The sequence below is a fragment of the Streptomyces sp. CG4 genome (genome assembly GCF_041080655.1).
Lineage (GTDB): Bacteria > Actinomycetota > Actinomycetes > Streptomycetales > Streptomycetaceae > Streptomyces.
This window is the reverse complement of sequence record NZ_CP163525.1, coordinates 7,913,832-7,968,479: the sequence shown is the minus strand read 5'-3', so window position 1 is coordinate 7,968,479 and position 54,648 is coordinate 7,913,832. Positions and strand designations below refer to the sequence as shown.

The following is a 54,648-nucleotide window of genomic DNA, read 5'->3' as shown; positions in this document are numbered from 1 at the left end:
GTCGGTGAGTTCGGGCGGCATGAGTAGTTGGCGAGGATGGTGCGGTCAAGGTTCGTCGGTCGGCGGGGTGAACGGTGCGCCCCACGGCACGGGATCAATGGCATAGTGCCCTCACGGCACAGTGGAGGGACCAGTCGCGTCTCTTTGTCCCGATCTCTATCACGGCCCGAGACTTCCGGCACGGAGGGTAGCCTCACCAAGTCCGGGGTGAGTTCAACTCCGCACTTCATACAGTAGAAGACCGTCATGCATGCCGTTGTAGCCGCCAAGCGCTGTCGGCGCATCCATATTTCCGATGAGGCAGCGGCACCGACGCGGGCGGTCACATCCCTCAGCCCAGGAACGCTACCAACCCCGCTCGCGAGGCGACCCGCGCCTCGGCAACCTTCACGACCATGCCACCAGCAGCATGGATGGGGTCTGGGAACGCTGCTTGATGACCCACGTCAAGCCGCGCTCACGCACCTTTTTCTAACGGCTCTATGCGTGTCCTGAGGCTGTGCGCAACGCCTTGGCGAACGTTACCTCCCGCGCTCGTGCGTGCTGAGCCCTGTCTACCACCCCTCTTTGCGAATGCTTGCCTGATTACGCAGGGGGTTCGGGTTCGCGGATCAACGGTTCTGTTAGCTGACGGATGGCGGCCACGTGGTTCTGCCGGAAGGCGGTGTCGGGGTGGTCGGGGCCGAGTGCGGATTCGGTGATCTGCAGCGCCCACTCCTCCAGTGGCAGGGCCTCGGTATAGCGACCCACGGCGCTGTACGTGGTGGCGAGGTTGCTCAGGCGGAGAGCGGTATCAGGGTGTTCGGGGCCGAACGCAGTATCAGTGATCCGCAGTGCCTTCTTCTGTAAGGGCAGGGCCTCGGCATGGCGCCCTAGATCGCTGTAGGTGCTGGCGAGGTTGTTCAGGCGGAGAGCGGTGTCGGGGTGGTCGGGACCAAGCACGCTCTCGGTGATGCGCAGTGCTTGCTGCGCTAGTGGCAGGGCTTCGACGTGACGCCCTAGATCGCTGTAGGTACTGGCGAGATTGCCGAGGCAGCAGGCGGTATCAGGGTGTTCGGGGCCGAACGCAGTGTCAGTGATCCGCAGCGCCTGCTCCTGCAACGCCAAGGCCTCGGCATGGCGCCCTAGATCGCTGTAGGTGCTGGCGAGGTTGTTCAGGCGGAGAGCGGTGTCGGGGTGGTCGGGACCAAGCACGCTCTCGGTGATGCGCAGTGCTTGCTGCGCTAGTGGCAGGGCTTCGACGTGACGCCCTAGATCGCTGTAGGTACTGGCGAGATTGCCGAGGCAGCAGGCGGTATCAGGGTGTTCGGGGCCGAACGCAGTGTCAGTGATCCGCAGCGCCTGCTCCTGCAACGCCAAGGCCTCGGCATGGCGCCCTAAATATCGGTACGTCGTCGCGAGGTTATTCAGGCACAGGGAGGTGTCGGGGTGGTCGGGGCCAAGCACGGCCTCAGTGATCTGCAGCGCCTTCTTCTGTAAGGGCAGGGCCTCGGCATGGCGCCCCAGATCGCTGTACGCGCTGGCGAGATTCCCCAGGCGGAGAGCGGTGTCGGGGTGGTCGGGCCCAAGCACGGCCTCAGCGATGCGCAGCGCCCGCTGCGCTAGTGGCAGGGCCTCGGTATGACGCCCCAGGGCGTTGTACGCGCTGGCGAGATTCCCCAGGCGGAGAGCGGTGTCGGGGTGGTCGGGCCCAAGCACGGCCTCAGCGATGCGCAGCGCCCGCTGCGCTAGTGGCAGGGCCTCGGTATGACGCCCCAGGGCGTTGTACGCGCTGGCGAGATTCCCCAGGCGGAGGGAAGTGTCGGGGTGGTCGGGGCCAAGCACGGCCTCAGCGATGCGCAGCGCCCGCTCCTGCAACACCAGGGCCTGGGCATAACGCCCCAGGGCGTTGTATGTGCCGGCGAGATTGTTCAGGCGAGTGGCGGTCTCCGGGTGGTCGGGGCCAAGCACTGCCTGAGCGATCTGCAGTGCCTGCTGTGCTAGTGGCAGGGCCTCGGTATGACGCCCCAGGGCGTTGTACGCGCTGGCGAGATTCCCCAGGCGGATGGCTGTGGTGGGGTGGTGGGGACCGAGCGCGGCTTCAGTGACCTGCAGTGCCTGCTGTGCTAGTGGCAGGGCCTCCGCATGACGCCCCACATCCATGTACATGCTGGCGAGGTTGTTCAGGCGGATGGCTGTGGTGGGGTGGTGGGGACCGAGCGCGGCTTCAGTGACCTGCAGTGCCTGCTGTGCTAGTGGCAGGGCCTCCGCATGACGCCCCAGGGCGTTGTACGCGCTAGCGAGATTATTCAGGCGTATGGCGGTGATGGGATGGCCCGAACCGAGCGCGGCCTTAGTGATGTCCAGGGTCTGGTGCATCAGCGGTAGAGCGTGGTTTGCCTGGCCTCGGGCCCATAGGTAGAACGCACCTTGCCCTAGCAGGGCAGCGAGCTTTCCAGCTGATTCTGCGCCGTGCTGGCGGGCAGCCATCGCTTGCACGTGGGGAAGCAACTCTCGCCATGCTGGCCAGGTTTGCACTTCCTCCGGGCTGCTAGAGGGCATTGCCGCATGCAACAAGTCCAGGGCGGAATCGATCGGGTGAGGTGCGCAGGGAGGCTGGGATCGGCGCAGCAGTCGGCGGACGCGTCCCGGTTGCGATGTTGCCATCGGCGCGGCGGCAGCGCTGCGCAGTACCGCCTGCACGAGGCGGTGGACGGTGACGGTTGTGCCGGTGAGGGTGATCACGCTGTAGGCAGCGAGGACACCCAGGGCGTGATCGACGTCTTGAGGTGCGGGCAGCGCACACCTCAAGACGCGGCGGGGTAATGGGGCGGGGGCGCAGCACGCCAGGATCCGGAGCAGTCCCACCGCTTGGGGATCACGAGTGTGCAGGGTGTTGAGGGTCACGCTCCACAGTTGCGCGATGGTGCGTTGCTGTGAGTCCCCCGGAGCAGCAACGGCCAGAACGCCGGCCGGATCGGCACGTAGCTGCGCAAGGTAGCTTGCAGCGCTGATGTGGGTCTGTGCAAGGTAGGCGCCAGCCTGCTGCAGGGCTAGAGGAAGACAGCCGAGTTCCTCGGCCAGTTCGGCAAGCTCCCGAGCATCGTCGTCGGTGTGACGTCCGGTGATCTCCTGAAGGACCTGCGTAGCAGTCTCAGGGGCCAACACGTCCAGGCGTAATGGGGTACCGAGGTCGCGCCAGGAAAGGTCGCGGCGCGTGGTGACGAGGGTCTGGCCGGTGCTTAGCCGACCGAGGTAGGGCTGGAGGTCGGCGGGTTCTTCTGCGTTGTCGAAAACAAGCAGCCATCCGGTGCGTCCTTGCAGCCATGCCACAGCCCAGGCGGCGGCTTCGCCCAGCGGCAGGGCGGCGTGCACCGGATTGAGGGACGTGGCAAGAGAGGCAAGACTGGCGGTGACAGTGGCGGGTGTCGAAGCCTCGATCCACCAGACCGGCCCGTATCCAGATGCCAGTTGCGCGTGTGCATGGTGCAGGACCAGTGTGCTCTTGCCGACCCCACCCATGCCGCGAACGGTCTGTGTGACGATGCCGGTTCCTGTCGTCGGCAGATCCCGCAAGACAGCGAGTGCGCTGTCACGGCCTTCGAAGACACGGCTGTCCGGTGCAGGCAGGTTGTTCAGCTGGCCTATCGCGTTGTCCGGTATCGCAGACTGCAGTGCGCCTGGAGGCAAGACAAGAGTTCTCTGCTCGATGCGTGCCGAATCACCTGTGGCGATGACGCCGGAGTTGTGGCCCGCAGCAGCGGCGCGGCCCCCTGATGCAGGCGGTATGGGTGTCTCGGTCATCGCTGAACGTTGCCGTTGTCCCCCGTGATGATGATCCCGGAATTGTCCTGCGTAACCACCGCACGTTCACCCGAGACCGTGGGCCCACTCGCAGGTGGAGTCATCGGCGCGGCCGAAGAACCGATCAGGGACGACGCCCAGGTCCCCAGCACGCCCGCTACCACCGCGCCGGCACCCGCCCCCGTCCCGATCCGAGTCGCCTGATCCCACGGCAACAGCAGATCACCCAGCAGCACACACAAGCCAAACACTGCCAAGGACCCCGCCACCACCAACAACCAACGTGCCGTCCGGCTCACCTGACGCCCCCTCACGTGAACGAGGCATCCATCTTGCCACCAGAGCACACCACGCCGCCTCAGTCGTGACAGGCCTGGGACTTGCTGTTCCACAGGCCAGACCCCGAACACAGCCGTCCTTGGTGAATTCGCACAGGGCAGTCTCAGCAGGCGTCTGCAGGCCGATGGCGCAACATCTTGGTGAAAGTAGCCTCTATGCACCGCGATGCGGTTGACACCTCTGAAGGCCCCTGGCACGGCCAGTTCAGCGCCGGTGGCTGAGCGTCAGGCCCTCCTGGCGGAGTAGAATTCCAAGTGAGCTGCATCGGAAGGCCGCCGTCGGGCAAGAATGGAGGCACTCCAATGTATTGCATGCAATGCGGCAGTCAGATCCCTTCTAATGCGCGATACTGTCCAGCCTGCGGAACCTCCATCTCCAGCAATCTACCACATGCCCAGCAAATGGAGTATCTGGATATAGAGGCGCGGGTCGAGGGAATGCGGCACGGCGCCACTTTCGCTTCTCAGCTACTGGGCGGAACGCCAGGCGGAATCTGGAAGTGTAGACTCGTGGCCCGCGTCAGCTCGCCTGCCGGAACTTATGAGGCGATGACCGCCGACTTCCTGAAAATGGACGCGCACCCCATCGATGACCTGTCACCCCACGACTTGAAAAACGCCTTGCGTCTCCTGAACGAGATGGATGCAGAAATCATCAACCAGGGATTCGAACCCCTACCTAAAGGCCCTTACTGGTACAGCCGGCATTATCGGCGCCCTTACGAGCCTGAACAAACAGGGCCCCCTACTCAACGGGACCTTCTAGAGGAAGCATCGCGCTTGCGCGCAGCGCATCAGACCAGCCAAGCGATAGACCTGTACACAGCCGTTCTGGCTCAGGATCCCGAATGCAGGGAAGCCTACCTGAGCCGCGCAGATCTATTCCGTGTCTCCGGAGAAGAACGTAAGGCCCTTCAGGATTGCCAGCACGTCTTCCCCCTCAATCACGGACAAGATCAAATAGCCGAATCACTCCTCATAAGGGCAGCGGTTTATGAGGCCCTCGAAGAGTATTCAGCAGCACTCAATGATTGTCACAATATCAGGAAGGCGCACCTCAACAGCTACGCGGAAAAAGTCCTCCACGCCATCACCGCACACTGCAAGCACAAAATGGGAGACCCTAAGGGAGCGCTATCTGAATACGGTCGAGCTATAAAGATTGACCCGGACGACATGGATCTGAGATTGGGTCGCAGCGAGGTTTACCTTTCTCTTGGAAAAATGACTGATGCTCTCATCGATTGCCAGTACGTCACCTTGCGTCACCCCGAGAACGATCGGGCCCAAAGACAGCTCAAGCGGGTTAAATCAAAATCGCCCACTCCGGGCTAATGGTAGCCGCTGTTGATGCTCCAGGTTTCAAGGGTGGCACGACTTGATCAATGGACTCACCCGCCGGTTGACCGCGCACGCATACCCGACTCCAGAATGCGGGCTACGCATTCCCCGCTCTTCGCCGTGACGGTCTACCGGGAAGGTCGAATGCGCCAATTTCCGTCGCGTCAATAGCAATGCGATCGACGAGGAGGCTCCGCGTCAATTCTCCGAGCGCCTCGTCATATGCATGCCGGATATCTATGCGCATCCGCCTGAGTTCCTTTAGGTTCGGATAATTTGCATCCTCGAAATATCCGTCCGCATTTAGCCCTGAATGATATTTGCCATCACTGCGAGAATTGCGACACAATGCATCGCCGGGGAAATTTCCGCAAAGATTGAAGTAATACAGAGTCAACAGGTCCCTGACTTGATGCCATCTAAGGAAGGCGGAGGCTGACCTTTCATCAGATTCGAACTGCCAGGCGATTCCATAGCGTGCGCCTATCAGGTTCTCTAGCATTTGAGATCTCGTAGAGAAAGACAGATAAGCCTCATGGAGTGAGCTGATAATCTGATCGCGTGCCCCATCCTGGTGATTTGAATCCACCCTTTTTCTAATGACTCTCCTGCTTTTTTTAATGACTCTACTGGTGTGCTGGCACACGATGTACATGCGGGCCGCCTATGCGGTCACTTCTTCGACTAGCTGAGCTCGCAGATCGAATTCTCGACGCGCACGCTCGCACGCACGTTCCTCGTCTTCACGTTGCCGGTCCAACTCCTTCTCAGATTCAAGGCGTGCAGCCTCACGCTTCTGATTCCATCGACCAGCAGCTAAGTAGCCAGCAAAAGCGACAAATAGAGCGGTAGCAAACGCACCTAGCGCAGTCTTCGCTAGCTCCTGCATGAATGTGAGAGCCGCAATCTGCATCACTTACTCCCCGTCTCGTCGCGGCCACTACGAAATGCGAGTTGAGTCCGATGCCTTCCCCTATCTGCATGATCCCACCAAGAAGGTGGGTCCGCCATTCGATCGACGAGCCGAATCTGGTGCGCTTCGTCAAGATCATTTTTGAGAGAGATCACAGACAGAGGCTGCGTGCGATCGGGTGCGGCAAGCGGGCGCAGCCTGCCCACACTTCAGGTACTCCGGTGGCGCTTCTGATCTGGCAGCCGCCTTCCAGGCATCCAAGACTCGGCGACGGGGGAAGAGCGCTCTCGTAAATGATCTTCGGCGTGCTGGATAGCCTGCTGACCTGTCGCTCGCGAGTGCCCTGTGGGTACGGTCGTGGTCGTGTCCGGTGCACGTCGGGTTGGTCAGCCGTAGGCGTGCGCTGGTTGATCGCGCGCGACTAGGGGAGCTGGTTCGGGCATGGCGGTTGACGCTGCTCGCACGGAAGAGGGGTTCACGTCGGCGAGGGCTGCGCGGGTGATGGCTGCCGCGTGCCGGGCTGCGGGGCTCGATGACAGAGGCGCGGAGTTGATCCGTCTCGGGGAGAACGCGCTGTTTCGGCTGGCATCCGTGCCGGTGATCGTGCGCGTAGCTCGGGGCGAAGAGTGGCTGCCCAAAGCTTGCACCGAGGTGGCCGTGTCCCGGTGGCTGGCGGAGGAACGGTTCCCGGCGGCTCGAATCGTCGAGGATATGGAGCAGCCGTTCTTGATCGATGGCCACCCGGTGACCTTCTGGCATCTGATCGTCGAGGGTGACCGCAAGGCGACGTACGGGGAGCTGGGCGGGATCCTTCGGGATCTGCACTCACTGACCGTGCCGGACGGGCTTTCCCTGCCGGCGTACGATCCATTCGACAAGCAAGCGCTGCGGCTCGATCGGGCGGTGATCCCGGACGATGACAAGGTCTTCTTGCGGAAGCGCTGGAGCGAACTACAAGGCAAGTACGCTGAGTTGCATTTCGAGACGCCCAAGGGGCCAGTGCACGGGGATGCCCACGTGCAGAACCTCATGGTGGACGACCAGGACGGCGTGATCCTGATCGACTTCGAGATGTTCTGCTATGACCATCCCGAGTGGGATCTCATGGTTACGGCCGTGGAGCACCACAGTCTTGGTTGGCAGACCGACGAACAGTACGCCGATTTCGTGGCTGCGTACGGGCGAGACCTGTACGACTGGCCGGGGTACGAGACGCTGCGGGGCATCCAAGAGTTCGGCATGACGACGTGGCTCATGCAGAACGTGCAGGAGGATGAGGAAACTGCGGCCGAGTACCGCCGGCGCGTCGCCGGTCTGCGCAATGACGATGCGCCTCGGGACTGGCGGCCCTGGTAGCTGCTACTCGTCCTCCTCATCCAGGCGGGTGAGCGCATCATGGACCTGCTCATTGAAGGCGACAACGGCTGGGTTCGTCGCGTGCACGCTGACCTCTATCTGGAAGTCGGTCACGTAGCGCTGAAAGCGGGTGGACTGGAGGGAGTCGCCGCCGTCGACTGCGAGACTCGCGGTGGTGACGGCGGCTTCCAACTCCCCATTCAGTAGTTGACTCTGGGCGAGAACCATGCGGCAGAAGCCCAGGGTGCGGGCGTACTTCGGGTCGGTACTGTCTACGGCGCGCTGGGCCTGGCCGACGGCTTCCCGGCGCATCTTGAGGTCGCGGAAGCAGTGGCACAGTTCGCCCATGAGTTCCGCCTCGTCGAAGTAGCTGAGCCATGCAGGGTCATCGCCTGTGTCGGCCCGTTCGAAGTGACGCTCTGCCTCCTTCATCGCGCGCGCTGCCGCGATACCGTCACTCGCGTTGGACAGGGCGCGGGCTTCCATGGCCGAGTAGTTCGCCATGGCGCGCGGGGTGGCCCGGCCCTTGGCGCCCTCGACGGCGGCGCGGGCTAGCTGGATGGCTTGGGTGTGGTTGCCCAGGTAGTTGGCCTGGTGACTGAGGTTGCCGAGGATGCGGGCGCCGAACATGCGGTCGTCGATGACCTGGGACAGGCGCAGCGTGGAAGTCAGGTAGCGGTGGGCAAGCCGGTGGTTGCCGACGTCGTACGCGGTCCACGCGAGCAGCTGGGAGATCTCGGCTGCGGCGCCGAATAAGGCGGTGCCTACCTTCTCGCTGTAGCTCGCGTCCAGCAACGGCAACACGTCTTCGCGGAAGTAGTGGCGAAGTGCCTTGTGGCCGTGGCCTCCGCCGTCCTTGAAGTCGAGTTGCATGAACAAGCCCGCGGCTTCTCTGATCGCGCGCACGTCACGCATGCCGACTCGTCGGTGGGCGGGCCTGTCGGCCTGGATGCCGTCGGGGCGGGCGATCATCCATGACAGGACGGCGGAGCTTAGGTCAGCGTCCGCGACGATCAGGAGATCCGACGCGGGGGCGTCGGCGTGCTCGTGGGTGAGTCCATCGAGCATGGACAGAGCGTCAGGAACAGTGCTCGGGTAGCCGATCGGCTCGGGAGCCGTCGACTTGGTGTGGTCGAAGAAACCGAGATCGCCCGGTGTGATGCGGCGTCCGAGCTTCTCCGAGAGAACGTCCGCCATGATCGCGGCTGCCTCCGGCCTGATGCCGAAGCCGTCCCGCCAGCGCCCAACAGCGATGTGCGTCGTCCGCAGGTCAAGGCCGCGCTGGGCGCCCAAGTCCTTCATGCGCTTCGCCAGGCCCTTGTTCGAGACCTTTGCTTCGGCCATGACCGCGATCAACTGCGCGTTCGACTCTCGGCTCATGCTCCCCTGCCAACCCGAGAATTACGGCGAGTGTTCATCGTGTCACAGCAGCCCCGCTCTTGGGGGTTCAATACTGAACCCCCTCTGTCTTTGCCGGTGTTCACGTGAACCCCCTAGTGAACGCTGCCGGCCGAGCCTGTCGCGCCGTTCACTGGTCACCACAGATCGGTGAGCCATGAGGGCTCGCCAGTGCTCGGGAGGGAACGCAGTGGAAGCGCAGCAGAGCAAACACGCAGCGAACGCCCCGACGCCGGGCGCTCCGCATCTCTCGATCCACGACCCTTCCAGCGGCCACTCCCGGGTACTGACGGTCTACGCCGAGGACCCGGACTGTGTGAAGGCCGCGCGGGACATGGTTGGCTCCTACCTCACCACCTGGAGCTTGGGGTATGTGGTCGATGACGCGAAGCTCGTCGTGTCGGAACTGGTCGGCAACGTCGTCCACCACGCCGTACCGGATGAGCGCCTGTCGATGCCCGGTGCGAAGAGGCGCATCGACGTGTGGCTGATCAACTGGCCGGGGCTGCTGGGGATCGGCGTTTCGGACGAGGACTCGAATCCCCCTGACCTGCCGACGGGTGAGTTCCTCTCGCCGGACCTGGCAGGTGACTTCGTTGAGGCTCTCGTACCGGACCGGGGACGCGGGCTGCTGATCGTTCAGCGTCTGGCCGATGCGGTGTGGTGGTCGCCGGGGCTCAAGGGCTTTGGCAAGTCAGTGTGGTGTCGGTTTGACCTTGATCGGGTCTGGGCCGAGTGGTTCGAGTCCTCGGCATGACAGGCGCCGGGGCGCCACCCCTGATCTGCTCCCTCGCGATCGGGGGTGGGGCGGCGCCTCGGTCACTGGCCGGGGTCTGACCACTTCGGCCGAAGGGGCGCGGCTTCTCGGACGGTCCGGGAGCTCCCCTCCCGCGCGAGGGGCCGCGCTTCACATCTCCACATAGGCCGGGCCACCCCGTCAGCCCTGGAAAGCGAAGGGTGGCCCGGCTGGGAACGCGACGGTTCCCGGTGCCTGATGGTACCGGGGCCGTCGTGCTGCGTTTTGGCTCTGGTTCAAGGAAGTTGATGATCCGTTACCTAGATCAGGGCAGAGGTGGGCAAGGTGACTGGCTCAGAAGAGGGCTGGCTGAACGATGGCCTCGACGTGACGGGCGCGGACTTCGGCCTCTGGGTCTCCGGGGTGGACTACATCGCGGGGTGGCGTGAGGCGCGGGAAGCGGCTGATCACCTGAACCGAGCACTTTTCGGTGCGGGTTTCGAGCTGTCTGCCGTCCGGGCTGTCGCGTCAGCGAACGAGGACGGGCGCGGGGTCGTGCGGCTGACGGGCTGGCCGGACGCCGTGAATCGGCTTGCGCAGTTGCTGGAGGCGCACGCCGGCGACGCTGGTGGTGCAGCATGATGGGCTCCTCCACTGGTGAGGGGCGCATGTGGTCGGCGGCCCGCAACCCCTTGGGCTCAGGCCCGCAACGACCCGCTGTGGCCCGTCTGCTTGGCGCAACTCCTGCCGTGCTTGATGCCTCAGCCACAGACAGTCAGCCACGACGAGGCCGTGCGACGAACGGGCTGGCGCGCGTGTGTCTCGCTCAGCCGCCCACCGGCAGTAACCACGCTTCCGTGTTCTTGATCGTCACGGCCGGTACCACCCGAGACTCGGCACCGATGGCTGGTCGACGCCTCGACTCTTCGGGCGTGCTGCGGGCGGGGGCGTCGGTCGACCGGACGGGATCGGCGGCCACGCCGCATGCCCGGCTGGGGCGGCCGGGCGCCCCGGCGCGCCGCAGGCGCGCCCTTGAGGAAGTGAAGGTTGTTTCGACCGATTGCCCTCGGCGCTCAGGTGCGGGTGCGTCGTGCGGGCTGCTTGTCGGCGGTGATCCGGTAGGCGAGTTCAGCACGGTCCGCGCCGAAGCGCAGCTCTTCGAGGAGCAGCGGGCGCTCGTCGGTTCCGTGCGCGGCGCGGGCCACGTGCAGGATCGGGGTCGCGTCCGGCAGGCGGAGGGCCGTCCGCTCGTCCGGCAGGGGCATGTGCGCTCGTACCGTCTCCGTCCAGGACAGTTTGTGTCCGGCCTGGGTGAGCACCCAGTAGATCGCCGCCGGCGGCTTGCACGGCTCCTGGCCGAGCATCGGAACGGCGTCGGCGACTTCGAAGGGGATCAGTGTCCTGTGCATGGCGCGCGTGCCGGTTCTGGGGTCGATGAGCAGTCGGTCACAGCCGAACAGGGCTTCTTCCTCGCCGAGGTGGAGGAGTCGGCCGGTGTCCTTCGTGGTGCGGCTGCGGTAGGTGCTCGGTTCTTCGGCCTCCTGCCAGACGTCGCCGTTGGGCATCACGAACTTGTCGTCCGGGGTGCGGCTGATGCGCCGTTCGAGGGTGAGGGTGGGCTGTCCGCTGGAGCGTACGAAGCTGCCCTTGCCGTGCCGGACGTCGATGAGCCCCTCGGCCCGCAGAGCCGCGATGGCGTTACGGACGGTCGGCCGGGAGACGCCGTACTTCTCCATGAGCTGGGCTTCAGACGGCAACAGAGAGTCGGGCGCGAACTCGCTGGACAGGATCGCTGCACGGATCGCTGCGGCCACCTGCTGGTAGAGGGCTCCTGGGCGCTGGATCTCCGACATGTCGGCATCTCCGGTCTGAGGTCATAGTCACGTCGCACGCGCGACATCACTCGTCAGCATAAGTACTTGCGCTCTCGCCGTACAGGGCTCCATAGTCGTAACTCGTAAGGACAAGTGACGTCAGAATCTTGCTGACATCTTGATCGGCCAAGGAGGCCAAACAGAATGCAGTCCATTCCCGTGGACACGACGCGACTGGGTGTACTGCGGTGTGCCATCGCGCCGGAAGCAAAGCTCAGCAACCCCGAGACGCAGGAGGTGAAGAGGGACCGGGACGGCAACCCGGTATGGACCGTGGCCGTCACCGTGCGGCAGGACGGACGGCGGATCTCCGTCATCGAGATCGCCGTGAGCGGTCAGCCGAAGGGCATCGAGGAAGGGCAGATCGTCAAGGTCACCGGCCTGACGGCGTTCACCTGGTCGATGGGCGACCGGCACGGCGTCAGCTTCCGCGCCGACGCGATCACCCCCGTCACCGGCGGCCCGGCACACGCCAAGGGCGGTGACGCGTGATGGCACCGATCCTGTTCGTCCTCGGCCTCGCCGTGCTGGCGTGGGTGTTCGTCGTCGGTGAGCTGGTCCGCCGGCACCGTCCCGTCTGGCACTGGTACCTGTTCGGCTACCCGGCTACCGCGTTCCGGGCGGTGTTCACCTGGCGCAAGGTCGCCCAGCTCAACGACCTCGCCGTAGCCAAGCGCCCGCCGCGCGGGCTGCTCGGGGACCTGGTCGTCAAGGGTGACCCGCTGCGGCCGGTGCCTCCCCGGATCTCCTTCCCGCGTGTCACCCGTACGGGCCTGACCGTGGTCGTGCGGCTGCACGCGGGCCAGACCCCGGCCACCTTCCTGAAGGCGGCGGATGCGCTGGTGCACGCGTGGAAGGTCCACGCGGTCCGTGTCACCTCCCCGGAACGCGGGCTCGTGCTGCTGACCGCGACGGCCACGGATCCGCTTCAGCGGCCCGGCTTAGTCTCGGCCCCCGCCGAGCTGCTGTCCGCTCTCATCGGCGCCTTGGAGAGCGGCGGCGCCTGGGTGATGAACCTGCGCATGGTCCCGCACTGGCTCATCGTCGGGGCCACCCGGTCCGGGAAGTCCACGTTGCTGGCCCGGTTGATCACCCAGCTCGCGACTCAGCCGGTCGCCCTGGTCGGCATCGACTGCAAGGGCGGCATGGAACTCGGGCTGTTCGCCCGCCGGTTGAGCGCGCTGGCGACGTGCAGGCGTGAAGCGGTCGCCGTGCTCTCGGCGCTGGTGGTCGACATGCAGGACCGGATGAGCGCCTGCCGGGCGGCCGGAGTGCGCTCCATCTGGGAGCTGCCGGACAAGGTACGTCCGGTGCCGGTCGTCGTGATCGTGGACGAGATCGCGGAACTGTATCTGTCCGACGGCTCCCGCGAGAGCAAGGCAGAGGCGGAGCAGTGCTCCACGCTGCTGCTCCGTATCGGGCAGCTCGGGGCGGCGCTCGGGCTGCACCTGGTCGTCGCCGGACAGCGGGTCGGCTCCGACCTCGGCCCCGGAGTCACCGCCCTGCGTGCCCAGCTCGGCGGCCGTATCTGCCACCGGGTCAACGACCCCGGCACCGCCGAGATGACTCTCGGTGACCTGAACAAGGACGCGGTGGCCGTGGCCCAGTCGATCACGGCGGAGGAACGCGGTGTGGCTGTCTGCACCGGCCTGGACGGCGGCTGGAGCCGCGCCCGCTCCCACCTCACGCCGACGGACGAGGCCGTGTCGACGTCCCGTAAGTACGCGGCAACGACCCCGGAACTGCCCGCCATAGACCGCGCTCTCGCGGGTCTGGAAGGAGACGTCAAGTGATCAGCACCGGTACCGCCGTCTCGCTCGTCGTGGTCTTCGGGATCATCAGCTTCCTCCTCGTCCGCTCCCGCGACGTGCGGATCTGGGAAGCGGCCTGCATCGCCCTGTTCGGCATGTACCTGGGCGAGACCCCCGTGGCCCTCACGGTCAACGGCTTCCTGACCTGGTTCCTCAGCGGCTTCCACCACTTCTGATCAGGAAGGACACACCGCGCATGCCCATGCCTCGCGTCAGGTGCCCCCACTGCAAGGGCGACGGAGCCCGCAAGACCTGGACCGGACGGACGCGCCGCTGCCGGGTCTGCCGGGGCACCGGAACCATCCGCTGACCACCAACCCGCTCCCGACACGGAGGTGATCCCCATGACCCACGGCGCAGCACCCGCCCATGCCCCTGCCGCTTCGGCGGCCCACCCTGGAAGGTCACCACCATCACCCCGGACTTCACCCCGGCTGGCAGGCGCGCCGCCCTCGACCGCGCGGCGCGCCTGCGTCAGCTCCCCGAAGCAGACCGCGACGCCATCCGCCTCGCACAAGACTCGAAGTTCCCCCGCCTGCTGGAGCAGATCACGGCAACCGGCGGCTGCTCCCACCCCGTCCACCTCTCCGGATCCACCACCACCCTGGACGGCACAACCGGCGAGATCCTCCACCACTACGACACCCGCAACGAGCCTGGCGAACGACTCCTCGTCCGCTGCCGCAACCGCCGCGCAACCGTCTGCCCGGCCTGCTCCCGCCTCCACGCCGGAGACACCTACCACCTCGTCCGTGCGGGTCTCCTCGGCGGCAAGAACGTCCCAGCGACCGTACGGCACCGGTCCCGGCTCTTCGTCACCCTGACCGCCCCGTCCTTCGGCCCCGTCCACCGTGCCGGGGAGCTGTGCCGCCCTCGACGCGGCGGCGGCACCTGCGAACACGGCCGTCCCCTGGGCTGCGGCGGCGCCCACGCCCCGGACACGCCGGTCGTCGGCCAACCGCTGTGCCCCGACTGCTACGACTACACCGCGCACGTCCTCTGGCACGCACACGCCTCCAAGCTCTGGGACCGCTTCGTCATCGACGTACGGCGCCGCCTCGCCTCCTCGGTCGGCCTCGTACAGTCCCGCTTCGCCCAGCACGCCCGGCTCTCCTTCGCCCGCGTCGCCGAGTACCAGAAACGAGCGGCCGTCCACGTGCACGCCGTCATCCGCCTCGACGGCTCCAACGGACCCGACGACGAACCCCCGGCCTGGGCTACTGCGGAACTCCTCATCGATGCCGTACGTGCCTCCGCCCGGCGGGTCCTGGTCCGCACGGTCTACAGCCCGGCCGCAGGAGAGCTGGCCTTGCGCTGGGGCGCCCAGGTCGACGCCCAGTCCCTGCACGCCGACGGCGCCGGACCCGACGACGACGCCGTGGCCGCATACGTCGCCAAGTACGTCACCAAGGGAGCCAGCGACACAGGCGCCGGCACCGACCACCCACTCACCACCTGGGCGGACATCGAGTCGGCTCCCGTCAACGGCCACGTACGCGCCCTCATGCGCACGTGCTGGCGCCTCGGCAGCCTCCCCGAGTACGAACCCCTCCGCCTCCGCGCCTGGGCCCACACCCTCGGCTACCGGGGCCACATCCTCACCAAGTCGCGCGCCTACTCGACGACATACACGGCACTCCGCGCCGAACGTGCCCACCACATCGGCCACTCCGACATGCCCGACGCGGTCACCGAACGGCAATGGCGCTACGTCGGCTCTGGCCACACCCCCGGCGCCGCCCTCCTCTCCACCGGAATCGCGGACGATCTGGCGCGCAACCGCGAGATCGCCCGCGAAGAGCTCCACTGGGCCGGGGTGAGCCGTTGACGAGACAGGACCGCGAATCGGAAAAGGCTCGCCACCTGGACAGAGCCTGTCGGACGTTCTCCACCAAGATCGGCCCGGAGTCAGCAAAGCGTCTGGCTCGCCTCCTGGAACATCAGCCTGGGGGAAAGGTCGGATGAGACAGCGAAAGGGGCCTCTTACGAGGCCCCTTCTTGTGTCGTTTGCGCGTCAGGTCCAGATGGGGTTCTGCTCGATGTCGATCCTGCCGTAGTCGAACTGCCTACCCTTCCGCGTCGCCTCTTTGATCTTGACTGCCGCGAACAGGAAGCGCATGACAGCGTTCATCCGCTGGTAGTCCTCCGCCTTCTTCAGCGCGTCCCAGCTCTCCCGCGCGTGCTCGCCAACAAGACCGTCCAGAACCTCAGCGGTCGGACGAACGATCATCTTGCGCTCTACCTCGGCGATGCGCGCTTCAACTGTCTTGCGCATCTCGCGGTACTCCCGCGTCTTCAACTCCTGGTTCTCCCACATGTCTTTGAGCTCGTCGAGTTCGCGCCGGTCCGCCTCGATTGCTGCTCGGTCCTCCTCCGACAGTTCCGAGGGCGCCGGCGCTTCTGTCAGGTCGAGACGCTCAAGGAGATTGACCGCGGCTTCGCCCACGAACTCTTCGAGGATGGGCGCCGAGATGACCCTGTTGCAGCGCGGGACATCGAGCTTGTGCGTGTTGCGGCCACAGACGTACTTGGCGCCACTTCCCCCTGATCCGCCCATGATCCCGCCGCACCCCGTGCAGGTGACAACGCCACGCAGCAGATAGAACCTGCTCGGTCGCTTGCCGTTCGCCAACTTCGCGGCACGGTAGGCGCGGCGCTCCCGTACTTCGCGCCACATTCCCCGGTCGATGATCGCGGGCCACTCACCATCCCCGATCTCCTCGCCCCGGAAGACCCGGATTCCGGCGACGTGGCGACTGTCGAGAACGTCCCGCACCCGCGGGGCACTCCAGTTGCGCCCCTCAGCGGTCTTCTCGCCACGCTCGTACAACTCCTTGGCCAGTTGGACCGGGCTCACACCGTCGAGGTAGCGAGTGAAGATCTCCCGCACGATGGCGGCCTCTTCGGGGATGATCACCGTGCCGGTCTTGTCGTAGCCGTAGCGTCGCCGGCCGGTGTGCGGCCTTCCGTCCTGGGCACGGTCGATCATGGAATCGATCAGTCGGCGCGACGTGTCGTCACTGGAGCGGCACGCGTGCGCCACCTCGATGCGCAGGAAGAACCGGTCATCGGGGTCCGCGAGATCGCGCCGGTTCGCCTGGCCGTGCAGCGTGATGTCGTGATCGTCGGCGATCTGCAACAGCTCTTCGAGATCGCGCGGCTGTCGCATCAGCCGGTCCGGGTGGTAAGTGAGGACGTGCCGGACACGGCCCTTGCCGGCCTCGGTGAGAAGCGCGTCCCACCCCGGCCGCTTGCGCTTCCGCTGCCATGCCGAGCGGTTGTTGTCCACGAAGACTTGATCTTCGGCGACGATGAGTCCGAGACGCTCGGCCACATCACGGCAGATGCGCTCCTGGCGCTCCACGCCGGTCTGGTCGTCGTCGTTCACGTGGGAGATGCGGCAGTAGATCGCCGCTGACTCTCCCGTCCAGTCGGACCGGTGCTTCTTCGCCCTCTGCGTGCCGGCTGCCTGACTGGCCCTGAGGGCTCGCCGTAACCGGGCGTCCGTCTGCTGGTTCCTGTCGTCTTCGGCCATGGAAAAAGGTTATGAGCGCGGCTTGATCCAGGTCATCCGCTCCCGTTTCCAGGACGACGGAAAGCGTCCGGTGCGAGCCGCCGGGCCGCCTATGTCCGGACGGTAGGCCTGGTAGACGGTGACCGTGGTGTCCGTGTGCCGGGCCCGGATACGGAACTTCGGTTCGGGCTCGGTGGGTCCGGGCTCACGGGAATGATCGTTCATGACGACAGGGTCGGCTTTCGACCACATCCCGCACCACCGAATATTCTCGTACGACCGAATATCCCTCCGCGCCCCTTGGCTCCGCGCCCGCCATGCCCAACACTGTGCCGATGACGCAGCGTACGGAGCTGGCGACCGTGCTGGACCGGCTGGCCGTGGACGAACTGATCACCGCGTACGCGGTGGCGGTCGACGACGGCGACTGGACGGCGTACCGAGGGCTGTTCACGGCGGACGGACGGGCCGACTACCGTTCGGCCGGTGGTATAGAGGGCGACGCGGAGCAGATCGCCAAATGGCTCGCGGAGAGCCTGGCCCTGTTCGCGATGCGCCAGCATCTGATCGTCAACCGCCGGCTCCACTTCGGCGTCCTGGACCACGACACCGGCGACACGGCGTCCGTACGGGCCGACTACCTGAACCCGATGCGCTTCGCGCCGGACGACGGCCCCACGGCGCCTGACCTGGAGTGCGGCGGACGCTACGACTTCGCGCTCCTGAGAACACCGGAAGGCTGGCGCCTGCGCGAGGTGGTCGTGCAGGAGAAGTGGCGCCGCCTGGCGGCAACTCCCTAGAGGCGCCCTGGAGAAGATCGCTCCCAACGCGCACACTGGAATCAGCGCTCGGCAGGGAGGGTGGGTCCATATGAGGACGATCAACCACTGGCTCACCTCCCCCTGGCGCCGCTCCGGCATCGCCGCCCTCGCCGGTGCCCTCCCCGTGCTCGCGTTCCCCGCCCCCTCCCTGTGGTGGTTCGCCTACGTCGCCCTGATCCCCTGGATCCTGCTGGCCCGCTCGGCCCCGACCGGCCGGCGCGCGGCGTACGACGGCTGGACCGGCGGCTTCGGCTTCCTGGTGGCCGTGCACCACTGGCTGCTGCCCAGCCTGCACGTGTTCATCTTCCTGATCGCCGTCCTGCTGGGCGCGCTGTGGGCGCCCTGGGGCTGGCTGGTGCGCCGCTACCTCGGCGAGCGGCCGACACCGGGCCGGGGCGCCGCCGCGCTGCTGGTGCTGCCGTCGGCCTGGCTGATGGTGGAGCTGGTGCGGTCCTGGCAGGGGCTCGGCGGCCCGTGGGGCATGCTGGGCGCCAGCCAGTGGCAGGTCTCCCCCGCGCTGCGGCTGGCCTCGGTCGGCGGGGTGTGGCTGCTCAGCTTCCTGATCGTGGCCGTGAACGTGGCGGGGGCGGTACTGATCTCCGTGCGCGAGGCGCGCGTACCCGCCGTGGCCTCACTGGTCGCCACGGCCGCCGCGACCTCGGCCGCGTGGGCCTGGGCGCCGCGTCCGGAGGTGGAAGGGAGGGTGCGGATCGCCGTCGTACAGCCGGGGATCATGGACGGCGGCCTGAAGCGGTTCGACCGCGAGGAACAGCTGACCCGGCAGCTCGTCGGACACCACGTCGACCTGGTCGCGTGGGGCGAGTCCAGCGTCGGCTTCGATCTGGGCGACCGGCCCGATCTGACCCGGCGGATCGCCGCACTGTCCCGCGAGACCGGCGCCGATGTGCTGGTGAACGTGGACGCCCGCCGCTCGGACCGGCCCGGCATCTACAAGAGCTCGGTACTGGTCGGCCCGAACGGCCTCACCGACCACCGCTACGACAAGATGCGGCTCGTGCCCTTCGGCGAGTACATCCCCGCCCGCTCACTGCTCGGCTGGGCCACGTCGGTCGGCAAGGCGGCCGGCGAGGACCGCAGACGAGGCACCGAGCAGGTCGTGATGAACGTCGGACACGGGCTGCGGATCGGCCCGCTGATCTGCTTCGAGACCGCGTTCCCGGACATGAGCCGGCATCTGGCGGAGGACGGCGCCGATGTCCTGCTCGGCCAGTCCGCCACCTCCACCTTCCAGGACAGCTGGGCGCCCGGGCAGCATGCCTCGCTGGCCGCGCTGCGGGCCGCCGAGACCGGCCGCCCCATGGTGCACGCGACCCTCACCGGCGTCTCCGCCGTGTACGGGCCGGGCGGGCAGCGGCTCGGGCCGTGGCTCGGCACCGGCGCGAGCACCGTCCGCGTGTACGACGTACCGCTCGCGCACGGCCTCACGCCGTACGTCCACTACGGCGACTGGCCCGTGCACGGCGCGCTCCTGGTGCTGGCCGCGCTGTGCGCGGCCGAGGGCACGAAGGCGTTCAGGCTGCGGCGCAGCGGTCCTCAACCGCTCGTACCACCCGCTCGCACAGTTCATGAGTCGCCAGCGCGTCCCGGGCGCTGAGCACCTTCCCGGCGCGCACGGCGTCGAGGAAGACGAGGACCGCCTGCTCGATGCCGCGCTGCCGGGCCACCGGCACCCAGTCGCCGCGCCGGCGCACGGTCGGCTGGCCCTTGTGGTCGATCACCTCGGCGAGGTTGAGCACCTGACGCTTGGTGTCCTGCCCGGAGACCTCCAGGATCTCCTCCGTGGAGCCGCTGAGCCGGTTCATCACACCGAGCGCGGTGAAGCCGTCGCCGCCGAGCTGGAGCACCACGTGGTGCAGCAGTCCGTCCGCGACGCGGGCACGCACGGTGATGTCGTCGACCGGTCCCGGCACCAGGAACCGCAGGGTGTCGACGACGTGGATGAAGTCGTCCAGGATCATCGAGCGCGGCTGTTCGGGCAGCCCGACCCGGTTCTTCTGCATGAGGATCAGCTCGCGCGGGTGCTCCAGGCACTGCGCGTACCCGGGGGCGTAGCGGCGGTTGAAGCCGACGCAGAGGGAGACCCCGCGTTCCTCGGCGAGGTTCACCAGCCGTTCGGAGTCGGCGAGTTCGTAGGCGAGCGGCTTGTCCACGTACGTCGGTACGCCGGCCGCCAGCAGCCGGGTGACGATCTCGGGGTGGGCGGTGGTCGGCGCGTGCACGAAGGCCGCGTCGAGGCCCGCGGCGAGCAGGGAGTCGAGCGTGGTGTGCCGCCGGCCGGCCGGCAGATGCAGGGTGTCCGCGACCCGGTCGAGGGTGGCGGGCGTCCTGGTCTGGAGGTGGAGTTCGATCCCGGGCTGCATGCCCAGCACCGGCAGGTACGCCTTCCGCGCGATGTCCCCGAGTCCGATGCAGCCGACCTTCACGTGCTCTCCCCTACGCCGTTCCCGCGCTCGCTTCCTTGGCAGCATACGGGGGCCGCCAGTCGGCGATGCCGTCGAAACCTCGCAGGAAGAGGGCTGGTCCGGCCTTGGACAGGGCCGCGATCGTGAGGTCGCGTACGGCGACTGCGGCGGGGTTGCCGGTCATGTTCAGGCGGGCGGCCCTGACGGCCCGGCGGGCGATCGCCATGGTGCGCGGGAGACGGGCGGCGGTGTAGCCGGCCAGGTCGTCGCGATGGTGGGCGAGGACGACCGCGTCCTCGATGGCCTGGTTGCCGCCCTGGCCGAGGGTCGGCGGCATGGCGTGGGCGGCGTCCCCGAGCAGGGCGAAGCGGCCCACGTGGTGGGCGGGCAGGGGCCGGGCGATGTGGTGGACGGCGTGCCCGAGCACGTCCTCGGGGCGGGCGGCGGCGAGGACGGCCGGGACGGGATCGTGCCAGTCGCCGAACCGGCGCAGGAGTTCGGCCTTCTCGTCGTCCGGCGCCCGCTCGCCCGCCGGGGTCATGGCGGCGCCGAGGTGCCGGGCCTCGCTGAAGTGCGGGTGGGCCTGCGGGAGTTGCTGTCCGGAATGCTGGGCCGGTGAAGAACGACGACCGCCCGGATCGACGGCACCGGCGGCGACCGGGCGTCACCCTCGGCACCGCGAAAACATCCGTACGGGGCACGAGATCACCCGTGCGGGGGCGTCACCGTCGGCTCCCTGCTGCCAAGCCGGGGACCGACCCAGCAGAGTTGCGCGGGTGCATCGAACGACGACCACCGCAGCGCTCCTGGTCACCGTGGCCGTCTCGGCCCTCGCCGGCTGTGTGACGCTACAGCACCCGGCGGCCCCCAGGCCGTCCCCGGACCCGGCACCCGCGCTGCCGGCGGTCCCCCGCCCGGACGGCAGCGCGGAGCCCCGGGTGGTGCAGGCACCGGCCCGGGAGGCCCTGGAGATGACCGGCGCGTCCCGGCATCCGGAGCACCCGGCGCCGAGCGCGACACATCACTCGACCGAGGCACCCACGGTCACCCCACCCCACCGGCCACCGGCCGCCCCGCCCGCTCCCCCGCGCCCACACCCACACCCGCGCACCCACCCGGTGATCCCCTGGCAGCCGCACACCGACGCCCCGGCCCTGCCGAACCCGGTTCCGAAGGCTCCGGGCGTGTGCGCCCTGGGCAGGCAGTACGGCGGCTGGCAGGAGGGCAGCCCGGCGTCCAAGATCTGCGACCAGGCATACGGCCACTGACGAGCGCCGGTCGGGCAAGGCCCTGAAGGGGGGCGCGGCTGTGTCGATGTGCGGCTCCGCCGCGATGGGGGTCCCCGGGTGTGAGCGAAGCCGAGAACTCGGGCGAGCGGCGGGCCACGACGGAGCCGCGGACGAACGACGTCCCACCCGGTGCACTCTCAGGCGCCCTCACCCAGCCGCAGCTCCAGCCGGCCGATCGCAGCCCACACCCCATCGCCGTACCCATCGTCGGCCAGGACGTCCGCGGCCTCGCGCGCCCGGCGCAAATGGCTGCGGGCAGCCTCCTCCCGGCCCAGCTTCACATAGTCGGCGGCGAGATTGAGATGCAGAGAGGGATACAGCCCCCGCACGCTCAGCGGAGCGCCCCGCTCCTGCGCCGCGGACAACGCCCGGAGGTCCCAGGCGAGTTCGTCCTCCGGGTCGTCGTGGGTGTCCGCCAGGTAGTGGGCCAGGGTGCAGCGGTGCAGGGGGGCGCCGGCCTCGCCGATCTCCACCCACAGGTCGAGGAAGCGGCGGCGGGCCTCCTCGCGGTCGCCACCGTGGTGCAGCATCACGACCTGCCCGATCCGCGTCAGCATGGCGTCCGGTGCCGCGTGATCCTGTTGCTCCGCCACGGGTGCCCTCCGGGGGTTTGCGGGGTTGTCCGCTCCCGACGGTAATCCGCACCTCTGGGATTCCTGGTCAGGCTGCGCCGTTGCGTTGTCGGCCGGTGACTGACTGCGGGTCCGCTGCGGCTGCTCTCTCTACCCCCCGGCTCCACTGCCCCGGTCGCGCCCTCAGCCCAGGTTCGGGATGCGCCAGTCGATCGGCTCGTGCTTCTGCAGGGCGATCGCCTCGTTGATCTGGGTGAACGGGTGGGAACCGAAGAACTTCTTCGCGGAGAGGGGGGAGGGGTGCGCGCCCTTGACCACCACGTGGCGCTCCTCGTCGATGAGGGGCAGCTTCTTCTGGGCGTAGTTGCCCCAGAGGACGAAGACCGCCGGATCGGGCCGGGAGGCCACCGCGCGGATCACGGCGTCGGTGAACTTCTCCCAGCCCTTGCCCTTGTGCGAGTTGGCCTCGCCGGACCGGACGGTCAGCACCGCGTTCAGCAGCAGGACGCCCTGCTCGGCCCACGGCATCAGATAGCCGTTGTCCGGGACGGGCAGGCCCAGCTCCGCCTGCATCTCCTTGTAGATGTTCCGCAGGGAGGGCGGGGTCTTCACGCCGGGGCGGACCGAGAAGCACAGGCCGTGACCCTGGCCCTCGCCGTGGTACGGGTCCTGGCCGAGAACCAGGACCTTGACCTTGTCATAGGGCGTGGCCGCCAGCGCGGCGAAGACCTCTTCGCGCGGCGGGTACACGGGACCCTTCGCCCGCTCCTCCTCGACGAACTCCGTCAGCTCCTTGAAGTAGGGCTGCTGCAGCTCGTCGCCCAGAACCCCGCGCCAGGACTCGGGCAGCATGGCGATGTCGGTCACGTCAACGTCCTCACAGTGTGGATCAACTACGGCGTGCGATCACTCGCAGGCTTCAGAACCTACAGGCGACCGCTGACAACCGGTGCCACACGCCTGATTCACCAGCTGGTCTTGCGGTGCAGTGCCCACATCGTCATGATCGTCGACGGGTCCAGGGCCTGCTCGCCGCCGGAGATGTCCTCGCTGGCGGCGATGAACTGCCGGCCCTGCCACAGCGGGATCAGCCGGGCGTCGTTCACGATGATCTGCTGGGCCTGCTCCATGTCCTTGACCGTCTGGGCGCGATCGCTCTCCGCGCGCGAGTGGGGCAGCAGCGTGTCGGTGATCTCCTTGGAGGGGTACGGCGTACCGAGCGCGTTGTGCTCGCCGACGAACGGGGCGATGAAGTTGTCCGCGTCGGGGAAGTCCGGGAACCAGCCGCGGCCGAAGACCGGGTACTCGCCCTTCTGGTAGCCGACCACATAGGTCTTCCAGGGGCGGCTCTGGAGCGTGACGGTGAACAGGCCGGAGTCCTCCAGCTGCCGCTTCAGCTCCTGGAACATCAGCGCCGTCTCGGAGCCGTAGCGGTCGGTGGTGTACCAGAGGGTGAGCGGGACGCGCTGGTGGATGCCCGCGTCGGAGAGGATCTTGCCGGCCTTGGGCACGCTCGGGTCGCCGTAGTCGTCGAAGAAGCCGGTGGTGTGTCCGGTCAGGCCCTTGGGGACCATCGAGTACAGCGGGTCGACGGTGTCCTTGTAGACCTTGTGCGCGATGGCGCCCCGGTCGACGACCTGTGCCACGGCCTTGCGTACGGCGGGCTGCCTGGCCCAGGGGTCCTTGGGGTTGAACACCAGGTAGCTGATGTCGGTGCCGGTGCCGTCGACCAGCTGGAGGTTGCTGTTGCCGTGCTGCTGGAGGGTGACGATGTCGTCGGCGGCGAGGCCGCGGTAGGTGACGTCGATCTGCTTGTCGCGCAGCGCCTTGACCATGCCGGCCGAGTCCTGGAAGTAGCGGATGGTCACCGCGTCGTTCTGCCGCTTGGCGAAGCCCTGGTAGTTCCCGTTGCCGACGAGGACGGCCTGCCGGCCCTCGTCGTAGGACTTCAGCTCGTACGGTCCGGAGCCGTAGACCGTGTCGTCCTTGCGCAGGGAGTCGGCCGGGTAGTCGTTCGGGTCGACGATCGACATGGCGGGGGTGGCCAGCACGAAGGGGAAGGTGGCGTCGGACTGGTTGAGGTGGAAGACGACATCGTGGTCGCCGAGCGCCTGCACCCGGTCCAGGCTGCCGAGCAGACCGGCGGGTCCGCCCGGGGCGTCGATCTTGCGGATGCGGTCGACGGAGTACTTGACGGCCTGCGCGTTCAGCGGGTCGCCGTCGGCGAACTTCAGGCCCGAGCGCAGCGTGCAGCGGTAGGTGCGGCTGGCGGAGTCGGTGAAGGAGCAGCTCGCGGCGGCGTCGGGCTGGGGGGTGGTGGCGCCGTTGGGGTAGGCGAGCAGCGTCTGGAAGATGTTCCGGTACAGCTCCCAGGAGCCGTCCCAGGCACCGGCGGGGTCCAGCGTGCTGGGGGCGCTGGTGGTGCCCACGACGATCGGGCCCTTGCCGCCGCCGTTGCCGTCGGAGAGCAGACTGCAGCCGGTGGCCACCAGCGAGATGGACGCGATCGCCGCGATCCTCCGCAGGAATCGGTTCCGGTTGAACACGCGCACGCTCCTCGATCTGCCATACCAAGGGTCGGCAGACGATACCGCAGCGTTCGAGCGTCTGAACCTCTCTCCGAAACAGGACTTCTTGATCGATTTCGCATTGACGACGTTGTCAGTCCGCTGTGCGGAACCGATGGGGCGTTCCGGGCGCCGATCCGTCCGAAAATCGGCGCCCGGAAGGTGGCTCAGCCCACGCCGGCGTTCAGGAAGATCCCGCCGTCGACGACGAGCGTCTGGCCGGTGATCCAGTCGGACTGCGCGGAGGTGAGGAACGCGGCGGCCCCGCCGATGTCGGAGGGGACGCCGAGCCGGGCGAGCGGGTAGGCGGCGGCCGCCTCCTCCTCGCGGTTCTCGTACAGGGCCTGGGCGAACTTGGTCTTGACGACGGCCGGGGCGATCGCGTTGACCCGCACCTTCGGCGCGAACTCGTGCGCCAGCTGCTGGGTGAGGTTGATCATCGCGGCCTTGCTGACGCCGTAGGCGCCGATGAACGGCGAGGGCGCGAGGCCCGCGATCGAGGCGATGTTGACGATCGCGCCGCCGTTGTCCTTCTGCCAGGCGTGCCAGGTCTTCTGGGCGAAGCCGAGCGCGGAGATCACGTTGGTCTCGAAGACCTTGCGGGCGACGTTCAGGTCGAGGTCGGCGATCGGCCCGAACACCGGGTTGGTGCCCGCGTTGTTGATCAGGAAGTCGACGCGGCCGAAGGCCTGCATGGTGCGCTCGACGGCCTCGGCCTGGTGGTCCAGGTCGTGCGCCTTGCCGGCGACGCCGATGACCCGGGCCGAGCCGAGCCTCTCGACGGCCTCCTTCAGGGCGTCCTCGTTGCGGCCGGTGATGCACACGCGGTCACCGCGGGCGACGAGCGCCTCGGCGACGCCGTAGCCGATGCCGCGGCTGGCGCCCGTGACGAGGGCGACCTTGCCGGAAAGCTCGGGGAGTTCAGCGGAAGTCATGTACCTGTTCCTCAGTTGAGCGGTCCGCCGGCGACGTACAGGACCTGGCCGGAGACGAAACCGGCCGCCTCGCCGGTGAAGAAGGCGATGGCGTTGGCGATGTCCTCGGGCTCGCCGACGCGCTGCACCGGGATCTGGGTGGCGGCGGCCTTCTTGAAGTCGTCGAAGTCCATCTTGACGCGGTCGGCGGTGGCCTTGGTCATCTCGGTGGCGATGAAGCCGGGGGCGACGGCGTTGGCGGTGATGCCGAACTTGCCCAGCTCGATGGCGAGGGTCTTGGTGAAGCCCTGAAGGCCGGCCTTGGCGGCGGAGTAGTTGGCCTGGCCGCGGTTGCCGAGCGCCGAGGACGAGGAGAGGTTGACGATCCGGCCGAAGCCCGCGTCGACCATGTGCTTCTGGACGGCCTTGGTCATCAGGAACGAGCCGCGCAGATGGACGTTCAGGACGGTGTCCCAGTCGGAGGCACTCATCTTGAACAGCAGGTTGTCACGGAGCACGCCCGCGTTGTTGACCAGGATGGTCGGGGCGCCCAGCTCCTCGACGATCCGGGCGACGGCCGCCTCGACCTGTGCCTCGTCGGACACGTCGGCGCCGACCGCGATCGCCTTGCCGCCGGCGGCGGTGATCTTCTCGACGGTGTCCTTGCAGGCGGCCTCGTCCAGGTCGATCACGGCGACCGCGCGCCCCTCGGCGGCCAGTCGTACCGCGGTGGCGGCGCCGATGCCGCGCGCCGCGCCGGTGACGATCGCGACCCGCTGTTCAGTGGTGGACATTGCTGCTTCTCCTCGCCCTTGAGAGAACCTGTCTGGCTCTTGAGAGAGCCCGTCTGATGCGGTGAGCGACCGCTTAGTACCTTCAGCACACGTGACGCTAGAAGCCCTGGCACCCGGTGTCAACGGCACGCGGGGCGGGTGTGATCCATTACCTCACCAGGAGGTCCAGCAGACGCTCCGTTTCGGCCGCCGGGTCGGTGGTGAGTCCGGTGTGCGCGGGACCGGGCTGGACGACGGTGGAGCGGGGCGCGATCACCCAGCGGTAGCGGCGCCCGGCGTCGTCCCGGGCCGCCTGTCCGGCCTCCTCCCCGCCCGCGCAGTGCCGCTCGATCGCACCGAGCGCGGCCCGCACCCCGGCCACGTCGGCCTCCGGGTCGAGGGCGAGCAGCCGCGCCTCGTCGAGATGGGTGCGGGCGCCGACGTAGGCCTGGGCGCGGCAGTAGACGACGACGCCGGCGTTGATGCACTCGCCGCGCTCCACCCGCGGTACGACGCGCAGCAGCGCGTACTCGAACACGTCCCGGTCGCCGCCCTGACCCGCCCGGGTGATGTGGCGCTCGGTCACATGACCGGCCATATGGATGTGGGTCTCGCTCACTTGCCCTCCTCAAGGCCGGAGCCGATGCCGGTGATGCGCTCGGCGATGACGGCCGCCCGGGCCAGCAGGGGCCGCGCATAGGCCCGGCGCAGGTCGTCCGGGGTGTCGAAGCCGGGTTCGTCGGCCAGCCAGGCGTCGGGGATCTCCGCCGTGACCTCGGCGAGCAGGTCCTCGGTGACCCGGGGTGCCAGCTCGGCCGCGGCGGCGGTGACGTCCGGGGCGAAGCGGGCGAGGGCGTGGTCGGAGGCGTCGTAGGGGCGGGCGGCGGAGGCCTCGGCGGAGGGCCAGTTGTGGTGCCAGATCATCGTCGCGCCGTGGTCGATGAGCCACAGCTCGCCGCGGTGCACCAGGAGGTTGGGGTTGCGCCAGGAGCGGTCCACGTTGTTGATCAGGGCGTCGAACCAGACGATCCGGCCGGCCTCCTCGGAGCTCACCGGGAAGGCGAGCGGGTCGTAGCCGAGGGCGCCGGAGAGGAAGTCCATGCCGAGGTTGGTGCCGCCGCTGGACCGCAGCAGGTCCTGCACCTGCTGCTCGGGCTCGCCGAGTCCGAGGACCGGGTCCAGGTGGAGGGTGACCAGCCGGGGCATCCGGAAACCGAGGCGGCGGGCGAGTTCGCCGCACACCACCTCGGCGACCAGGGTCTTGCGGCCCTGTCCGGCGCCGGTGAACTTCATGACATAGGTCCCGAAGTCGTCGGCCTCGACGAGCCCCGGCAGCGAGCCCCCCTCACGCAGCGGCGTGATGTAACGGGTCGCGGTGACTTCCTTGAGCATCGCCCCAGGTTACTGGGGCACGGCCGGCGGCTCGGCGGGATGGGCCGACAGCGGTTCGACAGCTGTGGCTTACGTCCGTCTCATGCCCCGGCGGCCAGGATCTGGGTGCCCGTCTGAACGGGTCGCGCCCCGGCGCCGTACCCCTGGACGGATCACGACAAGCTCCGTGGAAGGGAATCCACATGACCAGCGCATCGTCCCAGCACGCTGCGGGACCGGCCCGCCGTACCGTCGTGGCGGCGGCCGGAGCGGCGGGGCTCGCCGCCGCGCTGACCGCCTGCGGTTCGAGCGACAACGCGTCCGGCACGGCCGGCACGGGGTCCGGTTCCTCCGGCACGACCGGCTCCACCGGGAGCACGGCGGGCACCGGGAGCAGCGGCAGCACCGGCTCCACGGGAGCGGCGCAGAACGGCGGCGGTTCCGCCGGCGGCGCCGCGCTCGCCAAGACCTCCGACATCCCCGAGGGCGGCGGCAAGATCTTCAAGGACCACGGTGTGGTCGTCACCCAGCCCACGGCGGGTACGTTCAAGGCGTTCTCGGCCAAGTGCACCCACCAGGGGTGCGCGGTGGGCAGTGTGACGGGCGGCGCGATCGTGTGCCCGTGTCACAACAGCCACTTCTCCGTCGCGGACGGCAGTGTGAAGCAGGGGCCCGCGACCCAGCCGCTGCCCGCCGAGAAGATCACGGTCTCCGGCGAGGACATCAAGCTGGCCTGAAGGACATCAAGCTGGCCTGAGCCGGATCAGCCGCGCCCGCGCGGCCGTTTGAGACAGCGGAGCACGTCGTCGGTGGTCGAGACCGTGGCGACCAGCGCGAGGGTGTGCCGGATCATCGCAGGGGTGTAATCGGCGGGCACCCCTGCGATGGCGTCGGCCGGGACTACGGCCGTATAGCCGAGGTTGACCGCGTCGAACACCGCGTTGGGTATCGCCACGTTGGCGGAGACGCCGGTGACGACCAGTGTGCGGCAGCCCAGGTTGCGCAGCAGGGCGTCGACGTCGGTGCCGTGGATCGGGGACAGCCCGTGTAGCCGGCGTACGACGAAGTCCTCCTCGGCGACCTCGATCGGGGGCGCGACTCGGACCGCGTGGGTGCCGGACAGCTGCAGCACCGGGAGCCGTTCCGCGGCCCGGAACAGCCTGGCGTTGCGGCTCGCGCCCCGGCCGTCCGGGCGGCGCTCGGCGATCGCGTGGATGACCTGGACGCCGGTCTCGTGCGCGGCGGCGACGAGCCGGGCGACATTGCGCAGCGCGCCGGAGGAGCGGGCCTCGCGGGCGAGTTCGGGCAGGGCGCTGTCCGGGCCGACGACCCCTTGCTGGCACTCGACGGTGAGCAGCACGGTGCTCACCGGGTCGAGGAGTTCGCTGAGCTGCTGGTGCGACGGCATGGCACGCCCCTTTGAAGACGACCTGACGGAAGACGACCTGTTGGAAGACGACTTGACGGAAGACGGCCCGGTGGACGACGACCCGACGAATGACGATCCCCTTGAAGACGAACCATTTCAAGTCGACCCGTTCTCTTTTCTGACGTGATGTCAGAGGATCACCGGGACACGATAGTTGTCTGCCACGACGTGGGAGAAGAGGGGGCCGCATGACCGTCACTCAGCAGCGCCGGGGCCGGAAGATCATGATGACGCCCGGCGAGCTGGACGAGTTCCTCACCAGTCAGCGCACCTGCCGGGTCGCGACCGTCTCGGCGGACGGCGCACCGCATGTCAGCGCGCTGTGGTTCGCCTGGGACGGCACCTCGCTGTGGCTGTACTCGGTGGTGCGCAGCAGGCGTTGGGCGCAACTGCGCCGCGATCCGCGGGTGGCCGTCGTGGTCGACTCGGGCGAGGACTACGACCAGTTGCGCGGGGTCGAACTGTCCGGCCGGGTGGAGTTCGTGGGCGAGGCGCCCCGGGTCGGGGAGCTGTGTGCCGAACTCGACACGGCCGAGACGCTGTTCGCGCGCAAGAACTTCGGCCTGGACGAGATGCCGCACGACGGCCGGCACGCCTGGACCCGGCTGACCCCGGAGAAGATCGTCTCCTGGGACTTCCGGAAGCTGGGCGGAGCCTAGGCTCGCTCAGCCGACCTGCCGCGCCGCGGTGCGCAGGGCCTCGACCGCCGCTCTGATCGAGGGGCGGCGGTCGGCGTCCGCCCGCCAGACCACATAGACGTGCCGGCGCACCCGCTGCCTGAGCGGGACGAGGACCACGCCGTCCGGGACCGGATGCCGGCCCAGCAGTGGCGCGATGCACACACCCAAACCGGAGGCGACCAGGCCGAGTTGGGTGTGGGTCTCGCCGGCGCGGTGGCCGACGATCGGCTCGACGCCCTTGGAGCGCAGCGTGAACATCAGCCACTCGTGGCAGAACTCGCCCTCGCCCCAGGTGATCCACTCGTCCTCGGCGAACTCGGTGAGGTCGACCTCGTCCCGGCCGGCGAGCGGGTGCCCGACCGGCATGGCGACATCGGCCGGATCGTCCAGCAGGGGTGCCTTGACCAGACCGTCGGGCACGGGCATCGGCTTGTTGTACCAGTCCAGCACCACCGCGAGATCCAGATCGCCGCGGACGACACCGGCGATGCCCCGCTCCGGCTCCAGCTCGCTGGAGCGGACGCGCAGCCCGGGGTGCTCGGCGCGCAGCGCGCCGAGCGCGGCCGGGAAGAGCCCGCGGGCGGCGGTCGGGAACGCCGACAGCCGCAGTTCACCGACGACCTGACCGCGGTGCGCCTCCAGATCGGACTCGGCGAGTTCGACCTGCGACAGGATGCGGGACGCGTGCTCCGACAGCAGACGCCCGGCGTCCGTGAGCCGCACCCCCCGGCCGTTCTTGGCGAGGAGCTGCTGGCCGATCTCGCGCTCCAGCTTGCCCAGCTGCTGGGAGACGGCGGAGGTGGTGACATGCAGCGCGTCCGCGGCCGCGCTGACCGAGCCGTGCCGGGCGAGGGCATCCAGGGTGCGCAGGCGCTCCAGGTTCAACATGTAAGTGATTCTAAGACGTACCCGGTGGAAAAACTCGATTGTGCTACGAGGTTGCCTCCAGCATGGTGGAAATCATGAGCAGCACGGTCACCGCACCCCGAACCCAGTCCCCCGCCCCCACCCGTCCCGGCGCCCGCCTCGACTGGCGGCTGCGCTTCGGCGCCCTGTCCCTGATCTGGGGCTTCAGCTTCCTGTTGATCAAGGTCGGCACGGAAGGATACGCGCCCTTCCAGGTCACCTTCGGGCGGCTCGTGTTCGGTACGGCGGTGCTGGCGGCGGCGATGGCGGTCAAGCGGGAGCGGCTGCCGCGCGGGGCCCGGCTGTGGGGCCATATGGCGGTCGCCGCGTTCCTGCTCAACGCCCTGCCGTTCTCCCTCTTCGCCTTCGCCGAGCTGACGATCCCGTCCACGCTGGCCGGCATCTGCAACGCGACGTCGCCCCTGTGGGGCATGGCTCTGTCCCTGGTCGCGCTGTCCGAGGACCGGCCTACCCGGGTTCGGGTCGCCGGGCTCGGGCTGGGCTTCCTGGGCGTGCTCACCGTGCTGGGGGCCTGGCAGGGGTTCCATGGGCTGGATGCCACGGGTACGGCGATGGCCCTGCTCGCCTCGCTGAGCTACCCGATCGGCTGGATCTACGTCCGGCGGACGCTCGCGGGCACGGGCAACTCCCATCTGTCGATGACGGGCGCGCAGCTGCTGCTGGCGACGCTCCAACTGGCCGTCGTCACCCCGCTGTTCGCCGGGTTCCCCACGCATGTCGATCTGGTGCCGCTGCTTGCGATCGCCGCGCTGGGGGCGCTCGGCACGGGGGTGGCCGTGCTGATCCAGTACGGGTTGGTCGCCGAGGTCGGGCCTACTACGGCGCAGATGGTCACCTATTTCATTCCGGTGATCGCAACGGCGGCCGGTGTCGCGATTCTCGGGGAATCGCTGGGGTGGAACACGCCGGTGGGGGCGGTGATCGTGCTGGCGGGGGCCGCGCTTACGCAGGTTCGGGGGCGTAGCGCCCACGCGTGGCGCTCACGCGGTTCGGCGGAGGGCGCCTCGCGCTCACGCGGTTCGGCGGGGAGCGCCTAGCGGGGAGGGGCGTGGGGTTCGTGTGCGGCTGACGGTTCGTTGTGGCTTGTCGCGCCGTTCCCGGCGCCCCTTGGGTGTGGCGCCCCTGTCGCGCAGTTCCCGCGCCTCCTCGTGGTGCCGCCCCTAGCCGTAGACGCGGGCCGGGGACGGGCGTACCGCTGTCGCCACCGCTTGTGCCAGTGGGGTGATGTCCTCCTGTGTGAGCGTTGAGATCGTGATGCGGATCGCCTGTCTGCTGTTCAGGCGGTAGCGGGCGCCCGGGGCGACCGCCCAGCCGGCTTGGAGGAGGCGGGCGACCGCGCCGGTCTCGTCGGGGACCGGGACCCATACGTTCATGCCGCTGCGGCCGTGGGCGGCGACTCCCCGGTCCGCCAGTGCGTCGACCAGCGCGTCCCGGCGGACGGCGTACGCCCGTGCCACCGCCACCCGGTCCACCGCGCCCTGGGTCCAGAGCCGGACCACGGCTCGCTGCAGCAGCAGGCTCACCCAGCCGGGGCCCAGGCTCTGGCGGCCGCGTACCCGGTCGACCGTGACCGGGTCGCCGGCTACGACGGCCACGCGCAGGTCGGGGCCGTAGGCCTTGGAGGCGGAGCGGACGACGGCCCAGTGGTGGGTGACGCCCGCCAGGGGGTGCAGCGGGAGGTCGACGATGCCGTGGCCGTGGTCGTCCTCGATCAGCAGGGTCCCCGGGTGGTCGCGCAGGACCGCGCGCAGGGCACGCGCGCGTGCGACGGTCACGCTGGCGCCGGTCGGGTTCTGTGCACGGTCGGTGACGATCAGGGCGCGGGCCCCGGACTCCAGGGCGCGGCGCAGGTCGTCGGCGCGTGGACCGTCGTCGTCCAGGCCCACCGGGAGCGTGCGCAGCCCCAGCGCGGGGACCAGGTCGAGGAGGCTGCCCCAGCCGGGGTCCTCGACGGCGACCGCGTCGCCCGGCCTGAGATGGGCGGACAGGACGCGCTCGATGGCGTCGAGGGAGCCCGAGGTCACGGTCAGCGGGCCCGCGGGGACGCCGTCGGCGTCGAGTTCGGCGCGGGCGAGGCGGGCGAGGTCCGCGTCCACGGGGTCGTCGCCGTAGCGGACGGGCCGCCGGTCGCCCTCCTCCGCCGCCGCGGTGAGGGCCGGGGCGAGCCGGGGCAGCAGAGCCGGGTCCGGGTTGCCGGAGGCCAGGTCGCGGCCCCCTGCGGGGACCTCCAGGCGCAGTTCCTCGCGGCCGGTGGTGGCCGGCTTGGGCCGGATCCGGCTGCCCCGGCGGCCCGCGGTCTCGATCACCCCGCGCTCGCGCAGGGTGCGGTACGCGGCCGCGACGGTGTTGGGGTTCACGCCCAGCCGGGTGGCCAACTCCCGCATGGGAGGCAGGGATTGGCCCGGTGCCAGCGCACCGGCCCCGACCGCGCGCTCCACGCTGGCCGCAATCTCTGCCGCGCCACGCCCTTCGATGGGATACTCTCCTAGCACAAAGAGCATTATGCACTAGTGCAATACAGATTACCATCGCCGGCATCACCCCAGATCGCCATTGCTCGTCACGGAGGACCGCCATGCAGGGGACGACCGAGGAAGCCCAGGCCGCCGCCTACGCCCCGACCGACCGCACCGTGCCCACGCGCGCCGCGGACCGGGCGTCGTACGACAAGGAACAGGTGCACGCGATACTCGACGAGGGGTACGTCTGCCACCTCGGCTTCGTCCGCGACGGAGCCCCTGTCGTGTTGCCGACGCTGTACGGCCGGGTCGGCGAGCGGCTCTATGTGCACGGGTCCACGGGTTCCCGTCCGCTGCGGATGACCGGTGCGGCCGATCCGGGCCTGCCGGTGTGTCTGACGGTCACTCACGTGGACGGGCTGGTGCTGGCCCGTTCCGCCTTCCACCACTCCATCAACTACCGCTCCGTGGTGGTGCACGGCATCGCGCACCAGGTCACCGACCCGGAGGAGAAGCGGGCGGCGCTGGACGCGCTGGTGGACCACGTCATGCCGGGCCGGGCCGCCGACTCCCGGCCCGCGGACAAGAAGGAGCTGGCCGCCACCGCGGTGATCCGCCTGGACCTGGACCAGGTCTCGGCCAAGCTCCGCACCGGCGGCGCGAACGACGACCCGGCGGACCTCGCGCTGCCGCACTGGGCCGGCGTCGTCCCGCTCCGGCGCGGCTACGACGCCCCGGTCCCCAACGCCGACCTGGCGCCCGGCATCGAGCTGCCGGACTACCTGACGTCTCTCTAGGACCGGGACTGTCCGAAGGGGGGTGCCCCGGGGCGGTGCCGTGGTGTCGTGACCGCCGCCCCGGGGCACGGCGGTCACGCCGGGAGCGACTCCCGGCCGCCCGCCCCGCGGGCCTCGCTCGCGGCGAGGCCCGCGACCGCGCCGAGCAGGAGCAGGGTGCCGCCCGCGGTGGTCGCCGTCAGCCGCTCCCCGAGCAGGACGACGGCGAGCACGGCCGCGGTCACCGGCTCCAGGAGCATGATCACGGAGACGGTGGCAGACCGTACGACGGCCGCTCCGGCGAAGTACAGGGCGTACGCGAGCGCCGTGGGCACGGCGGCGATGTAGAGCACGAGCCACAGCAGCCGCGCCGGATGGGCGGTGTGCGGGAGCAGACCCTCGTGCAGTGCGCACGGCAGCAGGCACAGGGCGCTCACCGCGAACGCCCCGGCGGTGGTGTCGGAGGCGTCGGCGCAGCCGGCCCTCCCCCACCAGCGGGTCAGCAGGGTCATGGCGCCGTAGCCCGCGGCCGAGACGAGCGCCAGCAGCATACCCGCCGGGCGTACGGTCGCGGCCGAGCCGCCGAAGGTCAGCACGGCCAGCCCGGCGAGCGCCCCGGCGACGGCCAGCACCCCGCCGGCGCCGAGCCGTTCGCCGAGCAGCAGCCGGGCGCCGAGCGCGATGAGCACGGGCCCGGCGCCGAGGGTGACGACGGTGGCCACGGCCAGCCCTGTGGACTCCACGGCGGCGAAGTAGGCGGTCTGGAACACCGCGAGACCGAGGCCGGTGGCGAGGACCCGGCCGGCCCTGCGGGCCAGGGGTGCGGTGGCGGCCGGACGGACACGAGGGCGCAGCCCGCGTCCGGCGAGCAGCAGGAGCAGGCCCAGCGCGCAGCGCCAGAAGGACAGCCCGAAGGCGCCCATGTCACTGGCTCGGTAGACCAGGGAGGCGGCGGCCCCGGCGGTGCCCCAGGCGGCACCCGTGATGATCAGATAGAGCAGGCCGCGCCCGACGGGCAGGCCAGAAGCAGGGTTCGACGTCGACAAGGGAATCTCTCCGCAGAAACGCACGCATCGGTGCGGAAGTTCGAGAGCGGCCCGCTGCTGCGGGGCGCGTGGACTTCATCTGCGGGCAGCACCGTCCGGCCCGGCGCGACGGCGCCGGGCGGGTGTCCCGGAGGCCCGCCTCAGGCGGCCGGGGGCGGAAGGACGAGCGTGGACGGCATGACCAGCACCTTAGGCGGACGTACGACGCTCGGACAACTCCCGTTCCGGCCCGCCCGCGGCCACCGGCTCGGCGGAGCCCTTGGCGGGGGTCGAGGACTGGGCGATGAACGCGCCGAACAGGACGACGGCCCCGCCGACGATCTGCGGCGCGGACAGGTGCTCGCCGAGCAGCACCCAGGCCAGCACGGTCGCGATGACCGCCTCCAGGCAGGCGACGACACCCGCGACCTGCGGGGACAACCGGCGTACGGACAGCACCCCGGTGACGTACGCGACGACGGTGGCGATCAGCACGATCCAGCCGAGCAGGACGGCGGCCGGTACGGCGGTGCCGTTCATGTCCGCGGAACCGGTGAGCACCGACCAGCGCATGGTCCAGGGGCGGGCGACGGCCGTCAGCACGAGGGCGCCGACGAGCAGGCCGTAGGCGATGACGCCGAGCGGGTCCGGTGCCTCCTCGCCCGCGTCACCGCCGTGATCGGCCAGGACGAAGTAGCCGACCTGGCAGCAGGCGGCAGCGAGGGCGAACAGCAGGCCGAGGGCGTCGAAGCTCAGCCCCGACCAGACCTCCACCACACAGGCGAGGCCGCCGGCCGCGAGGACCACGCCGAGCGCGGCGGCCCGCATCACGGGCCGCCGCTGCACGAACCGCACCCAGCCCAGCACCAGCGCGGGAGCCAGGTACTCGATGAGCAGGGCCACGCCCACCGGGATCCGGGAGAGCGCGGCGAAGTAGCAGGCCTGGACACCGGCGACGCCGAGCAGTCCGAACCCGGCGAGCAGCGCGGGCCGGCGGCGCGGCAGCGCGCGGTGCCGCACGGCGAGCGGCAGCATGACCAGGGCCGCACCGGCCACCCGCAGCCAGACCACGTGGAGCGGGTCGAGGCCTGCCTCGATGAGCGGCTTGGCGGCCACTCCGGACCCGCCGAAGGCGAGTGCCGAGGCGAGCGCGAGACCGAGCCCGACGCCCTTGCCGCGGCTGCCCTGACTGCTCTCTGACGTCTGCACCGGCACATGATGACAGGCGGCGACATGAGCGTCATCCCCTATGACACCTGTCTCAGGAGCTGGACGTGCGGGGCTACGTGCGGGCCATGTTCGGGGCTATGTACGGGGCTCTCTGTGGGGCCGTCAGCGGGCCGGCTCGCCGTCGCCGGCGCACTCCTCGGCGCCGGCCGCGAGCCGGGTGTTCAGGTCGCGGATGCCGGCCCGTTCGAGCACCTCGACGGCCCGGGACCCCGGGTCCGCGCTGAGCGCGGCGAGCAGGTCGACGCCGGAGACGCGGGGTTCGCCGCGCAGCCGGGCGCGCTCGCGGGCGCCGGCCAGAGCGTCGGCTGCGGCGGGCGACCAGCCTGCGGTGTCCCTGGGCTCCCGTGCGCCGGGAACGGCCGCCTCGGCACGGACGGCTGCCGTGGCGGGGACGACCGCGAGCGTGCCGGAGTCCTCCACGCTGCCCTGCCAGCGCAGTCCGTAGCCGATGCTGCGCTGCACCAGGTAACCGAGGAGCCGGGCGAGCTGCGGCGGGCCGCCGACGGCGGCGCGGACCTCGGGGTCGTGTTCCAGGAGGGAGTGCAGCAGATGGGCCGTGTCGATCTGCCGGTCCCCGTCCCGCACGGCCCTCCGGCGGGCACCGGCGACCACCGCCGTCAGCTCTGCGCCGAGCGCGGCATCGTCGTCCAGGTGTGCGGCCGCCTGGTCGTGGGCGGTCCGGTGGGCAGTACGGGGTTGCACAACCGCTACCCCATCAGCCGCAACGGGCCGAGTCATCCACGAGTGGAACCATCTTCGCGTCCCACGCAGAGTGGACATCGACGCGCTGCATCTCATCCTTACGGAGGAGATCTGACCGACGGGCGAGATTCGGCCGGTCCGGCCCAGGGGGCGCGCGTCGCGACGAGGGCGCCTTCCCGCGCGCACGGGATCGGTTCGACGCGGCGGCGATACGCCGGGTGGGCCGACCGGGGTGGCGGGCCGGCCAGGGTGGGCCGACCGGGGTGGGGGTCCGTGCCCGCCGACCCGCATCTCTGACGGTTCATCAGTATTGAATGTTCGCGCCCCTGCGGCTACGTTCCGCGACACCGTAGCCCGCTACGCCCGATTCCGAAGGGGTGGTCGTATGGCCGAAGTCAGCGCGGAGGCACGCATCCAGGCACCGGCCGAGAAGGTGTGGGCCCAGCTCACCGACTGGTCGTCGTACGGGGAGTGGAACGCCACCCACACGAGCTTTCCCAAGGGCGGCCCGGAGACCCTGGCCGTGGGCGGCATGTTCCAGGAGAACATGAAGCTGATGGGTTTCCCGGCCGAGGTCGACTGGACCATCGAGGAACTTGAGCCGGCGCGGGTGTTCGCGATCCGCGGCAAGGGCCCGATGGCGGTGACGGTCGCCACCCGCTACACCCTCACCCCCGACGGCGACGCCACGTCCGTACGCGTCGACGGCGAGTTCACCGGCGCCGCGGTGTCGCTGATGGCGGGCAAGCTGAAGGACTCGGCGACGGCGGCCCTGAACGAGTCACTGCGCAAGCTGGCCGGACTGGTGGTCTGAGCCGGGTCGGACCGGGCATTTCGAAGGCGCACTCGGCGGACCCCGGGCACGCGAAGGCGCCCCGCACGGATCACCGCGCGGGGCGCCTCACCCCACCCGCGAACTCAGTGTTCGTCGGCGAGGATCAGGTACAGCTTCTTGCGGGCCTCGTTGATGACGGCCAGCGCCTTATCGCGCTGTTCCTTGCTGCCCGTCTTCCAGACCTGCCCGAAGGCCTCCATCAGACCGAAGCCGGCCTGGCGGATCTCGCCGAGGGCCTCCCAGTCGACCCCGCGTGAGGCCTCCTCCCAAGGCGCGTCCGGCCCCTCGTCGGCGGCGGAGCGCCCGTCCTCGGTGAGGGCGAACAGCTTCTTGCCGCCCTCGCTCTCACTGGCGATCAGGCCCTCGTCCTCCAGCAGCTGAAGCGTGGGATAGACCGAGCCGGGGCTGGGCTTCCATGCGCCGCCGCTGCGTTCGGCGATCTCCTGGATCATTTCGTAGCCGTGCATGGGGCGGTCCTTGAGCAGGGCCAGGATCGAGGCCCGCACATCACCGCGCCGCGCCCGCCCCCTCGGGCCACCGCGGCCCCTGGGCCCCCAGGGGCCGGGGCCGAATCCCGGGCCGCCAGGGCCGAACCCGGGTCCACCCGGGCCGAAGGGCCCGAAGGCGGCCCGCCGCCCGTCGAATCCACCCATGCCGCGCGGGCCGGGGCCCTCGTGCCGATGTCCACGCTCGAATCCGTGGGTACGCATCGCGATCACTCCATTCCATCGCTGATCTGTCACGTCTGCATCGCGTATCGTTCGCGATGCCTCAACGATATATCGGAACCGATCGCATGACAACACCCTTCTGGAGCGGCTACCGAGGAAGCCGAGGGTGCCCCAGACGGTGGCGGACTCTTACCCAAAGCGCACCGTAACGGTCGCGTAACGCCGCTACGCTCTTGACATGGGCATTCTGATACCTGGGCCCGCGGAGACACTCATCGGCATGGTGAGCTTCGCTGTGGTCTTCGTGTGCATGACCAAGGTTCTCCTTCCGCGCATCAACAAGGTCCTCGACGAACGGAAGGACGCCATCGAGGGCCAGGCGGAACGCGCCGAACAGCTGGCGACGGAAGCCCGTGAAGTCCTCGCCGAATATCGCGAGGAACTGGCCGAGGCCCGACACGAGGTGGCCCGCCTGCGGCAGGAGGCTTTGGAGCAGGGCACGCAACTGATCGCCGAGATCCGCGCCGAGGGCCTCCGGGAACGCGACGCGATGATTGCGGAAGCTCAGGCACGGCTCGCGGCCGATCGGCTCATTGCGGAAACGGAACTACGGGGAGACGTCGTGTCGTTGGCCACGGAGCTGGCCGGTCGGGTGGTCGGCGAGCCCCTCGATGTCGCCGACAGCGGGATCGTGGACCGCTTCTTCTCAGACCTCGACGCGCGGAGCGCGGCAGGTTTGCAGTAGAGCCCGTTTCCCCACCTCACCTCACGGACACGATCGACGTGTCCGCGAGAGTGGAGTTCTCTACCCGTCGAGCGGAAAGCGGTAGACGGTCGACGGCCTGGCTCGGAAGCCGAGGCGCTCGTAGAGCCGGTTCGCTGCCGCACGATCCGGCCGGGAGGTGAGGTCCACCGTCCGGGCGCCCGCCTCCCGGGCGATCCGCACGGCTTCCTCGGTGAGCAGGCCGGCAACTCCCTGGCCTCGCGCCGCACGGTCGACGACCACGTCTTCGATACGGGCCCGCAGACCGGACGGCAGGGGCAACAGCACCAGAGTCAGGGTCCCGATGATCGCCTCGGACGTCCGGGCGACCAGCACCGTGTTGGCGTCACAGGTCACCATCCGGTCGACTGCTTCGCGGTCGAGGGGCTTCGCCGTCGACGACAGCTGCGGCAACAGCCGGCCGAAGGCGTCGACGAGTTCCTGGCTCGCTTCCCGGGCGATGTCTACACGGACGTTCATGCACGGAGCCTATCCATCACCAGGCAGCCGGGCCTTGCTCCGGCCCGGAGACTGACACGAGTGCGCCGCGCAGGCTGAGGAAGAGCGTCCGGGAGCGTCCGAGGACGACTGACACGTACCTTCAGCCGTCATCGTCTCCGCCAACTCCGCAGCGACGCCGCCCCGTTGGACCGCCCGTTCCGCCGCCCGCAGCGGACAGCCCGTGCCCACGCGGGAGGTCAGGTCCGCGCGGAGGGCGGTCAGTTCGGCCATGCGCGCGTCGATGACCCGGATCTTGTCCTGGAACAGGGCGGACAGGGCCTCGGCGCTGTCCGGGGCGTCCCGCAGTTCCGCGCCGTGCCGGGCGATCTCGGCCAGCGTGAAGCCGAGCGCCTGCGCGGTGCGGACGTAGCGCAGCCAGATCACCGTCTCCGGCGGGAAGTCGCGGTAGCCGTTGGGCAGCCGGGCGCCGTCGAGCAGGCCGATCTTCTCGTAGAAGCGCAGGGTGTCCTTCGACAGGCCCGTACGCGCGGCCAGTTCTCCGATCCGCATGGCTCCCCCACCGCCTGGTCCCCGCCGCCCGGTCGACTTGACCTTGGAGCGTACTCCGCTGTCTAGCGTGGGCGACGCCCGAGCGAGTCCCGACCCTGAGCCCCCGAGGTGCCTGCCATGCCCCCTTCTTCCTTCCCGTCCCCCGCCTATCTGCGCCTCGTCCGCGTCAGCGGCTGGTACGACCTGATCGTCACGGCCGGGTTCGCGACACCCTGGACGTATGCGCTGCTGCATCACCTGCTGTCGGCCGGCGGCGACGCGACCGGTCTCGGCGCCATGCCCGCGCTCACCCCCCTGCAGACCCTGTACGCCAACCTGATGGGCTCGGTCGTGGTGGTCTGGGCCGTACTGCGCGTCGTACGACCGCTGCCGCTGCACGGACTGCTCGACGGCACCGCCCGCGCCCTCTTCTCCCTCTGGCAGGCATACGCGCTGGCGCACGGCGGGCCCGGGGTGCTGTGGCCGTTCCTCGCGGTGGAGGTCTCGTTCGGCGTCGCCCAGCTCGCCCCGTGGGCACGGATGCGGGCCGCCGGCCTGCGGAAAACGTGCCAGGACTCGTGAATTGGCCTTGGGGCGAGGCTCGTCGCAGCCGCTAGCGTCGCGTCATGCGCATTCGAATCGTGGACGCCTTCACCGACCGCCCCTTCGCCGGCAACCCGGCCGGAGTCCTGCTCCTCGACGACGTCTTCCCGGACGACGACTGGCTCCAGAACGTCGCCATGGAGGTCAACCACGCCGAGACGGCGTTCGCCCACCGGTTGCCCGCGGGCGGCGAGGCGGACTGGGCGCTGCGCTGGTTCACGCCCGTCGCCGAGGTGGCGATGTGCGGGCACGCGACCCTCGCCACGGCCCACGTCCTGCACACCACCGGCGCCCACGAGGGCCCGGTGCGGCTCGCCACCCGCAGCGGCGTGCTCATCGCCACCCCCGCCGACGACGGCTCGATCACCCTCGACTTCCCGACCGCCCCGCTGACCCGGGTCGAGCTCCCGGCCGGGATCGCCGAGGCGCTGGGGGCCGAGCCCGTCGCCGCCTTCGACACCGGGGCGAACGTCGGTGACCTGCTCGTGGAACTGGCCGACGAGAAGACCGTCCTCGGCCTCGCGCCGGACCACAGGTCCCTCGGCGCCTACTCCTCGCGCGGTGTCATCGCCACCGCCCGTGCCGACGACCCGTCCCGCGGTTACGACTTCGTCTCCCGCTGTTTCTTCCCGAACGTCGGCATCGACGAGGACCCGGTCACCGGCAGCGCCCACACCGCGCTCGCCCCGCACTGGTCGGCGCGCCTCGGCCGCGACGACCTCACCGGGCTGCAGGCCTCCCGCCGCACCGGCCTGGTCCGCACCGGTCTGCGCGGCGACCGCACCCTGCTGACCGGCCGCGCGGTCACGGTCATCGAGGGCGAGCTGCACGCCTGAGCGGGTGGAGCCGGACGGCTGAGCGGGCGCTGCCTTCGGTCCTCAGGCCGTCGGCAGCCAGCCGACCTTCCCCGCGAGGAGGGCGTAGCCGACGAAGGCGCCGATGTCGAGCAGGGAGTGCGCGACGACCAGGGGACCGACCCGGCCCCAGCGGCGGTACAGGTACACGAACACCACGCCCATGACCATGTTGCCGAGGAAGCCGCCGACGCCCTGATAGAGGTGGTACGAGCCGCGCAGGACCGCGCTGGCCACCAGCGCGGTTCCCGGAGTCCAGCCCAACTGGCCCAGCCTGCGCAGCAGATAGCCGACGACGATGACCTCTTCGAGGACCGCGTTCTGCAGGGCGGACAGGATCAGCACCGGGTACTTCCACCACACATCCGGCAGCGCCTCGGGGACGACCGTGAGATTGAAGCCGAGGCCGCGGGCGGCCAGGTAGAAGGCGATCCCGGTGCTGCCGATCACCGCCGCGATCCCGGCGCCCCGGGCCAGGTCGGGCCGAGGGCGGGTGCGGTCGAAGCCGAGGGTGCGCAGGCCGACGCCCTCGCGCAGCAGGAGGTGGGCGACCAGGGCGACGGGGACCAGCGCGGTGGTGATGCCGAACAGCTGCCAGGCCAGGTCGAGCCAGGGACGGCCGGGCGCGGCCGAGGCGTTGAGGGTGGCCGCCTGGTCCTTCAGGCCGCCGGGCTTGGTGACCGAGCCGATGAAGCTGATCAGTGCGGAGACCCCGCTCGCGCCCAGCGAGAGCGCGAGGACGAGCAGCGTCTCGTCCCGCAGGATCCGCCGCGGGTCGCGCTCGCGCGCCCCGGGTTCGGCCACCGAGTCAGCCTCCACCTGCACCCCTGCCTCCCTGCGGCTCACGGGCCCTACGGCCCACCTTCGCCCCGCAAGGATCGCAGAAGCGGAGGGGAGGACGGCGTACCGGGCCGTCGCACACGAGCAGCACCGGTACGCCTGTGTACGACGCTCACCCCAGATCGGCGCAACCCGGCGGAGCGACCTTCATCCCATGGGAACCGGTTCCGGCAACCCCACCGGCCACGTGTGCACCGGCTCCCCCACATGCATCAGCTCGGCATAGCGCCGCGTCGTCGCGGCGAGCGCCCCCTGACGGGTCAGCCCCTGCTCCAGCGCCCGATGGAAGGTCGCCGCCTGCCAGGACGCCCCGTTCACCCGGCGCCGGCAGCGCTCCTCGATGACGCCCAGATACAGGTCGCGGTCGGCCGCTTCCACACCCCACGCGTCCAGCCCGGCCGCGGCCAGCGGGAGCAGCTCGTCGCGGATCAGGGTGACCGCGTCGACCACTGCCGTGCCGCCGTAGCGCCCTCGCCGGGGCCACACGAACCGCGCGTCGATGCCGTACCGGCACGCGGCGTCGAAGTTGGCCTCGGCCGCGGCGAAGGGCAGCCGGGTCCACACCGGCCGGGACTCCTCGGCGAAGGCGCGGACCAGACCGTAGTAGAAGGCCGCGTTGGCGATCACATCGGTGATGGTCGGCCCGGCCGGCAGCACCCGGTTCTCCACCCGGAGATGCGGGACGCCGTCGGCGATGCCGTACACCGGCCGGTTCCAGCGGTAGATCGTGCCGTTGTGCAGCACCAGTTCGGCGAGTCTGGGCGTGCCGCCGGCCGCGATGACGTTCAGCGGCTCCTCGTCGTCGCAGATCGGGAGCAGTGCCGGGAAAAAGCGCAGGTTCTCCTCGAACAGCTCGTACGCGGAGGTGATCCACCGCTCGCCGAACCAGGTGCGCGGCCGTACGCCCTGCGCCTGCAGTTCGGGCGGGCGGGTGTCGGTGGACTGCAGGAACAGCGGGGGCCGGGACTCGCGCCACAGCTCGCGGCCGAACAGGAACGGTGAGTTGGCGCCCACGGCGATCTGCGCGGCGGTCGCCACCTGCGCCGCGTTCCACACGTCCGCGAACCGGGCCGGGGTGACCTGCAGATGCAGCTGTACGGAGGTGCAGGCGGCCTCCGGGACGATCGACTCGGTCGTGCAGACGAGGTGCTCCACGCCCTCGATGTCGAGCCGGAAGTCCTCTCCGCGCGCGGCCACGATCTGGTCGTTGAGCAGGGTGTAGCGGTCGACCTCGGAGAGGTTGGCGGAGACCAGGTCGTCGCGGTCGAGCGTGGGCAGGATGCCGATCATGACGATGCCCGCGTCCACCTCGACGGCCTTGCGATGGGCGTAGGCGAGCGAGGTGCGCAGTTCCTCGGCGAGCCGGTCGAATACCCGGCCGCCCAATCTGTGTGGGGCGATGTTGACTTCCAGATTGAACATGGCGAGTTCTGTTTGGAAATCGCGGCTCGCGATGCGCTCCAGTACCTGCCCGTTCAACATTTTCGGCATACCGTCGGGTCCAGCGAGATTCAATTCGATCTCGACTCCCATGAGGTTCTTGGGACGGTCGAATCGCTTCTCGCGCAACAGCCGCTCCAGTCCCATGAGGCACTTCTGGAGCTTTTCGCGGTAGCGCTGGCGATCGGACAGGTCGAACTGCCCTGCCACGACCTTCTCCCCCATCGAAGTGTCCCTCCTCGGATGGGCGGGCCGACGATCCGGCCGCCGGGCTCCCGGTCAGTGGGGGGATGATGCCCAGCGGATGCGATCGATAACGTCCCGCGCGAGCGTGGCGCCCGCTACCCTGTCGGAATGTTCCCCGCGGCACATTCACGGGGCATGGGGCAGTCCGTTTCATCGAGTTCCCAGAACGACTCGTGAAAAACGCCGACGACATTCGGCCGACCGCTACCGATGCGTATGTCGAGGTCAGCAGTGGCGGACCGGCCCGGGAATCGGGTGAAGTCCCGCAAATCGACGGCGTATTACCGCCTTGCGTCGCCCCCGGAAATGGGATAGACGAAACAACGGCCGAACAGGCGTCGTATAAACTTCGCCCACAAGGCAGAAGGCTGACGCCCTCGGTCCTGGTACCTGCCGTGTTCAGGCCGTCCTGGTGACGGGCGGCAGGCCGAGCCGCACCCATGCTCACCGAACCGGGCCTGCACCCTTTCGGCCTTGCGTGAGCAGACAGCGTCGTCCGCCCCACCCCTCCTCGCGCCGCCGCGCCTGTCGAATGAGAGAGGCGACCCACATGCCGCTGCACGTGCCCCCTGCCCCCGCGCCCGCCCTGCGTTCCGTCCTCGCCGCCCTCGGCTCACCCACCGCGGTCCGTGAGGCCCGCACCCCCTCCCTGCGTGCCGCGCAGGGCCCGACGACACCCGAACTCCCGCTGCCGGTGCACGTGCTGGACCGGATCACGGCGCAGGGGCTGTCCGCGACCCGGCTGGCCGGCTGGCGCTTCCTGATACGGTCCGGCGACCGAGCGGTGGCCGCGGCCGAGACCATGCTCACGCCCGACGGCTGGACCTTCTCGCACTTCTTCGAGGGCCCCTACGTCACCTCCACCGAGCGCGCCCTGCAGCAGGCCGAGGCGCTGCAACAGCCGTACCAGCCGCGCCTGCTGTCGGTGCCCGGCCTGTACATGCTGACCCTGTGGCTGCACGCCGACACCACCGCCGACGGAGCCGAGGGACATCCGGGCGGCACCGATCTGCTCGTCCCGCTGGCGCCGGCCCCGCCCGGCATAGCGACGCACCGCCCGTTCCCGGTCACGGAGCTGCTGCCGGTGCTGACCCATCGTGCGACCCCCGTGCCGCTGCTGGGGCCACCCGTGCTGGGCTCGCCCGCCTGACGACCGCGCGACGGCCGCGCGACGACCACTGTCGTACCCCGCTTGCCCGGACGGGAAGCGGGGTACGTTCATGTCAGGGCGTCTGGCCTGCATGGACTAGCCCCATCCGGCCACTGCGAACCACCCAAAGGGACAGTGCACTTGGACTGAACCGTCCGCCCGGGTGACGCGTCATGAACCTGTGAGAAGCGGTGCTGCGAAATCCCTGCGGAATGACGCCCAGAGGGCAACACTGGGTTCCGACCGACTTATGACCACGGGGGACGGCCATGACCACGACAGAGCGAAAGATCCCACCCATGTGCCAGCACCAGCCGCCGTGTCCACCAGCCGAGTCCGCCGACCGGGAGTCCGCCCGTCTCGTGGCGCACCACCCGGAGCAGGGCTGGAGTCTGCTGTGCAACGGCGTCCTGCTCTTCGAGGACACCGGTGAGCTGCTGCCCGACGGCCGGATCATCGGTCCGCACCGCCCGCTCGGTGCGGACCAGGTGATGACCGCCGCCTGAGCGGAGCACGAACGACCTCAAGGGGCCGGCCGCACCCGCACGGTGCGCACCGGCCCCGACCTGTGTCCGAGGGCGGTCACGGTCGGTGACCGCATGTCGGCGCAGCGCCTCGGACGGCGGCTCAGCCCTTGGTGGCGCCCGCGGTGAGGCCGCCGACGAGCTGTCGTTCGGCGACGGATCAGAAGGCCAGGGCGGGGACCATGGCGAGCACGAGGTAGGCGAAGACGCGCGCGGTGTCGGCGGCGTACTGGCCCTGGAACTGCTGCACCCCGATCGGGATGGTCCACCAGGTCGAGACGGTGAACACCAGCAGCGGCAGGAAGAAGTTGTTCCAGCTGGTGACGACAGCGAGGACGGAGACCGTGCCGAGCGCGGGCCGGGCCATCGACAGCAGCACCCGCCAGAAGAAGCCGAGCGGTCCGCAGCCGTCCAGCGTGGCGGCCTCCTCCAGCTCGCCGGGAATCTGCCGGAAGAAGCCGCGCAGGATGATGATCGTCATCGGCAGGCCGAACGCCGCCTGCGGAAGGATCACGCCCAGCGGGTTGTCCAGCATGCCGAGCGACCGCAGCAGCAGGAACAGCGGCAGCGCCGCCACCGCGAACGGGAACATCAGCCCCATGATGAACAGCGTGAACAGGACTTCCCGGCCGCGGAAGGCGAACCGCGCGAAGGAGAAGGCGGCGAGCGCGGAGACCGCGACGACGAGGACGGTCGTACCGACCGCGATCAGTGTGCTGTTGCCGACCAGCCGCCAGAAGGAGCCCGAGCCGAGGATGTCGCCGTAGTTGGCGAACAACCAGGGGCTGGGCAGCCCCACGGGGTTGCGGGAGAGCTGGCCGGTGGACTTGAAGCCGGAGGCGCGCCGATGCCGGCTCTCCTGAAGAGCGCCTTGTTGTACCGGAAGCCGACCATGCCGATGTCGAACGGGATGCCGTACAGCTTGTCGTCGAGGAGGTACGGCTGCCTCGCCACCGGCAGCAGCCGGCCGGCCCAGGGCCTGGCGCGATCGGTGAGGTCCTCGACCAGCCCGGCGTCCACCTGCTGCGCGAGGACGCCGCCGCCCCAGGTGTGGAAGAGGTCCGGCAGCTTCCCCGGAGGCGGTCAGCGCGGTCATCTTCGACTTGTAGGCGTCGTTCTCCAGCTGGACGATCTTGATCTTGACCTGGGGGTTCTGGGCCTCGAAGGTCTTCGCCAGGTTCGCCCACACGGTCTTGGCGGGTTCCGTGGTCGAGATGTTCCACCACTCGATCGTGGTCGTCCCCGAGGACGACCCTCCGTCCGAGTCGCCGCCGCAGCCGCTGAGTGTTGTCGCCCCGAGACCGGCCGCGACGGAGACCGCGAGGAAGCCGCGGCGGGACGGTGCAGGGTCGCGCCCATCGCTCCTTCGAAACTTCGGAATTGCCGTGGAGAGGGCTCGGACGGAGTGAGGCCGGTCCGTGTCGCGCTGCGGCTCGTTCACGGCAGCATGAGCATGGAGGCGAGCCCGTCGGCCGGCACGGCGGTGCCCCGACGGTCCGCCCGGCTGGTCGAATCGGCGGGACGGGAGTGGGATGGAAGGAAGCAAGCAAGGGCCTTGCAGGGCGGGCACGTCCACGCGCGAGACACCCGGCGTCGCCCGCGAGGGACGGTGGAGTGATGTCCGGTTACGACGCCTCGGCGGCCGCACGGGTGGTGGTCGGTGTGAGCGGCTCCCTGGGCAGCGTCACGGCCCTGCGGCGGGCCACCGCGCTGGCCCGGCGACTGGGAGCGGAACTGTGGCCCGTACTGGCCTGGGAGCCGCCGGGCGGTGACCCCGCCGCGCGCCGCTCCCCCGCCGCCGGTCTGCTGATCGAGGACTGGCAGCGGCTCGCCAGACAGCGGCTGGCCGCGGTGCTCGACGAGATCTTCGGCGGGAACGCACCCGGGGTGCCCGTACACGCGCTCGTCGTCCGCGGGGCACCGGGCCCGGCGCTGGTGGCGACCGCGGACCGGGAGGACGACGTCCTGGTAGTGGGCGCCGGCCGCCGCGGTCTGCAGCGCGCCTTCTCCGGCCGGGTCTCCCGGCACTGCCTGGCCCACGCGGTCTGCCCGGTCCTCGCGGTGCCCCCGTCGCCGCTGGAGTCGGAGTTGATGTCCGTGCACCGGCGGTACGCCTGGCATCTGCGCATGGACATCCGGGGGTTGTGAGGGCCGGACCGGTGACGGTGCGGACTCGGGAGAGCCGCGGGTTCGAGACGGTGGGGGCTCGGAGAGGCCGCCATGGAGACAAGCGGAACCGGGAAAGCCGTCCCGGACGAGGCGCGCCGAGGCAACCCGGAGCCACGACGCCGCCAGGCCCACCGGGATCGCGCCGGGCACACTGGGGCCCTCAGACGCACCGGGAACCCCGGGTGCACCGAGCCCGCCGGGGCCGATGCGGCCTCTGGGGCGGCTTGGGCCGCTGGGGTCTCCCGGCGGGCCGAGGTCGCTGCGTCCGTCGAGTCCGGCGGACGCGCTGGAGTCCCCGGGTTTCCCCGGCGCGCTGCGGCCGCGTCAAAATGCGTACGCCGGCCGTCAGGACGCCGTCAAGGAACGCTCCGGCGGGGCCGGGGCTGTCTAACGTCTCAGCCATGAGGCGCCGCGACGACACGCACACCCGGCCCATGGGTTCGCACCCGGCCGGTGCCGTCGGCGTGGCGTACGACCGTGACTGGCGCGCGGATGTGTGCACGGCGCTGCGCTGTGCCGGTGTGCTGCTCGGGCTGCTGCTGGGCGTCGACTGGGCGGCCGGCTCTCTCACCTGGTGGCGGGGCGGCCTGTGGGGCGTCCTCGCGCTGCTGTTGCTGCTCGTCCTGTTCCCGGTGCGGGTGTCGGCCGGTGCGGGCTGGCTGGCCGTGCGGCGCCTGCTGGTCACCCGCCGGGTCCGCACCGATCTGCTGGTCGCGGTGCGCCCGCTGGACGGCGTCGCTCAGCGGCTGATCCTGCGTGACACCCTCGGCAACCGGGTCGAGATCGACCCCGAGGTCCTGATCCGCAATCCGGACCTGTGGTACCTGCTCGACGAGGGCGTCCGGGTCTCCGAGGCGGCCGGCACCCTGCTGTGCGGCACGACGGCCCTGCACCGCCTCGCCCGCCGCGTCGACCGTGAGACGGCCCTGGGCGTGTTCCGGGTCTCCGACATGGAGTGAGGTGGTGCTTTCCAGGTACTGACACCATGACACTCGGTGGCCGTCCATGGGCCGACGCCCCGACGATTGACCCGAACGGCCGTGTTCCCGGCAAACCTCTCCGGCCTCCCGTTCTTGATGCGGCTCTGCCCCTTCCGGGCCATTCTTAACGCAAGTTTGACGCCTCCCGCGCCCGGATCCGTGGGCCCCAACGTCACTCTCTGCATACGCTGGTGCCGCCGTCCGCGTGATGGCCGGAAAGAGCTGAGCCGCACCCAGGAGCACGCCGATGGCCACGACCGAACACCCTCCTCCCAGTCGCTTGCGCAACTGGATGCTGGAGGGGCTGTCCGACATGGGCAAACACGGCGGCCACACCGGGCCCCACGCCGAACCCGAGCCCCCGCACCAGGGCCAGCGCTGGTGGCGCGTGATGTGCCTGACGGGTGTCGACTACTTCTCCACCCTCGGCTACCAGCCGGGCATCGCGGCGCTCGCGGCCGGTCTGCTGGGGCCGATCGCGACCATCGTCCTCGTCATAGTCACCCTGGCCGGCGCGCTTCCGGTGTACCGCCGGGTCGCCGAGGAGAGCCCGCACGGCGAGGGTTCGATCGCCATGCTGGAGCGGCTGCTGTCCTTCTGGCAGGGCAAGCTCTTCGTGCTCACGCTGCTCGGCTTCGCCGCCACCGACTTCCTGATCACCATCACCCTGTCGGCCGCGGACGCCTCCACCCACCTGGTGGAGAACCCGCACCTGACCAGCGCCCTGCACGGCCACCAGATGGTGATCACGCTGTTCCTCGTGGCCCTGCTCGGTGCCGTGTTCCTCAAGGGCTTCCTGGAGGCGATCGGCGTCGCGACCGCGCTGGTCGGCATCTACCTCGCGCTCAACGTCGTCGTCGTGATCGTCGGCCTCTACCACGTGGTCACCGCGGGACATGTCATCACCGACTGGTCCAGCGCGCTGACCGCGCAGCACGGCAACATCTTCGTCATGATCGGCGTGGCGCTGATCGTATTCCCCAAACTCGCGCTCGGCCTCTCCGGCTTCGAGACCGGCGTCGCCGTCATGCCGCACGTCCAGGGCGACCCGGACGACACCGAGGAGAAGCCGACCGGCCGGATCCGGGACACCAAGAAGCTGCTCAGCACGGCCGCGATCATCATGAGCGCGTTCCTGATCACCACCAGCTTCATCACCACGCTGCTCATCCCGGCGGACGACTTCAAGACCGGCGGCCAGGCCAACGGCCGCGCGCTCGCGTTCCTCGCACACGAGTACCTCGGCGGCGCCTTCGGCACGGTCTACGACGTCTCGACCATCGCGATCCTGTGGTTCGCCGGCGCCTCCGCCATGGCGGGTCTGCTCAATCTGATGCCGCGCTATCTGCCCCGCTACGGCATGGCCCCACACTGGGCCCGCGCGGTGCGCCCGATGGTCATCGTCTTCACGCTCGTCGCCTTCCTGGTCACCTGGCTCTTCGACGCCGATGTCGACGCGCAGGGCGGCGCCTACGCCACCGGTGTGCTGGTCCTGATCAGCTCCGCGGCGATCGCCGTGACCATCGCGGCGCGCAAGGCCGGGCAGCGCAAGTGGACCATCGGCTTCGGCGTGATCTCGGCGGTGTTCCTCTACACGACCGTCGTGAACGTCATCGAGCGCCCGGACGGTGTGAAGATCGGTGCCTGCTTTATCGCGGGCATCATCCTGGTCTCGTTCCTGTCCCGGCTGGCCCGTGCTTTCGAGCTGCGCGTGACCAGCGTGACGCTCGACCCGCTGGCGGAACGCTTCATCAGGGACATGGCCAGCCGCAAGATGCGGTTCATCGCCAACGAGCCGGGACACCGGGACAAGGCCGAGTACCGCGACAAGATCGAGCAGATCCGCGCCGACAACGACATGCCCGAGCAGGAGGACTTCGTCTTCGTCGAGGTCACGCTCACCGACCCCTCCGAGTTCGAGGCGGGCCTGACCGTGCGCGGCGAGGTGCTGCACGACCGCTACCGCGTGCTGACCCTGGAATCCGCCTCCATCTCCAACGCCCTGGCGGCCCTTCTCCTGCACGCCCGCGACATGACGGGCTGCACCCCGCACATCTACTTCGAGTGGACCGAGGGCAACCCGTTCGCCAACTTCCTGCGCTTCTTCCTCTTCGGGCAGGGCGAGGTCGCCCCGGTCACCCGCGAGGTCCTGCGCGAGGCGGAACCGGACCGGGCGCACCGACCGCGCGTCCACACCGGCTGAGCCCTGGACCGGGCAGCGCCGAGCCGCCCGGCTCGGCGCTACTTCCCGAACCACCGCCGAGGCGGGCGTGCCTCCACCTTGCCCATGCTCAGCCGCCCGCCTATCGCCACCCGGAGCGCGACCGGCGCCTCGGGATCGCGAGCCGGGCGGAGCTTGGTCTTGCTGTGGGCGATCGCCAGCGAGTCGGCGTCGACGACCATGCCGGGCCGGGTGAGCAGGCGCAGGGTGCCGCCGCACATGTCCAGGTCGATGTCGAGGGCGTCGTGCGTGATCACGGCTTCGGAGAAGTCCAGGGTCACGTTCCCCCACACGCCTACGATCTCCAGGCGGCGCGGCACGACCCAGCGGCCCTCGCGCTTGGCCGAGGCGTACTGCTGCTCGATCCGGCGACGTCCTTGGCCGCCGCGGCCGCCGGAGCCGGGGCGGTCTCCTGCGGCAGGTCGGCGGTGAGCACCGCCAGCTGCCCGAGCGACCGCGCGGACAGGGCGGCGGTCACCCGCTCGTCCAGCTCCTCATGGGTGAGCCGGCCCTCGCCCGCGGCGGCCGCCAGCGCCTCCACCACCCGGTCCCGGTCCGCGTGCGAGGCACGCAGCCCGTCCGGCACCTCCGCGTCCACCATGTCGGCCGCCATCCCCTCACCCCGATTCAGCATGTCCCCGCAGGGAGCCACGACAGAAGACTAACGCTATATCGCGTTATACCCAACGGCCAACCCCACGTCCACAGTTCCCAGCGTGTGGCCCTATCGTGACCGACATGCAGTCCTACACGATCGGCCAGGCGGCACGGCTGCTCGGCGTGAGCCCGGACACCGCCCGCCGCTGGGCCGACGCGGGCCGGGTGGCGACCCATCGCGACGAGTCCGGGCGGCGGCTCATCGACGGCAAGGATCTCGCCGCGTTCTCCGTCGAACTGGCCAAGGCGGGCAGCGGCGAGGAAGACGCCCCCTACACCTCCGTCCGCAACGCGTTCCCCGGCATCGTCACGGCGATCAAGCTCGGTGACGTAGCCGCCCAGGTGGAGATCCAGGCGGGCCCGCACCGGCTGGTGTCGCTGCTGACCCGGGAAGCCGTCGAGGAACTCGGCCTGGAGGTCGGCATGGAGGCCACGGCGCGCGTGAAGTCCACCAACGTGCACATCGACCGCGTCTGACCCGGCACGCCCCGGCGCTCGTCTCTGCGCTCGCCTCTGCCCTCTCCCGGCCCTCGTTCTGCGCATACGGCGCCGGAGACGCCCTACCGGCACATCAGCGCGGCCCACAGATCGAGCCGGTCCCGCAGCCGGGACAGATCGCGCCCGGTGAGCCGCTCGATGCGCTCCACCCGGTAGTGCACGGTGTTGACGTGCAGATGTAGCGCCTGGGCCGTACGCGCCCAGGAGCCGTCGCAGGCCAGGAAGGTCTCCAGGGTGCTCAGCAGGACGGCGATGGCGGGCCGGTCGCTCTCCAGCAGCGGGCCGAGAACCCTGTGGCTGTAGGCGTCGCGCACGTCGGCCGGCACCCCCGTGAGCAGGGCGTCGAGGGTGGTGAGGGCACCGGCGTCGACGAGCCGGGAGGCGCCGGGCGCGGTGGTGCGGGCCGAAGTCAGGGCGTAGTGGGCCTGTGCCAGCGCACCGCGCAGGCCTTCGGGTTCCGCCGCGGGCACGCCGATGCCGCCGTGCAGCGCGACGCCCGGCGCACAGTCGGCGACCAGTGACCACACCTCGTCCGCCCAGCCGTCCGCCCAGCCGTCAGCGCAGCCGTCGGTCGAACCGTCCGCCGCGCCGCCGGACAGCACCGCGAAGGCGCACCCGTCCGGCAGCCGCCCCACGGCAGCCGCGACGGCGGGAACCCCCTCACCCCCGTCCGCGCCCTCTCCAGCACCGCCGCCCGCCTCCACCAGATGCCCGGCCACCTCGGCCAACGCCCCCTCGGCGAGCAGCACTTCGGCCACCCCCGGCTGCCGTGCCTCCGGCGCTCGTACCTCCACGTCCGCGACGATCACCTGGTACGGCCCCGTCTCCGGCAGCCCGCACCGGCGCAGCGCGGCTCCCACCGTCCCGTCCTCCCGCCCGCCCGCAGCGGCCAGCAGCGCACCGAGTTCGTCCGCCGCGCGCGAACCGGCCGACGGACGACGGGCACCGGCCTCCTGACAGCGCGCCAGCACGGCGGCGACCTCGTGCAGCATGCGCGGCGGCGCACCGTCGGGATCGGGCAGATACAGCAGCCAGCGCTCGTAGGCGGACACACCGCCCGCGTCGACGGAGGCGGTCACCCCGGCCCCGTCCGCGACGAGTGCGACCGCCTCCCGGGCCGGCACGGCCGCCGCGCCCGCCGTGGCCGCGACCGTCCGCCCGGACGGGGTGAAGACGTACGCGGCGGCCCCGCCGAGGTGGGCGAAGGCCGCGCCGAGGACGGCGCCCGGCCCTGCCTCCTGCGCGAGCAGCCGGCTCAGCCGTACGCGCGTGTTCTCCGGCAGCGCCTGATGCCGGCTCAGCCCGCCCCACTGACGCAGATACACCGTGTCCGTGATCGACCGGAACATGATGTGCGCCGGCACCCCGACCACCGGCACCCGGTGCCGTACGCACGCCTCGACCAGGTCGTCCGGCACGGCCCCGTGGGTCTCCTCGCCCGCGAGCAGCGCGGCCGCCCCCGCGTCCTTCAGTGCCGAGACGAACCGCTCCGCCCTGCCGGAGCCGCCGTCGGGCGACCACCACACCAGTCCGCTGAGCACCACCTCGCCGGGCCGCACGAACCGGGCCGGGTCCTCCAGGTCCGTGACGGTCACTCCGCTGATTTCACGCCTCAGCAGCGCGTCCTCCGCCCACAGCAGGCGCAGGCCGAGGGAGGCGTCCCCCAGGAGGTGTTCCACGTGCATGTGCTGGCTCCTCGTACGGCCGCCGGGCGGCGAGCAGACCGTCCGGCATCTCGCATTCGCGAGCCGAGTGCGAGAGGAAACATCGTAAATGCAAGCTTTCGAGAGCGGATGCTTCTTGGTGGATCCTCCAGTGGGAGCAGCCGCGGCGTCGGAGTTTCCGTGCTCGGCACCAGTCGTCCGGGCCGTTTCCCGTTGGTTCACTTTCGGCCATGGACCTGAACACGGTGCTCGAGATACGAGACGCCAGGCGGCCCGCGCCGTGGCGGCCGGGGGACGCCTGGCTCGGCGGCGGAACGTACCTGTTCTCCGAGCCCCAGCCGCAGCTGCGGCGCCTGGTGGACCTGAGCCGGATGGGCTGGACACCCGTACAGCGCCACGCGGACGGCTCGCTGGAGCTCGCCGCCACCTGCACCATCGCCGAACTGTCGCGCTGCGCCCGGGACTTGATCGCCCCGGCGGCTCCCCTCTTCGAGCAGTGCTGCCGGGCGTTCCTCGCCTCG

General features: G+C 69.7%; 53 protein-coding genes and 6 pseudogenes (2 of these 59 running past the window's edge). 28 read left to right on the top strand and 31 right to left on the bottom strand.

Translation table 11 applies throughout. The features are described from left to right. Together AB5L52_RS36460 and fxsT are read right to left on the bottom strand one after the other, a co-directional pair. Positions 1-21: the 5' end (the start) of a hypothetical protein gene (locus tag AB5L52_RS36460; protein WP_369367758.1), read on the bottom strand. Its footprint begins 246 nt before the window's first position; only the first 21 of its 267 coding nucleotides appear in the window; it begins with the start codon at positions 19-21; its stop codon lies beyond the left edge, outside the window. A gap of 564 nt (positions 22-585) precedes the next feature. Next, positions 586-3,783, bottom strand: coding sequence for an FxSxx-COOH system tetratricopeptide repeat protein (fxsT, locus tag AB5L52_RS36455; RefSeq protein ID WP_369367756.1), 3,198 nt, complete (start codon positions 3,781-3,783; stop codon positions 586-588). 641 nt (positions 3,784-4,424) lie between these two features. Between fxsT and AB5L52_RS36450 the strand changes: the two are divergent. The 3 genes and pseudogenes from AB5L52_RS36450 to AB5L52_RS36440 all read left to right on the top strand — a co-directional run. Beyond that, positions 4,425-4,487, top strand: a pseudogene (locus AB5L52_RS36450) (zinc-ribbon domain-containing protein); the annotation flags it as partial. A gap of 36 nt (positions 4,488-4,523) precedes the next feature. Next, positions 4,524-5,456, top strand: coding sequence for a tetratricopeptide repeat protein (locus tag AB5L52_RS36445; protein WP_369369024.1), 933 nt, complete (start codon positions 4,524-4,526; stop codon positions 5,454-5,456). A 1,360-nt stretch (positions 5,457-6,816) separates the two neighbouring features. Then, positions 6,817-7,731, top strand: a complete 915-nt coding sequence (locus AB5L52_RS36440; protein ID WP_369367754.1) for a phosphotransferase enzyme family protein — start codon at positions 6,817-6,819, stop codon at positions 7,729-7,731. Positions 7,732-7,734: 3 nt separating this feature from the next. On the opposite strand, the gene AB5L52_RS36435 is transcribed toward AB5L52_RS36440, so the two are convergent. Further along, positions 7,735-9,111, bottom strand: coding sequence for a sporulation protein (locus tag AB5L52_RS36435; protein ID WP_369367752.1), 1,377 nt, complete (start codon positions 9,109-9,111; stop codon positions 7,735-7,737). 208 nt (positions 9,112-9,319) lie between these two features. Between AB5L52_RS36435 and AB5L52_RS36430 the strand changes: the two genes are divergently transcribed. After that, positions 9,320-9,886 carry an ATP-binding protein gene (locus AB5L52_RS36430; RefSeq protein WP_369367750.1) on the top strand — a complete coding sequence of 189 codons (567 nt, stop codon included), beginning with the start codon at positions 9,320-9,322 and terminating at the stop codon, positions 9,884-9,886. Positions 9,887-10,210: 324 nt separating this feature from the next. Next, positions 10,211-10,507 carry a hypothetical protein gene (locus AB5L52_RS36425; RefSeq protein WP_369367748.1) on the top strand — a complete coding sequence of 99 codons (297 nt, stop codon included), beginning with the start codon at positions 10,211-10,213 and terminating at the stop codon, positions 10,505-10,507. 431 nt (positions 10,508-10,938) lie between these two features. Here AB5L52_RS36425 and AB5L52_RS36420 read toward each other — a convergent pair whose 3' ends face one another. Continuing rightward, positions 10,939-11,718 (bottom strand): GntR family transcriptional regulator, encoded by a 780-nt coding sequence (locus AB5L52_RS36420; protein WP_369367746.1) that lies wholly within the window; start codon positions 11,716-11,718, stop codon positions 10,939-10,941. Between the two features lie 165 nt (positions 11,719-11,883). Here AB5L52_RS36420 and AB5L52_RS36415 point away from each other — a divergent pair, with 165 nt between their 5' ends. From AB5L52_RS36415 to AB5L52_RS36400, 4 genes are all read left to right on the top strand, one after another. Further along, positions 11,884-12,231 carry a hypothetical protein gene (locus AB5L52_RS36415; protein ID WP_369367744.1) on the top strand — a complete coding sequence of 116 codons (348 nt, stop codon included), beginning with the start codon at positions 11,884-11,886 and terminating at the stop codon, positions 12,229-12,231. Then, positions 12,231-13,532, top strand: coding sequence for an FtsK/SpoIIIE domain-containing protein (locus AB5L52_RS36410; protein WP_369367742.1), 1,302 nt, complete (start codon positions 12,231-12,233; stop codon positions 13,530-13,532). Before AB5L52_RS36415 ends, AB5L52_RS36410 begins: the two co-directional genes overlap by 1 nt. Further along, entirely contained in the window at positions 13,529-13,726 is a 198-nt protein-coding gene (locus AB5L52_RS36405; protein ID WP_351618276.1) for a hypothetical protein, read from the top strand. The genes AB5L52_RS36410 and AB5L52_RS36405 overlap by 4 nt, the downstream gene beginning before the upstream one ends. Positions 13,727-14,019: 293 nt before the next feature. Further along, positions 14,020-15,378: a replication initiator gene (locus tag AB5L52_RS36400; protein WP_369369023.1), complete on the top strand. Its 1,359-nt coding sequence runs from the start codon at positions 14,020-14,022 to the stop codon at positions 15,376-15,378. 186 nt (positions 15,379-15,564) lie between these two features. Here the strand turns inward: AB5L52_RS36400 and AB5L52_RS36395 are convergent, their stop codons facing one another. Beyond that, positions 15,565-17,085 (bottom strand): recombinase family protein, encoded by a 1,521-nt coding sequence (locus tag AB5L52_RS36395; RefSeq protein ID WP_369367739.1) that lies wholly within the window; start codon positions 17,083-17,085, stop codon positions 15,565-15,567. A gap of 18 nt (positions 17,086-17,103) precedes the next feature. Further along, a pseudogene (locus tag AB5L52_RS36390) lies at positions 17,104-17,289 on the bottom strand (DUF4291 family protein); the annotation flags it as partial. 110 nt (positions 17,290-17,399) lie between these two features. Here AB5L52_RS36390 and AB5L52_RS36385 point away from each other — a divergent pair. Continuing rightward, positions 17,400-17,864, top strand: coding sequence for a nuclear transport factor 2 family protein (locus AB5L52_RS36385; protein ID WP_351019655.1), 465 nt, complete (start codon positions 17,400-17,402; stop codon positions 17,862-17,864). Between the two features lie 70 nt (positions 17,865-17,934). Beyond that, positions 17,935-19,500, top strand: a complete 1,566-nt coding sequence (lnt, locus tag AB5L52_RS36380; protein WP_369367735.1) for an apolipoprotein N-acyltransferase — start codon at positions 17,935-17,937, stop codon at positions 19,498-19,500. Here lnt and AB5L52_RS36375 read toward each other — a convergent pair. Together AB5L52_RS36375 and AB5L52_RS36370 are read right to left on the bottom strand one after the other, a co-directional pair. Beyond that, on the bottom strand, positions 19,418-20,329 hold the full coding sequence (locus AB5L52_RS36375) for a Gfo/Idh/MocA family protein (protein ID WP_369367733.1): 912 nt from the start codon (positions 20,327-20,329) through the stop codon (positions 19,418-19,420). The genes lnt and AB5L52_RS36375 overlap by 83 nt on opposite strands. A 10-nt stretch (positions 20,330-20,339) precedes the next feature. Next, positions 20,340-20,855 (bottom strand): annotated as a pseudogene (locus tag AB5L52_RS36370) (FAD-dependent monooxygenase); the annotation flags it as partial. Between the two features lie 229 nt (positions 20,856-21,084). On the opposite strand from AB5L52_RS36370, the gene AB5L52_RS36365 reads away from it, so the two are divergent. Next, on the top strand, positions 21,085-21,576 hold the full coding sequence (locus AB5L52_RS36365; RefSeq protein WP_369367732.1) for a hypothetical protein: 492 nt from the start codon (positions 21,085-21,087) through the stop codon (positions 21,574-21,576). A gap of 158 nt (positions 21,577-21,734) precedes the next feature. On the opposite strand, the gene AB5L52_RS36360 is transcribed toward AB5L52_RS36365, so the two are convergent. The 7 genes from AB5L52_RS36360 to AB5L52_RS36330 form a co-directional block, all read right to left on the bottom strand. Beyond that, positions 21,735-22,190: a hypothetical protein gene (locus AB5L52_RS36360; RefSeq protein WP_351019644.1), complete on the bottom strand. Its 456-nt coding sequence runs from the start codon at positions 22,188-22,190 to the stop codon at positions 21,735-21,737. Positions 22,191-22,352: 162 nt separating this feature from the next. After that, a complete protein-coding gene (ung, locus tag AB5L52_RS36355; protein ID WP_351571804.1) occupies positions 22,353-23,036 on the bottom strand; it encodes a uracil-DNA glycosylase in 684 nt (227 codons plus the stop codon). 98 nt (positions 23,037-23,134) lie between these two features. Continuing rightward, entirely contained in the window at positions 23,135-24,715 is a 1,581-nt protein-coding gene (locus AB5L52_RS36350) for an ABC transporter substrate-binding protein (RefSeq protein WP_351019639.1), read from the bottom strand. Positions 24,716-24,903: 188 nt separating this feature from the next. Next, positions 24,904-25,671: an SDR family oxidoreductase gene (locus AB5L52_RS36345; RefSeq protein ID WP_351019636.1), complete on the bottom strand. Its 768-nt coding sequence runs from the start codon at positions 25,669-25,671 to the stop codon at positions 24,904-24,906. Positions 25,672-25,682: 11 nt separating this feature from the next. Further along, complete coding sequence (gene fabG, locus AB5L52_RS36340) at positions 25,683-26,444, bottom strand: 3-oxoacyl-ACP reductase FabG (RefSeq protein ID WP_351019635.1); 762 nt, start codon at positions 26,442-26,444, stop codon at positions 25,683-25,685. A 148-nt stretch (positions 26,445-26,592) separates the two neighbouring features. Then, complete coding sequence (locus AB5L52_RS36335) at positions 26,593-27,042, bottom strand: DUF3037 domain-containing protein (RefSeq protein WP_351019632.1); 450 nt, start codon at positions 27,040-27,042, stop codon at positions 26,593-26,595. Beyond that, positions 27,039-27,815, bottom strand: coding sequence for a HipA family kinase (locus tag AB5L52_RS36330; protein ID WP_351571814.1), 777 nt, complete (start codon positions 27,813-27,815; stop codon positions 27,039-27,041). Before AB5L52_RS36330 ends, AB5L52_RS36335 begins: the two co-directional genes overlap by 4 nt. A gap of 182 nt (positions 27,816-27,997) precedes the next feature. On the opposite strand from AB5L52_RS36330, the gene AB5L52_RS36325 reads away from it, so the two are divergent. Beyond that, on the top strand, positions 27,998-28,531 hold the full coding sequence (locus AB5L52_RS36325; protein ID WP_369367731.1) for a Rieske (2Fe-2S) protein: 534 nt from the start codon (positions 27,998-28,000) through the stop codon (positions 28,529-28,531). Between the two features lie 26 nt (positions 28,532-28,557). Here AB5L52_RS36325 and AB5L52_RS36320 read toward each other — a convergent pair whose 3' ends face one another. Then, positions 28,558-29,202 carry a cysteine hydrolase gene (locus AB5L52_RS36320; protein ID WP_351571819.1) on the bottom strand — a complete coding sequence of 215 codons (645 nt, stop codon included), beginning with the start codon at positions 29,200-29,202 and terminating at the stop codon, positions 28,558-28,560. Here AB5L52_RS36320 and AB5L52_RS36315 point away from each other — a divergent pair. Together AB5L52_RS36315 and AB5L52_RS36310 are read left to right on the top strand one after the other, a co-directional pair. Beyond that, entirely contained in the window at positions 29,201-29,350 is a 150-nt protein-coding gene (locus tag AB5L52_RS36315; protein ID WP_369367730.1) for a hypothetical protein, read from the top strand. The two genes, AB5L52_RS36320 and AB5L52_RS36315, sit on opposite strands and share 2 nt — an antisense overlap. 61 nt (positions 29,351-29,411) lie before the next feature. Further along, positions 29,412-29,882 carry a pyridoxamine 5'-phosphate oxidase family protein gene (locus tag AB5L52_RS36310; RefSeq protein WP_351019618.1) on the top strand — a complete coding sequence of 157 codons (471 nt, stop codon included), beginning with the start codon at positions 29,412-29,414 and terminating at the stop codon, positions 29,880-29,882. A 6-nt stretch (positions 29,883-29,888) separates the two neighbouring features. Here AB5L52_RS36310 and AB5L52_RS36305 read toward each other — a convergent pair whose 3' ends face one another. Continuing rightward, a complete protein-coding gene (locus AB5L52_RS36305; protein WP_351019615.1) occupies positions 29,889-30,791 on the bottom strand; it encodes a LysR family transcriptional regulator in 903 nt (300 codons plus the stop codon). Between the two features lie 38 nt (positions 30,792-30,829). On the opposite strand from AB5L52_RS36305, the gene AB5L52_RS36300 reads away from it, so the two are divergent. Continuing rightward, positions 30,830-31,867: a DMT family transporter gene (locus AB5L52_RS36300; RefSeq protein WP_369367729.1), complete on the top strand. Its 1,038-nt coding sequence runs from the start codon at positions 30,830-30,832 to the stop codon at positions 31,865-31,867. Positions 31,868-31,990: 123 nt separating this feature from the next. Here the strand turns inward: AB5L52_RS36300 and AB5L52_RS36295 are convergent, their stop codons facing one another. Continuing rightward, positions 31,991-33,322, bottom strand: coding sequence for an aminotransferase class I/II-fold pyridoxal phosphate-dependent enzyme (locus tag AB5L52_RS36295; protein WP_369367727.1), 1,332 nt, complete (start codon positions 33,320-33,322; stop codon positions 31,991-31,993). An 83-nt stretch (positions 33,323-33,405) separates the two neighbouring features. Here AB5L52_RS36295 and AB5L52_RS36290 point away from each other — a divergent pair, with 83 nt between their 5' ends. Continuing rightward, entirely contained in the window at positions 33,406-34,086 is a 681-nt protein-coding gene (locus tag AB5L52_RS36290) for a pyridoxamine 5'-phosphate oxidase family protein (RefSeq protein ID WP_369367726.1), read from the top strand. Between the two features lie 74 nt (positions 34,087-34,160). On the opposite strand, the gene AB5L52_RS36285 is transcribed toward AB5L52_RS36290, so the two are convergent. From AB5L52_RS36285 to AB5L52_RS36275, 3 genes are all read right to left on the bottom strand, one after another. Beyond that, positions 34,161-35,111 (bottom strand): DMT family transporter, encoded by a 951-nt coding sequence (locus AB5L52_RS36285; protein ID WP_369367725.1) that lies wholly within the window; start codon positions 35,109-35,111, stop codon positions 34,161-34,163. A 189-nt stretch (positions 35,112-35,300) separates the two neighbouring features. Next, positions 35,301-36,305: a DMT family transporter gene (locus AB5L52_RS36280; RefSeq protein ID WP_369367723.1), complete on the bottom strand. Its 1,005-nt coding sequence runs from the start codon at positions 36,303-36,305 to the stop codon at positions 35,301-35,303. 117 nt (positions 36,306-36,422) lie between these two features. Continuing rightward, entirely contained in the window at positions 36,423-37,022 is a 600-nt protein-coding gene (locus AB5L52_RS36275; protein WP_369367721.1) for a Clp protease N-terminal domain-containing protein, read from the bottom strand. A 385-nt stretch (positions 37,023-37,407) separates the two neighbouring features. Between AB5L52_RS36275 and AB5L52_RS36270 the strand changes: the two genes are divergently transcribed. Further along, positions 37,408-37,836, top strand: coding sequence for an SRPBCC family protein (locus tag AB5L52_RS36270; protein ID WP_351019596.1), 429 nt, complete (start codon positions 37,408-37,410; stop codon positions 37,834-37,836). A gap of 104 nt (positions 37,837-37,940) precedes the next feature. On the opposite strand, the gene AB5L52_RS36265 is transcribed toward AB5L52_RS36270, so the two are convergent. Then, on the bottom strand, positions 37,941-38,567 hold the full coding sequence (locus tag AB5L52_RS36265; RefSeq protein WP_369367718.1) for a PadR family transcriptional regulator: 627 nt from the start codon (positions 38,565-38,567) through the stop codon (positions 37,941-37,943). Positions 38,568-38,766: 199 nt separating this feature from the next. Between AB5L52_RS36265 and atpF the strand changes: the two genes are divergently transcribed. Continuing rightward, positions 38,767-39,273, top strand: coding sequence for a F0F1 ATP synthase subunit B (gene atpF / locus AB5L52_RS36260; RefSeq protein ID WP_369367717.1), 507 nt, complete (start codon positions 38,767-38,769; stop codon positions 39,271-39,273). A 60-nt stretch (positions 39,274-39,333) separates the two neighbouring features. Here atpF and AB5L52_RS36255 read toward each other — a convergent pair whose 3' ends face one another. Beyond that, positions 39,334-39,771 carry a GNAT family N-acetyltransferase gene (locus tag AB5L52_RS36255; protein WP_351019589.1) on the bottom strand — a complete coding sequence of 146 codons (438 nt, stop codon included), beginning with the start codon at positions 39,769-39,771 and terminating at the stop codon, positions 39,334-39,336. Positions 39,772-39,951: 180 nt separating this feature from the next. Further along, a pseudogene (locus AB5L52_RS36250) lies at positions 39,952-40,302 on the bottom strand (MerR family transcriptional regulator); the annotation flags it as partial. Positions 40,303-40,419: 117 nt separating this feature from the next. Here AB5L52_RS36250 and AB5L52_RS36245 point away from each other — a divergent pair. Continuing rightward, positions 40,420-40,863 (top strand): hypothetical protein, encoded by a 444-nt coding sequence (locus AB5L52_RS36245; protein WP_351019586.1) that lies wholly within the window; start codon positions 40,420-40,422, stop codon positions 40,861-40,863. Between the two features lie 44 nt (positions 40,864-40,907). Then, positions 40,908-41,720 (top strand): PhzF family phenazine biosynthesis protein, encoded by an 813-nt coding sequence (locus AB5L52_RS36240; RefSeq protein ID WP_351019583.1) that lies wholly within the window; start codon positions 40,908-40,910, stop codon positions 41,718-41,720. Positions 41,721-41,762: 42 nt separating this feature from the next. Here AB5L52_RS36240 and AB5L52_RS36235 read toward each other — a convergent pair whose 3' ends face one another. Both AB5L52_RS36235 and AB5L52_RS36230 read right to left on the bottom strand, forming a co-directional pair. Beyond that, the gene (locus AB5L52_RS36235; protein ID WP_351019581.1) at positions 41,763-42,563 is read right to left on the bottom strand and encodes a type II CAAX endopeptidase family protein; all 801 of its coding nucleotides are present in this window, start codon (positions 42,561-42,563) and stop codon (positions 41,763-41,765) included. A gap of 162 nt (positions 42,564-42,725) precedes the next feature. Then, complete coding sequence (locus tag AB5L52_RS36230) at positions 42,726-44,243, bottom strand: glutamate--cysteine ligase (RefSeq protein WP_369367716.1); 1,518 nt, start codon at positions 44,241-44,243, stop codon at positions 42,726-42,728. A 571-nt stretch (positions 44,244-44,814) separates the two neighbouring features. Here AB5L52_RS36230 and AB5L52_RS36225 point away from each other — a divergent pair. Both AB5L52_RS36225 and AB5L52_RS36220 read left to right on the top strand, forming a co-directional pair. Further along, positions 44,815-45,414, top strand: coding sequence for a hypothetical protein (locus AB5L52_RS36225; RefSeq protein WP_351019575.1), 600 nt, complete (start codon positions 44,815-44,817; stop codon positions 45,412-45,414). A gap of 299 nt (positions 45,415-45,713) precedes the next feature. Beyond that, complete coding sequence (locus AB5L52_RS36220) at positions 45,714-45,920, top strand: DUF5999 family protein (protein WP_067135827.1); 207 nt, start codon at positions 45,714-45,716, stop codon at positions 45,918-45,920. A 178-nt stretch (positions 45,921-46,098) separates the two neighbouring features. Here the strand turns inward: AB5L52_RS36220 and AB5L52_RS36215 are convergent. Then, positions 46,099-46,776: pseudogene (locus AB5L52_RS36215) on the bottom strand (carbohydrate ABC transporter permease); the annotation flags it as partial. Further along, positions 46,773-47,319, bottom strand: a pseudogene (locus tag AB5L52_RS36210) (extracellular solute-binding protein); the annotation flags it as partial. The pseudogenes AB5L52_RS36210 and AB5L52_RS36215, both read right to left, overlap by 4 nt. A 236-nt stretch (positions 47,320-47,555) precedes the next feature. Here AB5L52_RS36210 and AB5L52_RS36205 point away from each other — a divergent pair. The 3 genes from AB5L52_RS36205 to AB5L52_RS36195 all read left to right on the top strand — a co-directional run bounded on the left by AB5L52_RS36205 (position 47,556) and on the right by AB5L52_RS36195 (position 51,290). Next, positions 47,556-48,086, top strand: a complete 531-nt coding sequence (locus AB5L52_RS36205; RefSeq protein WP_351019571.1) for a universal stress protein — start codon at positions 47,556-47,558, stop codon at positions 48,084-48,086. 422 nt (positions 48,087-48,508) lie between these two features. Next, the gene (locus tag AB5L52_RS36200; protein ID WP_369367715.1) at positions 48,509-49,066 is read left to right on the top strand and encodes a hypothetical protein; all 558 of its coding nucleotides are present in this window, start codon (positions 48,509-48,511) and stop codon (positions 49,064-49,066) included. A 268-nt stretch (positions 49,067-49,334) separates the two neighbouring features. Further along, on the top strand, positions 49,335-51,290 hold the full coding sequence (locus AB5L52_RS36195; RefSeq protein WP_369367714.1) for an APC family permease: 1,956 nt from the start codon (positions 49,335-49,337) through the stop codon (positions 51,288-51,290). A 38-nt stretch (positions 51,291-51,328) separates the two neighbouring features. Here AB5L52_RS36195 and AB5L52_RS36190 read toward each other — a convergent pair whose 3' ends face one another. Together AB5L52_RS36190 and AB5L52_RS36185 are read right to left on the bottom strand one after the other, a co-directional pair. Next, complete coding sequence (locus AB5L52_RS36190) at positions 51,329-51,601, bottom strand: hypothetical protein (RefSeq protein WP_369367712.1); 273 nt, start codon at positions 51,599-51,601, stop codon at positions 51,329-51,331. A gap of 2 nt (positions 51,602-51,603) precedes the next feature. Continuing rightward, the gene (locus AB5L52_RS36185; RefSeq protein WP_369367711.1) at positions 51,604-51,921 is read right to left on the bottom strand and encodes a DUF1707 domain-containing protein; all 318 of its coding nucleotides are present in this window, start codon (positions 51,919-51,921) and stop codon (positions 51,604-51,606) included. A 125-nt stretch (positions 51,922-52,046) separates the two neighbouring features. Here AB5L52_RS36185 and AB5L52_RS36180 point away from each other — a divergent pair, with 125 nt between their 5' ends. Beyond that, positions 52,047-52,442, top strand: coding sequence for a helix-turn-helix transcriptional regulator (locus tag AB5L52_RS36180; protein WP_351019558.1), 396 nt, complete (start codon positions 52,047-52,049; stop codon positions 52,440-52,442). A gap of 83 nt (positions 52,443-52,525) precedes the next feature. Here AB5L52_RS36180 and AB5L52_RS36175 read toward each other — a convergent pair whose 3' ends face one another. Then, positions 52,526-54,148, bottom strand: a complete 1,623-nt coding sequence (locus AB5L52_RS36175; RefSeq protein WP_369367710.1) for a helix-turn-helix domain-containing protein — start codon at positions 54,146-54,148, stop codon at positions 52,526-52,528. Between the two features lie 209 nt (positions 54,149-54,357). Between AB5L52_RS36175 and AB5L52_RS36170 the strand changes: the two genes are divergently transcribed. Beyond that, positions 54,358-54,648: the beginning of an FAD binding domain-containing protein gene (locus AB5L52_RS36170; RefSeq protein WP_351019553.1), read on the top strand. The gene runs 534 nt beyond the window's last position; the window shows 291 of its 825 coding nt (coding positions 1-291); it begins with the start codon at positions 54,358-54,360; its stop codon lies beyond the right edge, outside the window.

What these genes read in the sequence shown, in the direction of transcription:
- fxsT (WP_369367756.1), bottom strand. Translation starts at nt 3,783, where the DNA reads ATGACCGAGACACCCATACCGCCTGCATCAGGGGGCCGCGCCGCTGCT.
- AB5L52_RS36445 (WP_369369024.1), top strand. Translation starts at nt 4,524, where the DNA reads ATGGAGTATCTGGATATAGAGGCGCGGGTCGAGGGAATGCGGCACGGC.
- AB5L52_RS36440 (WP_369367754.1), top strand. Translation starts at nt 6,817, where the DNA reads ATGGCGGTTGACGCTGCTCGCACGGAAGAGGGGTTCACGTCGGCGAGG.
- AB5L52_RS36435 (WP_369367752.1), bottom strand. Translation starts at nt 9,111, where the DNA reads ATGAGCCGAGAGTCGAACGCGCAGTTGATCGCGGTCATGGCCGAAGCA.
- AB5L52_RS36420 (WP_369367746.1), bottom strand. Translation starts at nt 11,718, where the DNA reads ATGTCGGAGATCCAGCGCCCAGGAGCCCTCTACCAGCAGGTGGCCGCA.
- AB5L52_RS36415 (WP_369367744.1), top strand. Translation starts at nt 11,884, where the DNA reads ATGCAGTCCATTCCCGTGGACACGACGCGACTGGGTGTACTGCGGTGT.
- AB5L52_RS36410 (WP_369367742.1), top strand. Translation starts at nt 12,231, where the DNA reads ATGGCACCGATCCTGTTCGTCCTCGGCCTCGCCGTGCTGGCGTGGGTG.
- AB5L52_RS36395 (WP_369367739.1), bottom strand. Translation starts at nt 17,085, where the DNA reads ATGGCCGAAGACGACAGGAACCAGCAGACGGACGCCCGGTTACGGCGA.
- AB5L52_RS36385 (WP_351019655.1), top strand. Translation starts at nt 17,400, where the DNA reads ATGACGCAGCGTACGGAGCTGGCGACCGTGCTGGACCGGCTGGCCGTG.
- lnt (WP_369367735.1), top strand. Translation starts at nt 17,935, where the DNA reads ATGAGGACGATCAACCACTGGCTCACCTCCCCCTGGCGCCGCTCCGGC.
- AB5L52_RS36345 (WP_351019636.1), bottom strand. Translation starts at nt 25,671, where the DNA reads ATGACTTCCGCTGAACTCCCCGAGCTTTCCGGCAAGGTCGCCCTCGTC.
- fabG (WP_351019635.1), bottom strand. Translation starts at nt 26,444, where the DNA reads ATGTCCACCACTGAACAGCGGGTCGCGATCGTCACCGGCGCGGCGCGC.
- AB5L52_RS36330 (WP_351571814.1), bottom strand. Translation starts at nt 27,815, where the DNA reads ATGCTCAAGGAAGTCACCGCGACCCGTTACATCACGCCGCTGCGTGAG.
- AB5L52_RS36325 (WP_369367731.1), top strand. Translation starts at nt 27,998, where the DNA reads ATGACCAGCGCATCGTCCCAGCACGCTGCGGGACCGGCCCGCCGTACC.
- AB5L52_RS36315 (WP_369367730.1), top strand. Translation starts at nt 29,201, where the DNA reads ATGGCACGCCCCTTTGAAGACGACCTGACGGAAGACGACCTGTTGGAA.
- AB5L52_RS36320 (WP_351571819.1), bottom strand. Translation starts at nt 29,202, where the DNA reads ATGCCGTCGCACCAGCAGCTCAGCGAACTCCTCGACCCGGTGAGCACC.
- AB5L52_RS36310 (WP_351019618.1), top strand. Translation starts at nt 29,412, where the DNA reads ATGACCGTCACTCAGCAGCGCCGGGGCCGGAAGATCATGATGACGCCC.
- AB5L52_RS36305 (WP_351019615.1), bottom strand. Translation starts at nt 30,791, where the DNA reads ATGTTGAACCTGGAGCGCCTGCGCACCCTGGATGCCCTCGCCCGGCAC.
- AB5L52_RS36290 (WP_369367726.1), top strand. Translation starts at nt 33,406, where the DNA reads ATGCAGGGGACGACCGAGGAAGCCCAGGCCGCCGCCTACGCCCCGACC.
- AB5L52_RS36270 (WP_351019596.1), top strand. Translation starts at nt 37,408, where the DNA reads ATGGCCGAAGTCAGCGCGGAGGCACGCATCCAGGCACCGGCCGAGAAG.
- AB5L52_RS36265 (WP_369367718.1), bottom strand. Translation starts at nt 38,567, where the DNA reads ATGCGTACCCACGGATTCGAGCGTGGACATCGGCACGAGGGCCCCGGC.
- atpF (WP_369367717.1), top strand. Translation starts at nt 38,767, where the DNA reads ATGGGCATTCTGATACCTGGGCCCGCGGAGACACTCATCGGCATGGTG.
- AB5L52_RS36255 (WP_351019589.1), bottom strand. Translation starts at nt 39,771, where the DNA reads ATGAACGTCCGTGTAGACATCGCCCGGGAAGCGAGCCAGGAACTCGTC.
- AB5L52_RS36245 (WP_351019586.1), top strand. Translation starts at nt 40,420, where the DNA reads ATGCCCCCTTCTTCCTTCCCGTCCCCCGCCTATCTGCGCCTCGTCCGC.
- AB5L52_RS36240 (WP_351019583.1), top strand. Translation starts at nt 40,908, where the DNA reads ATGCGCATTCGAATCGTGGACGCCTTCACCGACCGCCCCTTCGCCGGC.
- AB5L52_RS36230 (WP_369367716.1), bottom strand. Translation starts at nt 44,243, where the DNA reads ATGGGGGAGAAGGTCGTGGCAGGGCAGTTCGACCTGTCCGATCGCCAG.
- AB5L52_RS36225 (WP_351019575.1), top strand. Translation starts at nt 44,815, where the DNA reads ATGCCGCTGCACGTGCCCCCTGCCCCCGCGCCCGCCCTGCGTTCCGTC.
- AB5L52_RS36220 (WP_067135827.1), top strand. Translation starts at nt 45,714, where the DNA reads ATGTGCCAGCACCAGCCGCCGTGTCCACCAGCCGAGTCCGCCGACCGG.
- AB5L52_RS36205 (WP_351019571.1), top strand. Translation starts at nt 47,556, where the DNA reads ATGTCCGGTTACGACGCCTCGGCGGCCGCACGGGTGGTGGTCGGTGTG.
- AB5L52_RS36200 (WP_369367715.1), top strand. Translation starts at nt 48,509, where the DNA reads ATGAGGCGCCGCGACGACACGCACACCCGGCCCATGGGTTCGCACCCG.
- AB5L52_RS36195 (WP_369367714.1), top strand. Translation starts at nt 49,335, where the DNA reads ATGGCCACGACCGAACACCCTCCTCCCAGTCGCTTGCGCAACTGGATG.
- AB5L52_RS36185 (WP_369367711.1), bottom strand. Translation starts at nt 51,921, where the DNA reads ATGGCGGCCGACATGGTGGACGCGGAGGTGCCGGACGGGCTGCGTGCC.
- AB5L52_RS36180 (WP_351019558.1), top strand. Translation starts at nt 52,047, where the DNA reads ATGCAGTCCTACACGATCGGCCAGGCGGCACGGCTGCTCGGCGTGAGC.
- AB5L52_RS36175 (WP_369367710.1), bottom strand. Translation starts at nt 54,148, where the DNA reads ATGCACGTGGAACACCTCCTGGGGGACGCCTCCCTCGGCCTGCGCCTG.